General features: G+C 54.7%; 54 protein-coding genes (1 of these 54 running past the window's edge). 33 read left to right on the forward strand and 21 right to left on the reverse strand.

Translation table 11 applies throughout. The features are described from left to right. Positions 1-466: 466 nt before the first annotated feature. Positions 467-652, reverse strand: a complete 186-nt coding sequence (locus APU11_RS10355) for a hypothetical protein (protein WP_058651605.1) — start codon at positions 650-652, stop codon at positions 467-469. Between the two features lie 896 nt (positions 653-1,548). Here APU11_RS10355 and APU11_RS10360 point away from each other — a divergent pair. Beyond that, a complete protein-coding gene (locus APU11_RS10360; RefSeq protein ID WP_058651606.1) occupies positions 1,549-1,863 on the forward strand; it encodes a hypothetical protein in 315 nt (104 codons plus the stop codon). Here APU11_RS10360 and APU11_RS10365 read toward each other — a convergent pair. The 3 genes from APU11_RS10365 to APU11_RS10375 form a co-directional block, all read right to left on the reverse strand. Beyond that, positions 1,860-2,669: a DUF4225 domain-containing protein gene (locus APU11_RS10365; RefSeq protein WP_058651607.1), complete on the reverse strand. Its 810-nt coding sequence runs from the start codon at positions 2,667-2,669 to the stop codon at positions 1,860-1,862. The two genes, APU11_RS10360 and APU11_RS10365, sit on opposite strands and share 4 nt — an antisense overlap. A 234-nt stretch (positions 2,670-2,903) precedes the next feature. Further along, entirely contained in the window at positions 2,904-3,650 is a 747-nt protein-coding gene (locus tag APU11_RS10370; RefSeq protein WP_058651608.1) for a class I SAM-dependent methyltransferase, read from the reverse strand. Positions 3,651-3,660: 10 nt separating this feature from the next. Next, on the reverse strand, positions 3,661-3,918 hold the full coding sequence (locus APU11_RS10375; RefSeq protein WP_013095761.1) for a YjhX family toxin: 258 nt from the start codon (positions 3,916-3,918) through the stop codon (positions 3,661-3,663). Positions 3,919-4,292: 374 nt separating this feature from the next. Between APU11_RS10375 and APU11_RS10380 the strand changes: the two genes are divergently transcribed. Beyond that, the gene (locus tag APU11_RS10380; protein ID WP_052682772.1) at positions 4,293-4,616 is read left to right on the forward strand and encodes a hypothetical protein; all 324 of its coding nucleotides are present in this window, start codon (positions 4,293-4,295) and stop codon (positions 4,614-4,616) included. A gap of 5 nt (positions 4,617-4,621) precedes the next feature. Here the strand turns inward: APU11_RS10380 and APU11_RS10385 are convergent, their stop codons facing one another. From APU11_RS10385 to APU11_RS10400, 4 genes are all read right to left on the reverse strand, one after another. Continuing rightward, on the reverse strand, positions 4,622-5,392 hold the full coding sequence (locus APU11_RS10385) for a DUF4225 domain-containing protein (RefSeq protein WP_072200404.1): 771 nt from the start codon (positions 5,390-5,392) through the stop codon (positions 4,622-4,624). Positions 5,393-5,845: 453 nt separating this feature from the next. Then, positions 5,846-6,517, reverse strand: coding sequence for a hypothetical protein (locus tag APU11_RS10390; RefSeq protein WP_058651610.1), 672 nt, complete (start codon positions 6,515-6,517; stop codon positions 5,846-5,848). 218 nt (positions 6,518-6,735) lie between these two features. Further along, positions 6,736-7,950 (reverse strand): L-dopachrome tautomerase-related protein, encoded by a 1,215-nt coding sequence (locus tag APU11_RS10395; RefSeq protein ID WP_058651611.1) that lies wholly within the window; start codon positions 7,948-7,950, stop codon positions 6,736-6,738. A 24-nt stretch (positions 7,951-7,974) separates the two neighbouring features. Next, the gene (locus tag APU11_RS10400; RefSeq protein ID WP_058651612.1) at positions 7,975-8,769 is read right to left on the reverse strand and encodes an SDR family oxidoreductase; all 795 of its coding nucleotides are present in this window, start codon (positions 8,767-8,769) and stop codon (positions 7,975-7,977) included. A gap of 99 nt (positions 8,770-8,868) precedes the next feature. On the opposite strand from APU11_RS10400, the gene APU11_RS10405 reads away from it, so the two are divergent. Beyond that, entirely contained in the window at positions 8,869-9,768 is a 900-nt protein-coding gene (locus APU11_RS10405; protein ID WP_013095765.1) for a LysR family transcriptional regulator, read from the forward strand. A gap of 16 nt (positions 9,769-9,784) precedes the next feature. Next, positions 9,785-10,294 (forward strand): hypothetical protein, encoded by a 510-nt coding sequence (locus APU11_RS10410; RefSeq protein ID WP_013095766.1) that lies wholly within the window; start codon positions 9,785-9,787, stop codon positions 10,292-10,294. Positions 10,295-10,325: 31 nt separating this feature from the next. Here APU11_RS10410 and APU11_RS10415 read toward each other — a convergent pair whose 3' ends face one another. The 4 genes from APU11_RS10415 to APU11_RS10430 form a co-directional block, all read right to left on the reverse strand. Next, on the reverse strand, positions 10,326-12,110 hold the full coding sequence (locus tag APU11_RS10415; protein WP_038982897.1) for a diguanylate cyclase: 1,785 nt from the start codon (positions 12,108-12,110) through the stop codon (positions 10,326-10,328). Positions 12,111-12,230: 120 nt separating this feature from the next. After that, positions 12,231-13,340: an AI-2E family transporter gene (locus APU11_RS10420; RefSeq protein WP_013095768.1), complete on the reverse strand. Its 1,110-nt coding sequence runs from the start codon at positions 13,338-13,340 to the stop codon at positions 12,231-12,233. A 117-nt stretch (positions 13,341-13,457) separates the two neighbouring features. Further along, positions 13,458-14,639 (reverse strand): amidohydrolase, encoded by a 1,182-nt coding sequence (locus tag APU11_RS10425; protein WP_038982895.1) that lies wholly within the window; start codon positions 14,637-14,639, stop codon positions 13,458-13,460. An 11-nt stretch (positions 14,640-14,650) separates the two neighbouring features. Next, positions 14,651-15,838, reverse strand: a complete 1,188-nt coding sequence (locus tag APU11_RS10430; protein ID WP_038982893.1) for an MFS transporter — start codon at positions 15,836-15,838, stop codon at positions 14,651-14,653. Positions 15,839-15,965: 127 nt separating this feature from the next. Between APU11_RS10430 and APU11_RS10435 the strand changes: the two genes are divergently transcribed. The 7 genes from APU11_RS10435 (at position 15,966) to tauD (ending at position 23,018) form a co-directional block, all read left to right on the forward strand. After that, positions 15,966-16,874, forward strand: a complete 909-nt coding sequence (locus APU11_RS10435; RefSeq protein WP_013095771.1) for a LysR substrate-binding domain-containing protein — start codon at positions 15,966-15,968, stop codon at positions 16,872-16,874. 237 nt (positions 16,875-17,111) lie between these two features. Next, positions 17,112-18,512: an S-methylmethionine permease gene (gene mmuP / locus APU11_RS10440; RefSeq protein ID WP_013095772.1), complete on the forward strand. Its 1,401-nt coding sequence runs from the start codon at positions 17,112-17,114 to the stop codon at positions 18,510-18,512. After that, a complete protein-coding gene (gene mmuM / locus APU11_RS10445) occupies positions 18,499-19,431 on the forward strand; it encodes a homocysteine S-methyltransferase (RefSeq protein WP_058651613.1) in 933 nt (310 codons plus the stop codon). The genes mmuP and mmuM overlap by 14 nt, the downstream gene beginning before the upstream one ends. Positions 19,432-19,608: 177 nt before the next feature. Further along, positions 19,609-20,571, forward strand: coding sequence for a taurine ABC transporter substrate-binding protein (tauA, locus tag APU11_RS10450; RefSeq protein WP_058651614.1), 963 nt, complete (start codon positions 19,609-19,611; stop codon positions 20,569-20,571). A 10-nt stretch (positions 20,572-20,581) separates the two neighbouring features. After that, positions 20,582-21,349, forward strand: coding sequence for a taurine ABC transporter ATP-binding subunit (gene tauB, locus APU11_RS10455; protein ID WP_058651615.1), 768 nt, complete (start codon positions 20,582-20,584; stop codon positions 21,347-21,349). After that, entirely contained in the window at positions 21,346-22,173 is an 828-nt protein-coding gene (gene tauC, locus APU11_RS10460; RefSeq protein ID WP_020686348.1) for a taurine ABC transporter permease TauC, read from the forward strand. Before tauB ends, tauC begins: the two co-directional genes overlap by 4 nt. Next, positions 22,170-23,018, forward strand: a complete 849-nt coding sequence (tauD, locus tag APU11_RS10465; RefSeq protein WP_038982868.1) for a taurine dioxygenase — start codon at positions 22,170-22,172, stop codon at positions 23,016-23,018. Before tauC ends, tauD begins: the two co-directional genes overlap by 4 nt. 105 nt (positions 23,019-23,123) lie before the next feature. On the opposite strand, the gene APU11_RS10470 is transcribed toward tauD, so the two are convergent. Both APU11_RS10470 and hemB read right to left on the reverse strand, forming a co-directional pair. Next, positions 23,124-24,824, reverse strand: coding sequence for a lysophospholipid acyltransferase family protein (locus tag APU11_RS10470; RefSeq protein ID WP_038418777.1), 1,701 nt, complete (start codon positions 24,822-24,824; stop codon positions 23,124-23,126). A 127-nt stretch (positions 24,825-24,951) separates the two neighbouring features. Beyond that, the gene (gene hemB / locus APU11_RS10475) at positions 24,952-25,926 is read right to left on the reverse strand and encodes a porphobilinogen synthase (protein ID WP_013095798.1); all 975 of its coding nucleotides are present in this window, start codon (positions 25,924-25,926) and stop codon (positions 24,952-24,954) included. Between the two features lie 451 nt (positions 25,927-26,377). Between hemB and APU11_RS10480 the strand changes: the two genes are divergently transcribed. Both APU11_RS10480 and APU11_RS10485 read left to right on the forward strand, forming a co-directional pair. Beyond that, positions 26,378-29,152 carry an autotransporter outer membrane beta-barrel domain-containing protein gene (locus tag APU11_RS10480; RefSeq protein WP_029882453.1) on the forward strand — a complete coding sequence of 925 codons (2,775 nt, stop codon included), beginning with the start codon at positions 26,378-26,380 and terminating at the stop codon, positions 29,150-29,152. 87 nt (positions 29,153-29,239) lie between these two features. Next, a complete protein-coding gene (locus APU11_RS10485; protein ID WP_013095800.1) occupies positions 29,240-29,863 on the forward strand; it encodes a helix-turn-helix domain-containing protein in 624 nt (207 codons plus the stop codon). Here APU11_RS10485 and ampH read toward each other — a convergent pair. Further along, positions 29,860-31,026, reverse strand: coding sequence for a D-alanyl-D-alanine-carboxypeptidase/endopeptidase AmpH (gene ampH / locus APU11_RS10490; protein ID WP_013095801.1), 1,167 nt, complete (start codon positions 31,024-31,026; stop codon positions 29,860-29,862). The genes APU11_RS10485 and ampH overlap by 4 nt on opposite strands. Positions 31,027-31,230: 204 nt before the next feature. Between ampH and APU11_RS10495 the strand changes: the two genes are divergently transcribed. From APU11_RS10495 to APU11_RS10505, 3 genes are all read left to right on the forward strand, one after another. Then, on the forward strand, positions 31,231-31,764 hold the full coding sequence (locus APU11_RS10495) for an isochorismatase family protein (protein WP_029882454.1): 534 nt from the start codon (positions 31,231-31,233) through the stop codon (positions 31,762-31,764). A 115-nt stretch (positions 31,765-31,879) separates the two neighbouring features. Further along, positions 31,880-33,100 carry a peptide antibiotic transporter SbmA gene (gene sbmA / locus APU11_RS10500; protein ID WP_013095803.1) on the forward strand — a complete coding sequence of 407 codons (1,221 nt, stop codon included), beginning with the start codon at positions 31,880-31,882 and terminating at the stop codon, positions 33,098-33,100. A 14-nt stretch (positions 33,101-33,114) separates the two neighbouring features. Further along, complete coding sequence (locus APU11_RS10505) at positions 33,115-34,212, forward strand: DUF1615 domain-containing protein (protein WP_045292978.1); 1,098 nt, start codon at positions 33,115-33,117, stop codon at positions 34,210-34,212. On the opposite strand, the gene APU11_RS10510 is transcribed toward APU11_RS10505, so the two are convergent. Further along, a complete protein-coding gene (locus APU11_RS10510) occupies positions 34,209-34,511 on the reverse strand; it encodes a DUF2755 family protein (RefSeq protein WP_013095805.1) in 303 nt (100 codons plus the stop codon). The genes APU11_RS10505 and APU11_RS10510 overlap by 4 nt on opposite strands. A 247-nt stretch (positions 34,512-34,758) precedes the next feature. On the opposite strand from APU11_RS10510, the gene APU11_RS10515 reads away from it, so the two are divergent. Next, positions 34,759-34,995, forward strand: coding sequence for a DUF2754 domain-containing protein (locus APU11_RS10515; protein WP_013095806.1), 237 nt, complete (start codon positions 34,759-34,761; stop codon positions 34,993-34,995). On the opposite strand, the gene ddlA is transcribed toward APU11_RS10515, so the two are convergent. Beyond that, complete coding sequence (gene ddlA, locus APU11_RS10520; RefSeq protein WP_048970445.1) at positions 34,992-36,092, reverse strand: D-alanine--D-alanine ligase; 1,101 nt, start codon at positions 36,090-36,092, stop codon at positions 34,992-34,994. The two genes, APU11_RS10515 and ddlA, sit on opposite strands and share 4 nt — an antisense overlap. A 102-nt stretch (positions 36,093-36,194) precedes the next feature. On the opposite strand from ddlA, the gene APU11_RS10525 reads away from it, so the two are divergent. The 5 genes from APU11_RS10525 (at position 36,195) to adrA (ending at position 40,554) form a co-directional block, all read left to right on the forward strand. Next, positions 36,195-36,878 (forward strand): extensin family protein, encoded by a 684-nt coding sequence (locus APU11_RS10525; protein ID WP_040023341.1) that lies wholly within the window; start codon positions 36,195-36,197, stop codon positions 36,876-36,878. A 169-nt stretch (positions 36,879-37,047) separates the two neighbouring features. Then, on the forward strand, positions 37,048-38,262 hold the full coding sequence (locus APU11_RS10530; RefSeq protein WP_058651616.1) for a multidrug efflux MFS transporter: 1,215 nt from the start codon (positions 37,048-37,050) through the stop codon (positions 38,260-38,262). A gap of 211 nt (positions 38,263-38,473) precedes the next feature. Continuing rightward, positions 38,474-38,734 (forward strand): anti-adapter protein IraP, encoded by a 261-nt coding sequence (iraP, locus tag APU11_RS10535; protein ID WP_013095810.1) that lies wholly within the window; start codon positions 38,474-38,476, stop codon positions 38,732-38,734. A gap of 292 nt (positions 38,735-39,026) precedes the next feature. Then, positions 39,027-39,347, forward strand: a complete 321-nt coding sequence (gene psiF, locus APU11_RS10540) for a phosphate starvation-inducible protein PsiF (protein ID WP_013095812.1) — start codon at positions 39,027-39,029, stop codon at positions 39,345-39,347. Positions 39,348-39,450: 103 nt separating this feature from the next. After that, the gene (adrA, locus tag APU11_RS10545) at positions 39,451-40,554 is read left to right on the forward strand and encodes a diguanylate cyclase AdrA (protein WP_058651617.1); all 1,104 of its coding nucleotides are present in this window, start codon (positions 39,451-39,453) and stop codon (positions 40,552-40,554) included. A gap of 17 nt (positions 40,555-40,571) precedes the next feature. On the opposite strand, the gene proC is transcribed toward adrA, so the two are convergent. Next, on the reverse strand, positions 40,572-41,381 hold the full coding sequence (gene proC, locus APU11_RS10550; RefSeq protein ID WP_013095814.1) for a pyrroline-5-carboxylate reductase: 810 nt from the start codon (positions 41,379-41,381) through the stop codon (positions 40,572-40,574). 96 nt (positions 41,382-41,477) lie between these two features. Between proC and APU11_RS10555 the strand changes: the two genes are divergently transcribed. The 5 genes from APU11_RS10555 (at position 41,478) to ppnP (ending at position 44,117) form a co-directional block, all read left to right on the forward strand. After that, a complete protein-coding gene (locus APU11_RS10555; RefSeq protein ID WP_013095815.1) occupies positions 41,478-41,939 on the forward strand; it encodes a YaiI/YqxD family protein in 462 nt (153 codons plus the stop codon). A 142-nt stretch (positions 41,940-42,081) separates the two neighbouring features. After that, complete coding sequence (gene aroL / locus APU11_RS10560) at positions 42,082-42,606, forward strand: shikimate kinase AroL (protein WP_013095816.1); 525 nt, start codon at positions 42,082-42,084, stop codon at positions 42,604-42,606. Positions 42,607-42,650: 44 nt separating this feature from the next. Further along, on the forward strand, positions 42,651-42,842 hold the full coding sequence (gene yaiA / locus APU11_RS10565) for a protein YaiA (RefSeq protein WP_013095817.1): 192 nt from the start codon (positions 42,651-42,653) through the stop codon (positions 42,840-42,842). Positions 42,843-43,080: 238 nt separating this feature from the next. Continuing rightward, positions 43,081-43,758: an AroM family protein gene (locus APU11_RS10570; protein ID WP_013095818.1), complete on the forward strand. Its 678-nt coding sequence runs from the start codon at positions 43,081-43,083 to the stop codon at positions 43,756-43,758. A 71-nt stretch (positions 43,759-43,829) separates the two neighbouring features. Next, positions 43,830-44,117 carry a pyrimidine/purine nucleoside phosphorylase gene (gene ppnP / locus APU11_RS10575; RefSeq protein ID WP_013095819.1) on the forward strand — a complete coding sequence of 96 codons (288 nt, stop codon included), beginning with the start codon at positions 43,830-43,832 and terminating at the stop codon, positions 44,115-44,117. A 46-nt stretch (positions 44,118-44,163) separates the two neighbouring features. Here the strand turns inward: ppnP and rdgC are convergent, their stop codons facing one another. Further along, positions 44,164-45,078, reverse strand: a complete 915-nt coding sequence (gene rdgC / locus APU11_RS10580; protein ID WP_013095820.1) for a recombination-associated protein RdgC — start codon at positions 45,076-45,078, stop codon at positions 44,164-44,166. 123 nt (positions 45,079-45,201) lie between these two features. Here rdgC and mak point away from each other — a divergent pair, with 123 nt between their 5' ends. Beyond that, on the forward strand, positions 45,202-46,107 hold the full coding sequence (gene mak / locus APU11_RS10585; RefSeq protein ID WP_032618450.1) for a fructokinase: 906 nt from the start codon (positions 45,202-45,204) through the stop codon (positions 46,105-46,107). Between the two features lie 98 nt (positions 46,108-46,205). Here mak and sbcC read toward each other — a convergent pair whose 3' ends face one another. Next, complete coding sequence (gene sbcC, locus APU11_RS10590; protein WP_060578482.1) at positions 46,206-49,337, reverse strand: exonuclease subunit SbcC; 3,132 nt, start codon at positions 49,335-49,337, stop codon at positions 46,206-46,208. Further along, positions 49,334-50,539, reverse strand: a complete 1,206-nt coding sequence (gene sbcD / locus APU11_RS10595; RefSeq protein WP_058651619.1) for an exonuclease subunit SbcD — start codon at positions 50,537-50,539, stop codon at positions 49,334-49,336. Before sbcD ends, sbcC begins: the two co-directional genes overlap by 4 nt. A gap of 187 nt (positions 50,540-50,726) precedes the next feature. On the opposite strand from sbcD, the gene phoB reads away from it, so the two are divergent. The 5 genes from phoB to malZ form a co-directional block, all read left to right on the forward strand. Continuing rightward, positions 50,727-51,416: a phosphate response regulator transcription factor PhoB gene (gene phoB, locus APU11_RS10600; RefSeq protein ID WP_010428026.1), complete on the forward strand. Its 690-nt coding sequence runs from the start codon at positions 50,727-50,729 to the stop codon at positions 51,414-51,416. Positions 51,417-51,437: 21 nt separating this feature from the next. Beyond that, positions 51,438-52,733, forward strand: coding sequence for a phosphate regulon sensor histidine kinase PhoR (phoR, locus tag APU11_RS10605; protein WP_029883416.1), 1,296 nt, complete (start codon positions 51,438-51,440; stop codon positions 52,731-52,733). A gap of 409 nt (positions 52,734-53,142) precedes the next feature. Further along, on the forward strand, positions 53,143-54,462 hold the full coding sequence (gene brnQ, locus APU11_RS10610) for a branched-chain amino acid transporter carrier protein BrnQ (RefSeq protein ID WP_013095826.1): 1,320 nt from the start codon (positions 53,143-53,145) through the stop codon (positions 54,460-54,462). Positions 54,463-54,543: 81 nt separating this feature from the next. Beyond that, positions 54,544-55,917, forward strand: a complete 1,374-nt coding sequence (gene proY / locus APU11_RS10615) for a proline-specific permease ProY (RefSeq protein ID WP_020686369.1) — start codon at positions 54,544-54,546, stop codon at positions 55,915-55,917. A gap of 138 nt (positions 55,918-56,055) precedes the next feature. Next, positions 56,056-57,671, forward strand: partial view of a maltodextrin glucosidase gene (gene malZ, locus APU11_RS10620; RefSeq protein WP_058651621.1) — the 5' portion only. Its footprint extends 199 nt past the window's final position; the window shows 1,616 of its 1,815 coding nt (coding positions 1-1,616); it begins with the start codon at positions 56,056-56,058; its stop codon lies beyond the right edge, outside the window.

The following is a 57,671-nucleotide window of genomic DNA, read 5'->3' on the forward strand; positions in this document are numbered from 1 at the left end:
TCACTTCGCCGCAGAATTACCTCAAAAATATTTTGGAGGCAATCCGGTTTAATGAGGTTTTTCAGCATATCGAATGACGATTGATATTACAAGTACTCTCGTTATGGATACCTACGTTTTAGTCGAGAACCCAGCCTTTCGATTTGTTCCATGACTTTGCAGTATTATTTAGATAATTTTGGAGATAGTTCAACATGTCCATGTTGATTCGCCAGATTACCTGTATTTAAGATTTCAAAAACGTTTTCTGGCCAGGTACAACCATCTTGTCACATCAGGATCATTCACCAGAGCCTGACGGATATTATCTATCTGCTGGCCTTTGTAAATCTTTGTGCTATCCGTAAGAAAGAGAATGTTAGCCATACTAAAAGGGTTGGGTCACATCAAGCATTTCTCCAGCATCATTCTCCCAAACACAGTGATACTCAGCTTCAATATAAACTCTTGGTACTTGCCAGATAGCCTAGCCGTAAATTGCCCTGCCGCCACTCTTCGCGATAGCCTGTTCGACATTGACGAAGCAGACCATTTCTTCCGCTTCCGGTAAAGGGGTACTGTAAAGTAATACGGGATGAATGTTAGGAACAATTTTTTGACTAAATTCTAGTGTTTCAGAAGCAGCAAGCTGCGCAGGGATCGGGTGACGCATAGTATTCCTTATCTTATAACCATATGAGAAATTCATAGTAAAACGAGAGACTGATATTGTCATGCAAGTTACCTGCGCGCGAATCTATTCGCCTTTTCAAAATACAGATGGCGTCTTCTGTAACTTAGAATTTCGGCCAAATAATTACTTCGTGAGCGTATGATTCTCACGGCAAAGCTTTTTGTTAACTAATGGTAGAACAGAAAATTTCACGGGGGTACTTTTGGGGTATCAATAAAAATAAAACATGATAAAATGTATATAATTCAATAGGATATTATATTACGTTTGTTTCTATTATCGCGCGTACAATAAAATCATTTAAAAACAATGTCTTAAGTCGATTTTCGTTCTCAAGGTACAATCTTTTTTAAGGATTCTTTTACCAACAGTTGCCGCTATAGTTAACAGTAGCTATTCAGGGATGTTAGCACGTAGCGGCCTGTAGGCCTGTAGTTGTAAAGCTCTAACAGGTACAAAGTGTGAACACTCCCCACGAACCGCTATCAACTCGAAGCTGATGACGCTACCAACGTCTCTAAACCATCCCGAAACAGATTGCTCATATGCATTTAAGCCCGATGCGTGGCCTGTGAGCCACGTAAACAGGTGAATAGTGAAACGTACCTGCACACGATACGCAGGCTCTGCCAGCGCTTCGCTCACGCTCCGAAAGGTATACGAGCACCCTGATAAGGTGTGATCCTTCTGAACACTGATGCAGTCGCTACGCTCCGCTTGCTGCTTGTACCACTAACGGGCCGTTATGGCTTCTATTGTCTGAAATCTGATACATTGCACCAACATCATGTGGATTGCTGTAAAGTTCATCAGTATGATTATTTTCACCATCAGCGGTTGAGAAAACACTTCTGGGAGCTAAGGGACGAGACGATATGAAAGTGACTGATGAAGCTTTGTTACGTTCAGGGTTTACGCAGCCCGAATTGCAGAAGATAAAAAGCAATATTGAAAAATATGGGGGAACGCTTGGAGAGGCCATAAATGACCTCGCCAGACGATTTGTTACCTTGGCGGGAGTGGTGGCTGTTTGTATCTTTATCCTGTTATTACTTATTGTCTTCAGCTCACCTGATAGAGTAATTGCATGGGGGCTGGCGATGATCTTTGGGGTTGCCATTATGTCCTTTGCGCAGCCGCCGGTAATTTCCTATAAATCCTGGCGTTACCGAAAAGCTATCAAGGATTAACTGGTTCCATTTTCTGTTGTCACCAGGTCGAAAATCACTTTTGCTTTAACACCATAACCGACAATCTTCATTGTTAGCGTAGGAGTGCTCATTGTGCTGACTTTGCGATAGTAATCGTGTTGAAGCCAGCGGAATAATCTCCAGGCTCCAGTTTTTCGAGCGAGTCCTACAATGCTGTACACACTGGCTCCAAGAGTAACACCATTATAGAGAGCCAGACCCGTGTTAGGATTAAATCCCATAAATTGGGCGGTATGCATCGCGGAGTCAGCAATGATACCTTGCGAGGGTTTATGTCCTGCTGGCTGATCAAAGTTGAGTACTTCTTTCGTTAATCCGTTCATACCATCGGCAATCAGGACTGCCCCAGCCAGCATACCAATTGGCCCCATAGTGGATAACATCATAAAGCCACCAAAGAAAACCATTCCTGAAAGCACCACATTCACAGCCGAAATCACATATCCGACTATCTTGTTATTTTCCCTGACAAACTCGACCTTCGCATAAAGCTGAGCGGATCTGGTCCTTAACAAGCGCTCTTGCTCAAGAAGGTTCTCTTTTTCAGCACGTAGATTTTTGAGGCATTCAATGCATTCTTCATCGGTTTTCGCCCGCCGTGCTGTCGCGAACTCTTTTTCTACGACCTGTTTTATTTCCTCAACAAACTTGATACGTGTTAGACCATCTTGTAAATAGTAAGCTGACAGTCGATTTGCAGTTTCGATGAGTTTCCGGTCTTCAAGATTCACCATGGTATCTGACCATGTTCTGTTCCATCCCCTGTTAAGCAGCGCAATATCCATCATGCTTCCTTCATTAATATGCCTGGCTGTTTTACGGGCAATATATTCGCCTCATCGGTTTTTCTCAATAGACGATCCCCTGGTATTCATCTCACGCCAGTAAAAGAATAACCACCCGTAATTACGATGACGAATAAAGGGAACAATTAACGATAATTAAATACGACAGGCATAATATTGTGCGCACTCTGCAAAAAGGCGATATAACCTCTGGGTTATATCGCTTGCTCCTTTTTATCGTGCGATTAAGGCAAACACGCCCCAGCCAAAGTATTCCCGCGTATACGTCACATGGCGTTTAGGCGCATTCGTCAGCTCTGCCCGAACCTCATGCGCAAAGTCATCGTCAGGGTTCTCCTCCAGCCAGCGGCGCATGGTCAGCCATTTAGCGGCTTCATACCGATCCCAGCCTTCCTGGTCTGCCAGTACCATTTCGACCAGGTCATAGCCCTGTTCATCGAAAGAGGCGACAAGGTCGGGCAGGGTGAGGAAATCGGCCACCGATGAAACGCCACAGGCCTGGGCAATCTCTTCCGTTGCAGGCAGCTGACGCCAGTACGGTTCGCCGATAAGCACCAGTCCGCCTGGATTAAGGCTCTTTGCCAGCAGTTCGATCGTCCCGGCGACGCCGCCCGCAATCCAGGTGGCCCCTACGCAGGCCGCCACGTCGCATTTTTCATCCGCGACATAGCCCGCCGCGTCGTTATGAATAAAATGAACGCGTTCACTGACGCCAAGCTCTTCTGCGCGCAGCTTTGCCTGAGCGGTGAAGAGTGGGCTCATGTCGATGCCGGTCCCGGTAATGCCGTAGTCACGTGCCCAGGTACACAGCATCTCTCCTGAGCCGCTGCCGAGATCGAGAATGCGCGCGCCTTGCTTCATGCGTAACACGCGGCCCAGCGTGGCGTACTTCTCTGGCGTGAAGGGATTGTGAATGCGGTGTTCACTTTCGCTGATAGTAAAAATACGTGGGATATCCATAATCCTCTCCTTATCGGTTATCAGGCTGGGCGCGAACGTTGTTCAGCCCGGTGGTATTGATGCGGTAGGGTTGACCGTTGACGGATTTGATCAGCTTTTTGGTTTTGAGTTTTTTAAAGACGGCGAGTGTGCAGTCGGTGAGCAGAAGCCCTTCCCGGCTGTAGCATTCAACAGAAGTGACGCGGCCAGATGCATCGCGGACGTGCACAATACGTCCACCTTTAGCGAGAACGTGTAAGGTACGTTGTTCCTGACGGGATAAATTCATACTGGAAAACCTGTTTAATCATCATGTGCAAAACGTGCAAACACACAGCGGTGTCCGCATTCGATTTCAGCGCATTGATAATCAGTCCGGCCTGAAAGGTCGGGGTGCTGATTATCAGATGATTACATTCTCCAGCATCAAAGCCTCGGGTAGAGTTGAAAGGTATTTACGAGGCGAATGATAACACCGCTTTTTGGTAAGTGAATAGCCAGGGATAAAAAGTGTGATCCAGAAGGGTAGGGGGCGGCGCCAGAATGTTGTATTCCCGGCAGGAATGACGAGACTGGAAATGACAGGGCCAAGTTACTGTTTAAAAAAGCTAAGCTTAAGGGTATTCTTGTATACGTATAGCAATCATGAAGAAAGGCGAGCATGTGGCCAGTGAACTGACAGAAAAAGACCTGCTGAACAATGGTTTCTCACATAAGCAGTTATCTCGTCTGAAAGAAGTCTTGAGCAGGGATGAAAATGCCAGCGAAACGCTTTCGACATTAGTGGATGATCTGAGCAAGCGATTTTATGGCGGGGTTATTTGTCTGATTCTAATCCTGGCACCTCTGATTTTCCTGCCTGTCTTCTATACGCCCTCTCTACTGTTATATTACTTACCTGTTGCAGTTTTTGGCGTAATTGCTGTTTGGTATCTGATACCTCTTGGCCTTTCATGGAAAGCGCATAAAATTATGAAAGGCCGATAAGTGGCTCACTGAATTTTTTCGTCACGCTGCAACTGATAAAGCGTATGCCCTATTTTTGCTCCCTTCAACGTTGCCCCGATACCTTTAATCGCCAGGGCAGTTCGGCTCATAGTGTTTACCTGTCTCATGAAGTCTGGGGCTAAATACCGATACAGACGCCAGGCATCTGGCTTCAGGGTAAGTTTGAACATTCCATAATAGGACGTACTGAGATCTACCATCTGATAAGCAAGTAAACCTACTTTGCGATCAAATCCCAGGAATTCGGCCGAACCTTCAAACCCATCACGCATAAAATTGACTGGAGAGGCTTTTCCCGCCAACTTCTGGACACTTTCTGCTGCCGAAGATACACCATTCAGTACCAGCGTTGCACCGGCTATAATCCCAATCATATTTCCGACTGGAACGGATGAAGCAATAACGCCAATACCTCCGGCAATCTGCAAACCGGAAATGACCACACCGACAAAATCGATGACATATCCGAAGTACTTACCATTCTCTTCATAGATCCGGACAGATGCCGTGAGAACAGACTCCCCTGTCCTGAGCATTCTGTCCTGAATCTTTAGATTATTATTCTCCGCGCGAATGTTCTGGATACACAACTGACACTCCTGCTCGGTCGCGCTATTCCTGATGGTTGCCAGTTGATATTTCCCAAATGCCCGCACGTTATCCTGAAAACGTATGCGTGTCAGAGCATCTTTTATGTGAAAACCTGATACAGCAAGAGCTGTATTCATTAGTTGATTCACTTCTAATGAGGCCATTGTTAAAAAATAGCCAGAAAAGCGATTGCTACCTGTATATATATCCAATTCCTTCCCTCGAATCGTCATTCAGCTGAGAATATACGGTAGCACATACCTTTCGGGTTCGACAGATACCTGTAAAGGATCCCCTTTAGTATATTTTGCTGTTATGCACACCACTAATATGGAGGGAAGCATAGAATATGGCAGTCATTGCAAGTGATAACAGAATCGTACTGTTATTAACGAGAGCGGTAATAAAACCCAAGGCACTTTTAAATTGTTCATAAAGGTAATCCATGCCTGAGTAATATAAGCATCAGCCAAAGAGGTGATGAGTTTGTTTGATAGCTAAAAAAACAGGCTGGACGGTACGGTGAGTTCAAAAGTAGATTAGTGGGCGAGTTTATCACTGAGTTACCTACTTTGAACCCACAAGCCCGCACGAAGCGGGCCGTACTGCACATCACATTACAGCTTCAGCAAACGCGGCAGCTGGTTGTCCAGCTCAAGCAGGCAGCTTTTCATGTAGCTTTCAGTTTGGCTGGTCACTTTTTGGTAATGATTTGCACTCCAGTCGCTCAGTGGCGCTTCAACTGGCGTAGGGGCGCATTCCGCTACCGTAAATGCAGAGAACATATTTCCGCTTTCCGGGCGCTTATAGAAGAGGACTTTGTATTTCAGCTGATAGAGAGGCGTGGTCGCGGTGGCGTCTTTATAGATCAGCGCCCAGGTTGCTTTACCAATATAGAGCGGCTGCTTGTAAACGTGGCCATTGCCTTTTTCGTTCAGCCACTTGCTGATATTTTGTTTCGCTTTAGGAACAAACCAGCTGTTCGTCGGGTTTTGCAGGGTTTCGATCGCTGTCCCTTTATAGTTCTCTTTATCAAAGTCACCGGAGTTAATGTTACCGGTTAACGCGCCGAGAACGGCAAGCCCCATACCGGCTGCGGCATGCGTCGGGGTCACTTCGCGCAGCGTGTTGTCGGCGATACGGTTGTCATTCAGTTCCGGCAGTGCTGATACGCTATAAATTTCAATTGCGCTGCCATTTGCCGCTTTCACGGTGTCGGGTTTTACCGAGCCAGCACAGCCCGCAAGAATTAAGGATGCAGATACAATCGCTAGAAGACGAACTTTCATTTTCTCTCCATGAGATAATTTTATTTAGGTGGCTGCGTGGATGTTCCTGAGCCGAAAAGGGCCGTTTATCTTGCCCGGCAGAGTTGTCAGCCTGCAGACACAGGCTGACAACTACCCAGATAAATATCGACTCCCTGACCCTGTTCTTTAGTCAATCAGCCACATTCCTTTGACCCGCATCAATAATCGTTCGCGATTATCCAGCCACGGGTATTTTATTATTCGCCCGTATTATGTGACGCACCGAGAGGCAAACGCCACAAATCATAGCGTTCCTCTCCGGGTTTAACGGCCCCCGCGAAGTGGTCATTGAGGCGACTCGAGGTAAAGATCAAATCTCCGTCCGGACGGATTGCCGGTGTGTCTGGCCAGTAAACGTCTTCGCTGGCGGCGATAAGCGACATAGCGCGGTGCTTCGGATCAAACCGGACAATTCCGTTGCGGGTGACATCCGTGATATAGAGGTTGCCCTTTGCATCGGTTACAAGACCGTCGGTGTTACCGCCCACCACGCCGAGATCCTGGATACTGGTGGCAATCTGCGCATCGGTTGATCCTGCCTGTCTCAGCAATGCCGTGGGCACTGCCCAGGCATGGGTTCCCGTTGTGACCGTCCAGTACAGCGTGCCCGCATCCGGGGAGAGCGCAATACCGTTGATGCCAATTAATAAGGGTTTACCCGGCCAGACCTCCGCACCGTGTGAAACCACGTTGACGCCTGGCTCAATCTGTAGCGCAGGGTGACGGTCGAGCACGCGTCGCGCCGTGCCGGTGGTGAAATCTACGACGATAAGGCCCACGCGGTTTTCCGGTGCGCTCCGCGAGCCGCTATCGGAGATATAGGCGACACGGCGTTTCTCATCGACAACCACATCGTTCAGGAAGCTGGCTTTGCGGTCCGCCACGCCATCCAGTGCGATACGTTTAAGGGGGCGGCCCGTGTTGAGATCCAGTACGACCAGTTTCTGCGAGCCCACGGGCGACTCCGTTTCGCCTGCGACAAACCCCATGTCCAGCGCCCATAGCCAGCCATTTTGACGATCAATATAAAAGCCAAGCACGTTGCGCAGGTTCTGCGCGGGATCGGTGTTTACCGCGTTCCCCTCGCGTGACGGAAACGCCGTCAGGCGGGCAGGGCCGGACTGAACAGTCGTATCCAGAATGCTCAGCGTGGCGGGGGCGGCGGCAGAAACCAGCCGGGGCGTACTGACAAAGGCCCGGCCCTTTGCATCAAAATGGATACCGGCAATGGGCGCGTTAACCGAGCCGGAAAACCGCGTCGGCGTTTGCCCATTCTGAGAGGTATCCCAGCTCACGCCAGCATAGCTGCGCCAGCGTTCAAGGGGCTGGAGCGTCGCCGCACTGGCGAGACTCGGGAAAGCGATCAGCGCCGCCAGCGCAATGGCGGACAGACTACGGGTGCGAATGAACATGAAAAGGCTCCGGTGAGTTCAGCATTAAAGGATGGAACGGAACGTGCCGCCCTCGACGCGTACAGCCGCCCCGTTGGATGCCGCGCCCAGTGGGCTGGCTAACAGAGCGACCATCGCCGCGATCTCGTCTGCCTCAATCATTCTGGCTATCAACGAGCTGGGGCGGTAGGTCTGGAAGAAATGCGCTTCGATCTCCCGATCGGTCATATCCGGGGCAGACGCGGTCTGGCGAAGGTACTCAATAATGCCGTCCGAGCGCGTCGCCGACGGCAGCACGCTGTTAACCGTCACGCCGGTTCCCCGGGTCAGTTCGGCCATACCGCGCGAAACAGCAAGCTGCGCTGATTTGCTGACGCCGTAATGCACCATGTCTGGCGGCGTAAAGGCGCCCACTTCGCTGGATATAAAAATTACCCGTCCCCAGTTCCGCTCCAGCATGCGCGGGAAGTAGTGGCGTGAGAGGCGGACGCCGGACATCACATTGGTGTTGAACATGCGCAGCCAGTCTTCATCGTTAATATCCGCGAAGGCTTTGGCTTCGTAGAACCCTAGGTTATTAATCAGAATATCGGTATCAGGGCAGGCGGCGAACAGGGCTTCTGCTCCATTCATGGTACCGAGGTCAACGACAACGGTGGAGACCTGTGCGTCAGGCGTCGCGTCGGTGATGGTGGCCGCGGCTTTTTGCAGCTTTGCCGGGTCGCGTCCGGTAAGGGTGACGGCAACCCCTTCTTGAGCGAGCGTGCGGGCGATGGCCAAACCAATGCCTGCGGTTGCGCCCGTAACCAGCGCGGTCTTACCGGTGAGTTGAAGATCCATAGTGTTTACCCTCTGATGATGAATGCAGCTCACTTTACTCATCACTCCGGAGGGGATAAATTAGCCAGATTGAAAAACATTTGTTCCTGAAAGAGCAAAATGAGCCGCAAATTCGATTATCTCGGAGACGTTGAAGTCTTCATTACTGTCGTTGAACACGGCTCTTTTACTGCCGCAGCGGTTGTCCTTTCCACCACACCCTCTGTCCTGAGTCGCGCGGTTTCCCGCCTGGAAGCGCGTCTTGGACGGCAGTTATTACAGCGAACGACCCGCCGCGTGGGGCTGACGGAGGCCGGACGCGTTTATCTGGAACAGGCGAGGTCTGCGTTTGCACTGCTTGATGACGCCGAACGCGAGGGGCGGGGCCAGGAAGGCGATCTGACCGGTCGCGTGCGAATGAGCGTTCCAACCACCTACGGGCACTACCGTCTGCCGCCGCTGCTGGCGCGCTTTGCCCAACACTACCCACGCGTTCAGGTGGAGCTGAACATCACCAATCGCAACGTTGATTTGATTGCGGAGGGATTCGATCTGGCGATTCGCCTGGGGCAGTTGCCCGACAGTGGGTTAGTTGCGCGCAAGCTGGAGGACGCGGCGCTGCTGCTGGTCGCATCGCCTGATTACCTGCACCGCATGGGGAGCCCGCAGACGCTGGAGGAGTTGCATCGTCACACCTGCCTGCCCTTTATCATGCCGCGTACCGGGCGCATTGCCCCCTGGGTGTTTCGTGATGAGGAACGTGATATTGACTGGCTGCCGGGTTCAACTATCGAAATCTCAGAAGATGTACTCGGCGTGGTTTCGCTGGCGGAGCAGGGGATGGGGATCTGCCAGAGCTATGAATTTATCGTCCGCGACAGGATACAGCGCGGTCAGTTAGTTGAGGTGCTGCCACACCTGCGTGGACGGTCGCGGCCGTTCTCCGTGCTCTTTGCGCCACATCGACGCCAGTCGGCGGCCACCCGGGCGATGATTGATCTTCTCACCAACCAAAAATGACAAGGATATGTCCACCATGAAAAAAGAGACTTATACCTTTTGGCTCCCACTCATCGTGGGCGGTATAGCACTGCTATCTGGTTTTGTGGTCTGGTCAGTTAACGTTTATCGCGTGACATACCTTACGATCCGCGGGGAGCAGTATCTGGCCGGAGGGGCGTTGCTGCTGGCGCTGGTGCCGATGGTTATTTTTATCAGAAAGGGACGACTGAAAGGCAAGCGTGTTGCTGGCGCGATAAAACTATACCTCGGCTTCTTCATTTGCAGCCTGCCGGTTGCCATGTTCGTGATTTTTACAACGGCCTGGCTACTGGAGGGAGACTATTCCTCATGGAGCAAACCTTACCGGTATGAATCCAGTACCCGCCACAGCTGCTCGGGGGCAGAAGTTTACGAGCCGGAGTTAAAAAAAGAGATCCGCATCTGTAACCCGAAGGGTAACGTCTATTCCAACTCTACCCTGTACGTGGAAAAGCGGAGTAATGCGCTGGGGATTGTGGTGCTCTGGGCGATCACGCGCGCCTGAATCGGTGAAGCTCAGGGCGCGAAAATCACCGTTAGCCCGCCTCCAGCATCCCAAAGCTTACAATACGCGAACGGCCCAGCTCTTTCGCCCGGTATAAGGCCACGTCGGCAGCGCGCAGCAGGTTATCGCTCTGAGCGTGCTGCGGATAGCTGGCGACGCCAATCGACACATCCACCGGGCCAATCTCTGAAAGCCCATAGCGCAGCGACAGTTCATGCACGCCGTTATAAATCTCTTTGGCGCACGCCTGCGCCGCCTCTTCATCAACGCCGGAAAGCAGCACCAGAAACTCTTCGCCGCCATAGCGGAATGCCAGCCCGCTGTCGTGTACGGCGCGTTGTACGATGGAGGCCACGCTTTTGATGACCTGATCGCCCGCTTCATGACCAAAGCGGTCATTGATGCTTTTGAAGTGGTCGATGTCGATCATCAGGCAGCTTACCGGCTCTTCATTGCGCACCGCCTGCGCCATTTGGGTGCGCAGGGTATCTTCCAGATGATGACGGTTACGCAAGCCGGTGAGCGGATCGAAGAGGGCTTTTTCCAGCAGGGCATCGCGCAGACGTTGGTTGGCCAGCGCCAGACCGAGCGCTTCAGCCATCAGCTCCAGATAGGCGCGGGAAGGGGCATTTTCCGCAGTGATGTTCTGGAAGGAGAGCAACCCAATGGCTTCGCCCTGGGCAATCATAGGAACGCAGAGCGACGTATGCGTGTGCGACGCCGGCAGATGGTAGCAGGCGATATCCGGCTCGCCATTCACCGGAGGATGGCTCTGCCCACGTCTGACCGCCCAGCACTCATCGGGATGAAAAGGCGTATCCTCTCCTGGCGGCGAAAGCCACTGTGCGACGCAGCGCATCTGCCACGGATCGCGGTCGAGGATATAGAGCCGCCCGGCAATTCCCGGCGCGATATTGGGGGCGAACAGCTCCGCTACGTTAATCACGTCCGCAAAGTTCTCACACCCCTGCAGCCGCTGGGTCATGCGCGCCAGCAGCTCGCGGATGGCCCAGTCGGCGTCGCGCTCTTTTTCCAGACGCTGCCGCGCAAGGCCATTTTCACGAAAGATACGAATCGCCTGCGCCATATCGCCAATCTCATCGATCTGGTTGAAATTGGGTGTTTCTACGGCATAGTCCTGCGACGCCAGGCGATGCACCACATCGCTCAGGCGTACCACCGGGCGCAGCACGCGCCGTTTTAAGATAAAACCAAGCACAAACAGGAACAGCAGGGCGGTCAGGCCAACCATCATTTCAGAGACAGTCCGCAGCGTTTTTGATTTTTTGGTTGCCTCCTGAACGGAAGCGATCACCCGCTTGTCGAGTATCTGGCGGAAGTGTTCGATCTGATTCTGGGCGCGTTCCAGCTCCTGCTCATAGGGTGCACCGTAGAGCAGGGCGATGGCCTGCGCATCTTCTCCCTGCGCCGTGTGGGTGAGGGCGGCCTGCTGTTCGTCCTGTAGCTCATCGACGATTTTTATCCCTTCATGCAGCAGGGACAGCTCATCATCTGACGCGCCGACATCCTGCAGTTTTTCCAGCCGGAGTTCGGTACTCTTCAGCTTGTTCTCTGACTGGTTGTATTCCCTGAGAATTTGCGGATCTTTTTTAATCACGTACAGGCGGGCTAAATCAGACTGCGCCCAGATATCGGTTTCGATATCTTCCGTGAGCGCATCAAATTTCTGCCGCTGTTCAACGGCCTGACGCTCAAGGGTGTCAGCATTGGACGCCATCAGCATGATGATGCCGGAAGCGAGGGTCAGGCAGACCGTGGCACCGTAGGCCCAGTTTGTTATCGTCGCGATTCGCACCTGGTGATCCTTTTACGACCAAAGAAGGATGGCGTTCTTTCAAATTATAGAAAACGTTTGATTTAAGGCGAAAAAAAAGGCGGCACAGCGCCGCCTGTTGGGAAGGTTATCGTCAGCGGTTTATAAATCTGGAGGATTTTTCCCTTCTTCAATAAACGCGGCATCCAGCTCTTCGGCGTTACCCGCATGATCGCGACCGGAGAAGAGGTTCCAGCAGGCGATAAACAGCGCGGCAATCAGCGGGCCAATCACGAAGCCGTTAATGCCGTACAGCTCCATGCCGCCAAGCGTTGAGATCAGGATCAGGTAGTCCGGCATTTTGGTGTCTTTGCCTACCAGCAGCGGGCGCAGGATATTGTCCACCAGCCCGACGATAATCACGAAGAAGCCGACAATGAACAGCCCCTGCCAGATCTGATGCGTCGCGAAGAGGAAAATGGCAGCCGGAACCCAGACAATCGCCGACCCCACCGCAGGCACCAGGGAGAGGAAGGCCATCAGCGCTCCCCAAAGGATGCTGCCGTCGATACCGGCAATGGCAAACGCAATCCCGCCGAGCGTGCCCTGAACCACCGCGACAACCGCCGTGCCTTTTACCGTCGCCCGCGAGACGCCGACAAACTTGGCGAACAGGTGCTGCTTGGCGAAATCGGACAGAGGCAGGGAGTCGAGGATCTGGCGCACCAGGAACGGCCCGTCTTTCAACAGGAAGAACAGCAGATACAGCATGATGCCAAAGCTAATGGCAAAGCCGAACGTCCCTTTGCCGATCAGAAACGCGCTGCCCGCCAGATACTGCCCGCCCTGCAGGGCGACATCGGAGAGTTTTTTCTGGATCTGCGCGGCGTTGGTCAGGTTGTGATCCGCGAGGAAACCGCTGGCCCAGTCCGGCAGATGGTTAAAGATGCTCGCCACCACCTCCGGGAACTGGGTGTTGTTCTCCTGCAGTTTGGTGTACACCACGTTCAGCTCTATGGCGAGCGAGGAGAAGATCACCATCAACGGGATAAAGACAATCAGGCAGATAATGCCGATGGTCAGCAGCGAGGCCAGCCCGTTGCGATCCCCCAGTGCGGCGCGCAGCTTGTTTTTTACCGGGTTAAAGATAACGGTCAGAATGGCGGCCCACAGAATGGCGGAGAAGTAGGGCGATAGCACGTCGAAAAACGCCCACGTCACGAGGGCGAGAATAAAGATAAAGAAACCTTTGGTCAGTCCGTTAAAGCGCATCAGTCAGTCCTGGTTACTAAGAAACTGTGACGACTATAGAACTGATTGACGGATTTACCAACCATTGCGCCGGGGGCGCAGGCGACGCGCCGCCGGGCAATGTCAGGATGGGAGGGGTCAAATCTCCTCAAACAGCGGGCTCACCAGCGCAACGTGCGTTTTCACGCCCACCGCCAGCGCAGCCTCGTCGATGCGAAAGTGTGGATTGTGGACGTTCCAGACCGCGCCTTTTTCCTCGTTGCCGCAGCCGATGAACAGAAACGTTCCCGGGACTTTCTCCTGATACGAGGAGAAATCCTCGCTGCCAAACAGGGCCCGATCGGCAAGCTGCAGCGTTCCTTCTTCGAAGTGCGCTGCAATCGCCGCTTTGGCGATGGCATTGGTGTCGGCATGGTTGTTGCCAACGGCGTAACCCTGCTGCCAGCGGATCTCACAGCGCGCGCCGTGGGCACTGACGACGCCCTCGACAATACGCTGCACCAACTGCGGTACCTGCTCGCGCACCTGCTGATTATGAGTACGCACCGTTCCGGCCAGGCGGGCGCTGTCCGGAATCACGTTATAGCTGTCACCGGCCTGGAAGGTCGCGATGGTCAGCACCGGGGCGTTAATCGGGTCGAGATTACGCGCCACCACATTTTGCAGCGTGGTGACAACTTCAGCGCCGATTACCACCGGGTCGATGCAGAACTGCGGCATTGAGCCATGTCCGCCCCGGCCGAAGATCGTGATATCAAAATTATCGCTGGAGGCGACATAGACCCCTTCTTTCAGCGTAATGTTACCGGTAGGACTGGTCGGGAAAACGTGCAGACCGAAGATCTTCTCGACATCGTCAACCACGCCTTTCTCCACCAGTTCGCGCGCGCCGCCCGGCGGCACTTCTTCGGCAGGCTGGAAGATAAACTTGATGCTGCCGCACAGCTGGCTGCGCAGGTGGCAAAGCACTTTCGCCGCGCCCATCAGCATGGCGGTGTGGGCATCGTGACCGCAGGCGTGCATTACGCCGGGTTTGGTTGAGCTGAATGCTTCACCGCTCTCTTCCTGCAGCGGCAGGGCGTCGATATCAGCACGCAGTGCCCACATCGGGCCGGGTTTTTCACCCTGTAATACCGCCACCACGCTGTTCTCCAGCGGGCGGCTAATCGTCAGCGCCGGCAGATTCGCCAGTTCACGGGCGATAAAATCTGCGGTCGGCTTTTCCTGAAATGAGAGATCCGGGTTGGCATGAATATGCCTGCGCCAGCGGATCACCTCGTCGTGAACGTCGCGGATAAGGTTTTCAGTGCTACTTTTCATGACAGTCTCCTTCAGTCAGTCACCGGCAGTGAGGGCGCAGGTTTTTTTATCAATGGCACTATCGCCACGCCCGCGCACACCATTGCCAGTGACAAGAAAATAAATGCGCTTTCATAACTGTGGCTTTTTCCAACGAGATAGCCAATAACAACCGGTGAAACGAAGCCCCCCAGCGTCCCCCCGGTGTTTATCAGCCCGATGGCCGAGCCCATGATGTTCTCCGGCAGGCGTTTCATTGGCAGGGTAAACGCGGTCACAAAGGTGGCCATCAGGAAGATCTCCCCCACAAACAGCAGGATGCTGGCACTCACCGCCGTGGCGGTGTGGAAGATGCCGAGAATGGCAGCAGCGCTCACCAGTGCGCAGATCAAAATCACCTGTGGCTCGCGGTGGTGGAAGTATTTTCCGACCAGCCAGCCGGTGCACAACGACGAAAGCCAGATCCCCGCGCCGCCAGCCGCCACGATATAACCGGACACCTCAATCGGCATGCCCATGCTCTGGACAAAGAATTTAGGCAGCCAGGCCAAGAGGCCATAGCTTGGGATATTGATGCAAAACACCGAGAAAAACAGCAGCAGCACCGTGGGGTTACGCCACAGCGCCTCGCGTTGCCCATGTGCGGCCTGGCGTGGCGCGGGTTTCTGATACGGCACGCGCAAGGCGATCAGCAGGGCAATGGCGCAGGCAACGATCCCTAATGCCACAAAGGAGGCGTGCCAGCCCAGGTGTTCCAGCGCCGAGACGGCCACAATCGGCCCGACGGTCATCGCCAGCCCGGCGGAGGAGAGCAGGACCGACTGGGCGAAGGTGCGTTTTTCCAGCGTAAAATTGCTGACCACCGCTTTCGCGCAGGAGCAGGGATAGCCGGAATGCCCCACGCCGGAGAGAAAGCGAAACACCAGCAGCAGGCCAACGCTCATACCCAGCGCGCCAAAGCAGAGGGCGAAGATCCCCAGTGCACACAGAGAAAGGATCAGCATGGTTTTGTAGCCGATTCGGTCGTTTAGCCAGCCAGCAGGCACCTGAAAGAGAGAGTAGGCGAGAAAGAAGATCCCGGTGATATAGCCCAGCTGCGCGGTGGTAAGCCCGAACTCTTTTTCGATCGGCAACAGGGCAAAACCCATTACGGTTTTATCGATGTAGACCACGACATAACCGATAAAAAGCAAAAAAATCATCTGTGACTGGCTTTTCATTGTGTTTTCCGCCTGACGTCAGAGTGTGATGAGAATTGTTGTGTGCACTCTGAATCTAGGGGTTTACCAGACAGGAGTGAAGATATAATTTTGCTATAGGTGATGCTTTTTTGTTATAGGGTGAGCGATGAAATATCTGCCAAAACTCGGCCATCTTCAGGCCTTTCGTCAGGTGGCGCGCAGCGGCAGTATCCGTTCGGCCGCACGGGAACTGGGCGTTTCGCAGCCCGGATTGAGCCGTACATTGCGTGAGCTTGAGCAAACTTTAGGCACCCAACTTTTATTGCGCAGCAAAGAGGGGATTGCCCTTACCGAGGCGGGAATGGCGTTTTCTCAACGGGCGGAGTGGGTGCTTGAAGAGCTGCGGCGTGCGGCGGATGAAGTGGAGCAGATTAACCATTTTACTCACGGGCGTCTGACGGTGGGGTTCTCTTCGCTTATTGCGCTGACCGTCTTTCCCGATGTGGCCGAGGCATTCAAGAAAACGCTGCCCCAGGTCTTGCTGACGGTGAAGGAGGGGCAGCTCTCCTCGCTCCTGCCTGGCGTACGAAACGGTGAAATAGATATGGCTATCGGCTCGGTGGATCCGATGGCGCCGCCGGAAGGGGTGATGATCGAACCGCTGTTTACCTCGCCGTTTTGCATCATCGCGCGCAAGGGGCACCCACTGGCAGAAGCCCGCGATCTGATGGCGCTGCGTCAGGCCAAATGGCTGCTGCCGGAGTCATCCATGGGCTACTACCAGCAGCTACAAAATGAGCTCAGCCATTTTTATCGACAGGTGGATATCACCCCACTGCGCACCGATTCCGTCATCACGGGGCTGAATATGGTGCTTAACGCGGACTATCTGACGGTGGTCGCGCGGGCAATGTGTCAGCCGCTACAGCTTGATGACAAGCTGGTGGCGTTGCCCATCACCCAACTGCCGTCGGCGCAGTATTGCGCGGTGTGGTCGCAAAAGTCGGCGATGACCACCAACGCGCGTCAGTTTTTGATTCGCCTGCGCGAAGCATGCAGAGGGTTTAGCTGGTAGCGGACAGATACGACTTTTGTCTGAGCCAGAATCACAGCCGTCCGCGCCATGCTGTAAGTATCTGCTTGCGGAGGTGCTTATGGCCTGGCGTCCGATTCTGTATGTGATCCTCACAACCCATCCCCGACTCAGTGCGCGACGCGCCCGGTTGCGTCTGGTCGTCTAGCTTTTTTATGTTAATCGCGGTATAACACACCTTCTTTGGATGTTTAGATGTCCATACGTATAGAAGGTAATATGCAAACACAACAAGAAAATGGGCAGCTAAAGCGCACCATGAAAACACGCCACCTGATTATGCTCTCGCTGGGTGGCGTGATTGGCACAGGGTTATTCTTTAATACCGGTTATATCATTTCGACAACCGGGGCAGCAGGCACGCTGCTGGCCTATCTCATTGGCGCACTGGTAGTCTGGCTGGTGATGCAGTGTCTGGGCGAACTGTCGGTGGCGATGCCGGAAACCGGCGCGTTTCACGTCTATGCCGCTCGTTACCTCGGCCCGGCGACGGGCTATACCGTGGCGTGGCTGTACTGGCTCACCTGGACGGTGGCGCTAGGGTCGAGCTTTACCGCCGCCGGGTTCTGTATGCAGTACTGGTTCCCACAGGTGCCCGTCTGGGTATGGTGCGTGGTCTTCTGCGTGGTGATTTTTGGCCTTAACGTTATCTCCACGCGTTTCTTTGCCGAGGGCGAATTCTGGTTCTCGCTGGTGAAAGTTATCACCATCATCGCCTTTATTATTCTTGGCGGCGCGGCGATCTTTGGCTTTATTCCAATGCAGGACGGTTCGCCTGCGCCGGGTCTGAGCAACATTACCGCTGAAGGCTGGTTCCCGCATGGCGGCCTGCCGATCCTGATGACCATGGTGGCGGTGAACTTTGCCTTCTCCGGCACCGAGCTTATCGGCATTGCGGCGGGCGAAACGGAAAACCCGCATAAGGTTATTCCGGTGGCGATCCGCGCGACCATTGCCCGACTGATCATCTTCTTTATCGGCACCGTGTTTGTGCTGGCGGCGCTGATCCCGATGCAGCAGGCCGGGGTGGAAAAGAGCCCGTTTGTGCTGGTGTTTGAAAAAGTCGGGATCCCGTATGCGGCAGATATCTTTAACTTTGTGATTTTGACCGCGATCCTCTCGGCGGCAAACTCCGGCTTGTACGCCTCAGGGCGCATGCTGTGGTCGCTTTCTAACGAGAAAACGCTGCCGCGCTGCTTTGCCCGCGTCAATAAAAATGGCGTGCCGCTGACGGCGCTCTCCGTTTCCATGCTCGGTGGCGTGCTGGCGCTCTTCTCAAGCGTGGTTGCGCCGGACACGGTGTTTGTGGCGCTGTCGGCCATTTCCGGTTTTGCGGTGGTGGCGGTGTGGATCAGCATCTGCGCGTCGCACTTTGTCTTCCGCCGTCGTCATCTGCAGTCCGGACAGCCGCTGTCTGCTCTGCACTATCGCGCGCCGTGGTATCCGCTGGTGCCGGTGCTCGGGTTTATCCTCTGCGTGGTGGCGTGTATCGGCCTGTGGTTTGATCCGAGCCAGCGCATTGCCCTTTATTGTGGCCTGCCGTTCGTCGCCCTGTGTTATGGTGCCTACTACCTGACCCGAAACCTGACATCGCAGGAGCCTGAACATGTCGCAGAATAATCCGCTTACCGCCCTCCTTGAAAAGCAGACGTTTGTGGTGCTGGATGGAGCAATGGCAACTGAACTGGAAGCGCGCGGGTGCAACCTTGCAGACAACCTCTGGTCTGCCAAAGTATTGATGGAAAACCCGGAGCTTATCCGTGAAGTCCACCTCGACTACTACCGCGCGGGTGCGCAGGTGGCGATCACCGCCAGCTATCAGGCCACGCCTGCGGGCTTTGCGGCGCGCGGTCTGGATGAGGCACAGTCCCGCGCGTTGATCGGCAAAAGCGTGGAGCTGGCGCGTAAGGCGCGTGAAGCGTATCTGGCGGAAAATCCGCATGCGGGCACGCTGCTGGTGGCGGGGTCCGTTGGGCCGTATGGCGCCTATCTGGCGGATGGCTCTGAGTATCGCGGAGATTATGTGCGTCGCGCCGAAGAGTTTACCGCGTTTCATCGTCCGCGCATTGAGGCGTTGCTGGATGCGGGGGCGGATCTGCTGGCTTGCGAAACGCTGCCCTCCTTTGAGGAGATCAAGGCGCTGGCAGCACTTGTGGCTGAGTATCCCCGCGCCCGGGCATGGTTCTCGTTTACCCTGCGCGACAGCGAGCACCTGAGCGACGGGACACCGCTGCGGGAAGTTGTCGCGGCCCTGAAAGATAATTCGCAGGTCGTGGCGCTGGGCATCAACTGTATCGCGCTGGAAAACACCACCGCGGCGCTGAAACACCTGCACAGCCTGACGGCACTGCCGCTGGTGGTCTATCCGAACTCGGGCGAGCATTATGATGCGGTGACCAAAACCTGGCACCATCACGGTGAAGCGTGCGAGACGCTGGCGGGATATTTGCCCCAGTGGCTGGAGGCCGGTGCCAGATTAATCGGTGGATGCTGTCGCACCACGCCGAAAGATATTGCTGAGCTGACGTCTCAGCGCTAATGCCCTCACCCTGACCCTCTCCCACGGGGAGAGGGAAAAAAACAACCGCACAAAACCAACTATCCTTTCCCGCTTTTTTTCTAAAAACGAATCGTTATTAGCGATTCGTTTTAATTCCTTTATCAAAATTCCCGCGCCGGAAATACTGCCCTCATAACAACAAGGGGAGCAGACAGGATGGCAATTTCATCGCGAATTACATTACTCGGCACGCTGGCGCTGTGGGCATTTCAGGCGCAGGCGGTGGACGTCACCGTCGCGTATCAAACCTCCGCAGAGCCTGCGAAAGTCGCGCAGGCGGATAACACCTTTGCCAAAGAGAGCGGCGCAAACGTCGACTGGCGTAAGTTCGACAGCGGGGCGGCCGTGGTGCGTGCGCTTGCGTCCGGCGACGTGCAGATTGGTAACATCGGCTCCAGCCCGCTGGCGGTAGCGGCCAGCCAGCAGGTGCCGATTGAAGTTTTCCTCCTCGCTTCACAGCTGGGCAACTCCGAAGCGCTGGTGGTGAAGAAAAACATCACCAAACCGGAAGACCTGATCGGCAAGCGCATCGCCGTGCCGTTCATTTCGACCACTCACTACAGCCTGCTGGCGGCGCTGAAACACTGGGGCATCAAGCCAGGCCAGGTGCAAATCATTAATCTGCAGCCACCGGCGATTATTGCGGCCTGGCAGCGCGGCGATATTGATGGCGCATACGTCTGGGCACCGGCTGTCAATGAGCTGGAAAAAGACGGCACCGTGCTGACCGACTCCGAAAAAGTGGGCCAGTGGGGCGCGCCAACGCTCGACGTGTGGGTGGTGCGCAAAGATTTTGCCGAGAAACATCCTGAGGTCGTGAAGGCCTTTGCCAAAAGCGCCCTCGACGCTCAGCAGCCCTATATCAGCAACCCGGATGCATGGCTGAAGCAGCCTGCCAATCTCGAAAAACTGTCCCGTCTGAGCGGCGTGCCGCAAGCGGACGTTCCGGGGCTGGTGAAAGGTAATACCTATCTCACGCCTGCCCAGCAGGTACAACAGCTGACCGGGCCGGTAAACAAAGCGATTGTCGATACCGCCACGTTCCTGAAAGAGCAGGGCAAAGTGCCGGCGGTGGCGGCGGACTATAGCCAGTACGTGACCGATCGCTTTGTGAAATAAGGGGGCTGCGATGCTGAATATTACAAATCTGTCTGCTGATTACGGTGGCAAACCGGCCCTGGAGAACATCAACCTGACGCTGGACAGCGGTGAGCTGCTGGTTGTGCTTGGCCCGTCCGGGTGCGGGAAAACCACGCTGCTGAATCTGATTGCCGGGTTTGTGCCATATCAGCATGGCTCCATTCAACTGGAAGGTAAAAAAGTGGAGGGCCCGGGCGCTGAGCGTGGGGTGGTCTTTCAGAACGAAGGTCTGCTTCCCTGGCGCAACGTGCAGGAAAACGTGGCGTTTGGGTTGCAACTGGCGGGCGTAAGCCGCGAGCAACGGCGTGCAACAGCACGGGACATGCTCAAAAAGGTCGGTCTTGAAGGGGCTGAAAAACGGTTTATCTGGCAGCTTTCCGGCGGCCAGCGTCAGCGGGTTGGAATTGCCCGCGCGCTGGCGGCCAATCCGCAGCTTTTGCTGCTGGATGAGCCGTTCGGGGCGCTGGATGCCTTTACCCGCGAGCAGATGCAAACCCTGCTTTTACGCCTGTGGCATGAAACGGGTAAACAGGTGCTGCTGATCACCCACGATATCGAAGAGGCGGTGTTTATGGCGACCGAGCTGGTGCTGCTGTCCCCTGGCCCGGGGCGCGTGCTGGAGCGGCTGCCGCTTGAGTTTGCCCGTCGCTATGTCGCGGGGGAGCCGGTGCGCAGCATCAAATCCGATCCGCGGTTTATTGAACAGCGTGAATACGTCTTAAGCCGCGTATTTGAACAACGGGAGGCCTTCTCATGAGCATCGTCTTCAGCGAGAAAACGCGACGCGCGCGCCCGGCCTTACGCTGGCCTTTCTCGCGCCAGATAACACTCAGTGTCGGCACGCTGTTGGTGCTGCTGGCGGTGTGGTGGCTGGTTGCCGCGCAGGCATGGATCAGCCCGCTGTTTCTGCCGCCGCCGGGGCAGGTGCTGGCAAAACTCATCACCATTGCCGGGCCGCAGGGCTTTATGGACGCTACGCTCTGGCAGCACTTAGGGGCAAGCCTGGCGCGCATTCTGGTGGCGCTACTGGCGGCGGTGATAATCGGCATTCCGGTCGGGATCGCGATGGGCTTAAGCCCGACGGTGCGCGGCATCCTCGACCCGCTGATTGAGCTTTACCGTCCGGTGCCGCCGCTGGCCTATCTGCCGCTGATGGTGATCTGGTTCGGCATCGGTGAAACGTCAAAAATCCTGCTGATTTATCTGGCGATTTTCGCCCCGGTAGCCATGTCGGCTCTGGCGGGCGTCAAAAGCGCTCAGCAGGTGCGGATCCGCGCGGCGCAATCACTGGGAGCCAGCCGGACACAGGTACTGCTGTTCGTGATTTTACCGGGCGCACTGCCGGAGATTTTAACCGGATTACGCATCGGCCTTGGCGTGGGCTGGTCAACGCTGGTGGCGGCAGAGCTGATCGCCGCCACCCGAGGGTTAGGGTTTATGGTGCAGTCGGCGGGGGAGTTTCTGGCGACTGACGTGGTACTGGCCGGGATTGCGGTTATCGCCGTGATCGCCTTTGGATTAGAACTGGGGCTGCGCGCGCTGCAGCGTCGTCTGACGCCCTGGCATGGAGAAATACAATGAGTGAACGTCTGACCATTACCCCGCTGGGGCCATATATTGGTGCGCAGGTGTCGGGCCTGGATGTGACCCGTCCGCTGAGCGATAACCAGTTTGAGCAGCTTTATCATGCGGTGCTGCGCCATCAGGTGGTATTCCTGCGCGAACAGGCAATCACCCCGCAGCAGCAGCGCGCCCTGGCACTGCGCTTTGGCGATCTGCATATCCATCCGGTTTATCCGCATGCGGAAGGGGTGGAGGAGATTATTGTGCTCGACACGCATAACGATAATCCGCCGGACAACGACAACTGGCACACGGATGTGACGTTTATCGAGACGCCACCTGCAGGGGCGATTCTTTCGGCGAAGCTGCTGCCGGAGACGGGCGGCGATACGCTGTGGGCCAGCGGCATTGCGGCCTTTGAGGCGCTGTCCGCACCCTTCCGTACCCTGCTGAGCGGCCTGCGGGCGGAGCATGACTTTAAAAAATCATTCCAGGAGTACAAGTACCGCAAAACAGAAGCGGAGCATCAGCGCTGGCATGAGGCGGTTGCGAAACATCCGCCGCTGCTGCATCCGGTCGTGCGCACCCATCCGGTAACCGGCAAGCAGGCGCTGTTTGTGAATGAGGGATTCACGACGCGGATTGTGGACGTGACGGAAAAAGAGAGCGAGGCGCTGTTACGTTTCCTGTTTGCGCATATCACCAAACCGGAGTTTCAGGTGCGCTGGCGCTGGCAGGAGAACGATCTGGCGATCTGGGATAACCGCGTGACGCAGCACTATGCGAATGCGGATTATCTGCCACAGCGTCGGATTATGCAGCGGGCGACAATTTTGGGAGATAAGCCGTTTTACCGTCCTTGAACCATCGCACCCGTAGGCCGGGTAAGGCGTAGCCGCCACCCGGCAATTGTGCACCGTTCTTGCCGGGTGGCGCTGCGCTTACCCGGCCTACAAATAACCGCACAGTTAAAGGTGCGCCTCAATATACCGCTGATAGCGGTTTGCCTTGAGGTAGCACAAGTCCACCAGCACCAGCCCGTCGATGCAGTTGTTGAACGCCGGGTCGCTGCCAAAATCGATAAACTGCACGCCGCCGGGTTCACACAGCTCGGAATACTGTTTGTAGAGCGGTGGAATACCGCACCCCAGATTACCGAGCAGGGATTTCAGCTTCGTCAGGTCATCCACGTAATCGACCCCGCCAAACTGCGCCAGCACGTCTGGCAGGGAGGCCGGATAAGGCTGACGTGACGCGGCTAAGGGATGTGTCGCCGGGAACCAGAGGCGGTAAAACGCCACCAGCAGATCCCGTGCGGCAGGCGGTAAGCCACCGGAAATCGAGACCGGGCCAAAGAGGTAGCGGTAGTGCGGATAACGTGCCAGATAGGCACCAATACCGGACCACAGATAGTCCAGACCGCGACGACCCCAGTAGCGCGGTTGAATAAAGCTGCGCCCCAGTTCAATACCGTGTTCCAGCACGTCCTGCATTTTATCGTCGTAGTGGAACAGACTGTAGCTATAAAGCCCTTCCAGACCGCGTTGCTCGACCTGTCTGGCAGTGGGCATAAAGCGATAGGCGCCGACGATCTCCAGATCGTCTTCATCCCACAGGATCAGGTGCAGATAGTCATCGTCGTAACTGTCGGTGTCCCGACGTTTACCGCTCCCTTCCTCCACGGCGCGAAACGCGATCTCGCGCAGGCGTCCCAGCTCGCGCAGCAGGGGAGCCTCTTCCTGTCCGTTGCGTTGCCACAGATAAATGGTTTTGCCATCGCTGGTTTTGCCCAGACATTCGGCCTGGGCCAGTTCGCGCTTCAGCGTGGCCCGGTCTTCCGGACGGGCAATGGCGCATTGGGTTTTAAAGACGCCAGGCACTCCCTTGCCAAGACGTATCACGTGCTGACGGCACTGCTCGGCCATCTCACGCGATGAAAGGGTTGTGCTATACCAGTGATGCCAGGCTATCTGCTGGCCGATCTTTATCGGTAGCTGGCTGTGGCGGCGGCGGAACATCTGCTGCATCAGCAAGAGCATCGATACGGTGGGGGACACCAGCGTGCTGGCATAAAAGAGCAGGCTGTTGTGTGCCTGAATATGCACCGGCAGCAGCGGTACGCGCAGCTTACTGGCGAGTTTAATAAAGCCGGGGTGCCATTTTTTATCGCGGATCCCTTTGCGCGTAGGACGGGACACTTCTCCCGCCGGGAAGAAGATCAGCACCCCTGCGTTTTGCAGATGTTGTTCCATCTGCATCAGGGACGTTTTTGCCGTTCTGCCGCCCATATTGTCCACCGGAATAAACAGTGAGCTAAGCGGTTCAAGGTGGGTCAGCATCCGGTTAGTGACGACTTTCACATCGCGCCGTACACGGGAAACGGCATACATCAGCGCCAGCCCGTCCAGCGTTCCTGTTGGGTGGTTGGCAATAATCACCAGCGGGCCATGTTCAGGGATTTGTTCGAGATCGCGGGCGGAAACGGTGCAGAGAATATCGAGGTGCTCCAGAACCTGCTCCACCATATCCAGGCCTTTCAGATGGCGGTGTGTCGCGGCAAATTGCTGGAATTCTTCTTCGTAGAACAGTCTTTTTAACAGACTTTTTTGCCAGGGTGCAGGCCTCGCCTGAGGCCAAAGGTCGTCGAGAACGCTATCGAGACTAAACATGGTTACTCCTCCTGCCGTCTTGCTCAGACAGTAGAAGGGAGAGATGTCGGTTGTATTGCAGTTTGGTGAAGATTAGCGCAGAGAGGAGGCCGGGTAAGGCGAAGCCACCACCCCGCGCTAAAGCGGATTAACGCAGAATTTTCTTCTCGGCCAGATCCAGCGCAAAGTAGCTGAAGATCAGATCCGCGCCAGCACGTTTGATCGCGCCCAGGCTTTCCAGGATCACTTTCTCTTCGTCGATCGCACCCGCCTGCGCGGCGAATTTGATCATCGCGTACTCGCCGCTCACCTGGTATGCACCCAGCGGCAGTTCGGTGCGCTCGCGAATGTCGCGCAGGATATCCAGATACGCGCCAGCCGGTTTCACCATCAGGCAATCTGCGCCCTGGGCTTCATCCAGCAGCGATTCACGGATGGCTTCACGGCGGTTCAGCGGGTTCATCTGATAGGTTTTGCGATCGCCTTTCAGCGCTGTACCGGCCGCTTCACGGAACGGACCGTAGAACGAAGAGGCAAACTTGGTGGAGTAGGACATGATGGCGGTATCAGTGAATCCGGCCGCATCAAGCGCCTGGCGGATCGCCTGAACCTGCCCGTCCATGGCAGCGGAAGGTGCGATGAAATCCGCACCGGCTGCTGCAGCTACCACCGCCTGCTTGCCGAGATTCAGCAAAGTGGCGTCGTTATCGACACCGTGATCGCACAGCACACCGCAGTGGCCATGAGAGGTATATTCACAGAAACAGGTGTCTGACATGACGATCATTTCCGGCACGGTCTCTTTGCAGATCCGCGACATCCGGGCGACCAGACCGTCCTCTTTCCAGGCATCGCTGCCGGTAGCGTCAGTGTGGTGGGAGATGCCAAAGGTCATCACCGAGCGGATCCCCGCATTGGCAATACGTTCGATCTCACGCGCCAGATATTTTTCCGGAATGCGCATCACGCCTGGCATGGCGTCGATGGCTTTGTAGTCATCGATCTCTTCTTCAACAAAAATCGGCAACACCAGATCGTTTAAGGTCAGTGTTGTCTCTTCAAACATAGCGCGCAGTGCAGGTGACTTGCGCAGACGACGGGGACGAGCAATTAAATCGGTCATGATATGCCTGACGTTTGTGGAACAAAGAAGGCTAGTGTACATGAAAGTGGGGGAGAGGGTTTTACGAAAGTAGGCTTTTTGTTAATGCGAAATGGGGGTTGCGATGTTTCACATGGTCAATATATATAACCAGCGTCAGCCTGTTTTTCAAACGCTCGAGATATTGGTGCTATTTCTAAATTGAAGTAAATACATCATTAATAATGATCTATTATTCTTTATTATATTTTCTATATTTATGTCAGATGATTTTAATTCGCTGTTTTTATAGTGTTTATTTATAATTTTTAATGTCGTTGCATTTTTTTCATGTTATTAGTCTGGATACGGACTTAATGGAATCATTCATTGAACCTTTTCGAAATGAAAATGCATAATTCCCTCCGCAATACAATGTTGCCAAATGATTTGATGGACAAACTTGCTTACGTCCCTGAGGAGGGATGACCCAATGCAAACATGGAAAAAGAAACTGGTTGTATCACAACTTGCATTAGCCTGCACCCTGGCTATCGCTTCTCAGGCCAATGCGAAAGATATTTCTGGTGCCACATATAATACCTTCGGATATGATAATACAGCATCAACACCCTGGTATTATGGCTACGCTGACTGGGATTACTCGGATGCCACCCACGACGGTGATATTTATCCGGTGATTAATAAGTCAACGGTGAACGGTGTTATTTCGACGTACTACCTTGACGATGGTGTCAATGGAAGAGCGAATGCGCTGAGCATTTCTAACAGCACCATTAATGGCATGATCACCTCAAAGTGCATGACCGCCACGTGTGCTGATGGGGTTGATACGGACGGCACGACCCATACGCAGTACGATCGTTTTAGCCTGACCGTCGATCACTCCACCATTAACGATACCTATGAGCATTATGCGTATGATGTTCTCAATGGTGACAACACCGAAACCCACTATCTGGATACCTACGGACTGGGTAATGCGATTACGCTGGATGTGGAATCGGATATTGTTATCCAGAACAACTCCCACGTTGCAGGTATCACGCTGACTCAGGGTTACCATGAGCTGGACAATACCCCGTATGACGGCGTTGAAGGCGTTGCGGATAGCAGTAATGTCTTTACTAACACCCTGGTGGTCAAAGACTCTGTTCTGACCTCTGGCGCATACAGCGATCTGGGTACCAGCGGGTTCTATGGTCAAACCGCGAAGCCGAGCGACTACGGTGAAACCAACGCGACCGGCGCAGATGACGCGGCACTGATCGTCGCGGCCAGCGCGTCTGACAACGCTATGCAAACCACCGCCACCTTCGATCACTCTACCGTTACCGGCGATATCCTGTTCTCCAGCACCTTCGACAATAACTTCTACGAGAATGGCGACCCGGCAACCGATACCACTGAAGACGGTGTGTATAACCCAACCACCAACGGCTGGGATGGTACCGATAAGCTGGATGTTACACTGACCAACGGCAGCAAATGGGTTGGCGCTGCACAATCCAGCGTTGAAGCGATCGGCACCGCGCAGATGTATGGTGAGGGTTACAGCAGCGTTGACTGGAGAACCTTGTCGCCAAACAGCATCTGGCCTGATTCCACCTACGACACCAACGGTCACGTTGCAGGTGAAGAGGTCTACCAGAGCGGTCTGTTCAACGTCACCCTGAACAACGGTTCAGAGTGGGATACCCGCAAACTGTCTAACATCGACACGCTGGCAGTGAATAACCAGTCGCAGGTCAATGTTGAAAACTCTGGCCTGCTGGCGGATTCCATCACCCTGACCAACGCCTCTACCCTGAATATTGGCGACAGCGGTGCAGTGGCGACAGACAGCCTGTATCTGGACAGCTATAGCCGTGCCGCGCTGACGGAAGAAACGGCTGAACTGTATGCCAACACCATCACCGTCGACAACGGTGCGGAACTGGCACTGGGCCTGGGTCAGGTGGACACGCACAACATGGTGCTGACCGATGGCGGTGTGCTGAACGTTGCCAGCCGTGACTACGTGCTGAACAGCGATCTGAACAACGCCCGCTTTATCACCAACGACAAGAGCAAAGCAGATTACGACTATGGCGTCGTGGCGCTTAACTCAGACGGTCATCTGGCGGTGAACGGTGATGTGGCAGGTAACTACACCGTGCGTATCGACGATGCGACCGGCGCCGGTTCTGTTGCTGATTATAAAAACAAAGAGATCATCCGCGTTTATGACAATAACGCAGACACTGCGGCCCGCTTTACGGCAGCAAACAAAGCCGATTTAGGTGCCTATACCTACCAGGCGCAGCAGAAGGGTGACACGGTTGTTCTGCAGCAGAAAGCGCTGACTGACTACGCCAATATGGCGCTGAGCATTCCGTCAGCGAATACCAATATCTGGGATCTGCAGCAGGATACCGTTGGAACCCGTCTGACTAACAGCCGTCACGGTCTGGCCGATAACGGCGGGGCGTGGGTGAGCTACTTCGGCGGCAACTTTGACGCTGACAATGGTGTTATCAGCTACGATCAGGACGTAAGCGGGATTATGGTTGGTCTGGATACGCAGATTGACGGTAACAACGCGAAGTGGATCGTGGGTGGCGCGGCAGGTTTCGCGAAGGGTGATATCAGCGATCGTACCGGTCAGGTTGATCAGGATAGCCAGACGGCGATGATCTATGCCTCTGCGAAGTTTGCCAACGATGTCTTCCTCGACAGCTCCCTGAGCTACACCCGCTTCAATAACGATCTCTCCGCGACCATGAGTAACGGTCAGTACGTGGACGGTAATACCACGACAGATGCGGTTGGTTTCGGTATGAAACTGGGTTATGACTGGAAACCAAACCTGTCCGGCTACGTCACGCCTTATGCGGCAGTGTCTGGGCTGTTCCAGTCGGGTGACGACTACCGCTTGAGCAACGACATGCGAATTGATGGCCAGTCTTACGACAGCCTGCGCTATGAACTCGGTGTCGACGCAGGGTATACCTTCAACTACGGCGGCGATCAGGCTCTGACGCCATACGTCAAACTGGCATATGTGTATGACGATGCTGATAACAATGCGAACGTGAATGGCGACAGCATTGATAACGGCGTTGAAGGCTCTGCGGTGCGTGTGGGCCTGGGCACACAGTTCAGCTTCACCAAAAACTTCAGTGCGTACACGGATGCCACTTACCTGGGCGGCGGCGACGTTGACCAGAACTGGGGCGCCAATTTGGGTGTGAAATATACCTGGTAAAGTATAAAAGCGGGGGAATATATCCCCCGCTTTGTCATCTAAAAAAAATAATATTGAACCGACAAATACGGATGTCCAGAGGTCTGCATGAAAGTTAATGCGAAACCACTTTCTGAATTAAGCCGGCTCGAACAGTGTTTGAAAGTAGCCAGTACCCCATTTAAATCTGCTCCCCAGCAGATTATTTCAAATGATGATAATGATGAACCCAGCACCTTTGTATTACAGACCGGCGTTATTGAAATCTATCGCCGTTCAGACGAGTTGCTGATTGGCATTGCTACTGCGCCCTTTATTCTGGGGCTGACTGCAGGCATGCTTGATTACAGCAAGGAATATCGGGTCGTTGCCAAAAATCCGTGCACAGGCTTTTATTTACCTGCTTCGACCTCTCTGCAGCTTATTCAGCAAAGTTCTCTCTGGAAAGAAGCTTTCTGCTGGCTGTCCTGGATTAAATCCATTCTGGAAAAGCGGGACAGGCAACTGGTAGGAAATAACTCCTATCACCAAATCCGCGCCATGCTGCTGAATATGGCCGAATGGGATGAAACCCTGCGCTCAAAAATTGGTGTGATGAATCATATTCAACAAAGTACGCGCATTTCGCGTTCGGTTGTGGCTGAGGTGCTCGCTGCGCTTCGACAGGGTAACTACATCAATATGAGCCGGGGCAAACTGGTTAGCATCAACCGTTTGCCCACGGAATATTAAGGCTGGACGGAGGCGGTAAGCACCTGGGCTTTATTGGCGCTGAGCTCAGCCACTAAGTTATTGATCCCATCGCTCATATTGACGAAACGGGTATTTGGCGAGCGGGTGACCACCACAAAAGCGCCTACGTTGGACTGGGGGATCATTGCCATATAGGTAATGAATCCTCCACCACCCCCCGTTTTCTGAATAATGCCCGGACGGCCATTTTTAGGTGCCATATATACCCAGCCCAGACCGAGGGCGTCGGCTTTGCCCGGCACGTCCATACCGATCACGCGGTGCAACTGGCTGCGCTGGTAAATCAGCGTCTGCATTCGGTCGGCCTGATGGCTGCGTGAGTAGAAGTCTGATGAGAGGAACTGCTGCATCCAGCGCATCATGTCGCCAGGGGTGGAATAAACCCCGCCGCTGCCGATGGCTGCCAGCGTGTTGTTACACGGGCTGGCACCTTTTTCGGCGACCATCAGACGGCGGCACTGATCCGGTGATGGGGTGAAGGTGGTGTCCTTCATGCCCAGCGGGCGCGTGATCTGCTCTTCAAACAGCTGCGTATACGGTTTGCCCGCTGCCGTCGACAGCGCATCGGCCAGCAGGTCAAACGCCAGGTTGGAGTAAGAGGCCTGAGAACCGGGCGCGGACTTCAACGTGGCTTTGCTCAGGTAGTTCCAGCGCTGTTCACGCGTTGGCCAGACAAAAACGTCGCGATGCGCCGCACCCCCTGGCTGTTCGCGAGGCAGGGCGCTGGTATGCGTTGCCAGGTTGACCAGCCTTATCGGCGTCCCCTGATACGTCGGGACACGTGCGCCCGGCGGAGCATACTTGCTGAGCGGATCGTCGAGTTTCACCACGCCCTGGTCCAGCAATTTCACCAGCATTTCGCTGGTCATCAGCTTGGTCAGGGACGCGATGCGGATGACGGAATCCAGCTGCGGATGAACATTATTACCGGGACGCGTTTCACCGAAACTGCGAAACACGCGCTGATTACCGTCGATGACGACCATCGCCATTCCCGTCGCGCCGCTGCCGTAATAAATCAGGTTCGCGTAGCGATCGGCAATATCTGATGCCAGAACGGGCGCCGTCAGCGGTTGGGCTGCCTGGGCGGTTGAGAAGCTCACCGCACACAGCGCGGCGAAAAAGAGCAGACAACGTTTCAACGAAAAGCATCCATAGTGTGAATGAGGAAAGTAATGGGTATTTATACTACTAAACCGTACGGTGCAATGCCCCGAATTACATAACGATAACCAGAAAAACGTAACTGCGAGTAAATCAGAAGAATTTACTTACTGTCAGTCTCCCATTTTGTGACATCGGCCTTATGATAGAGGGCTGTGTTACTCAATCTTGCGGAGAAGGGTATGTCCGGAAAGCGTGTGGTTATGGTTGTCGATATGCAGCAGGGGGTGTTCGAAACGCCTCGTCATCAGCGTGAAAAATGTGTTTCATTGATCAATCAGCTTACGCAGGCAGCCGATCGGGTGATTTTTATTCAGCATACCGAGCCCGGCGGTCTGGAAGAGGGCAGTGACGGGTTTGCCTTGCTGCCAGAACTGCATCAGCCTGCAGATGCCCTCTACGTGACCAAGACGGCCTGCGATGCGTTCTATAACACCTCGCTTGAAACGCTGCTCCGCGAGCAGGGGATCCGGGAGTTTGTCATCTGCGGTTGCGCTACTGATTACTGTGTCGATGCCACGTTCAAGAATGGCGTCAGCCGGGGCTACCACATCACCGTGGCGGAGGATGCGCATACCACCGCGAATCGCCCGGCGGCCGAAGCCCGCATTCTGATTAACCACTACAACGACGTCTGGCGCAACTTCATTGCGCCCGCAAACCCGCCCGCGGTGAAACGCACCGAAACAATTCTTGAAAACTGGAAAGCGAACTAATAATAAACCCTCGGGTCTGACCTTTTTGCCTGCGCCAGGCACCTGGCCCAGGCAAGATTTTCGTGTGGTGATGTGTTGAGCACAGCAACAGCCATAACAACAAGAAGGATGTATCATGTTTAAGTCTTTTTTCCCAAAGCCGGGGCCATTTTTCCTGTCGGCATTTATTTGGGCACTGATCGCTGTCATTTTCTGGCAGGCCGGCGGCGGAGCGTGGTTGACGCGCATCACGGGCGCGACGGGCGAAGTTCCCATTAGCGCGGCGCGTTTCTGGTCGCTGAGCTATCTGCTGTTTTATGCCTACTACATGGTCTGCGTAGGGCTTTTTGCCCTGTTCTGGTTTGTCTATTCGCCACATCGCTGGCAGTATTGGTCGATTCTGGGCACGTCGCTGATCATCTTTGTCACCTGGTTTCTGGTGGAAGTGGGAGTGGCGGTTAACGCCTGGTATGCCCCGTTCTACGATCTGATCCAGAGTGCGCTGAGTTCACCGCATAAGGTGACTATCAATCAGTTCTACCATGAAGTTGGCATTTTCCTCGGTATTGCCCTTATTGCGGTGGTGATTGGCGTCATGAACAATTTCTTTGTCAGCCACTACGTCTTCCGCTGGCGTACCGCGATGAACGAACATTATATGGCGCACTGGCAACACCTGCGTCATATCGAAGGCGCCGCACAGCGTGTGCAGGAAGACACCATGCGTTTCGCCTCGACCCTTGAAGACATGGGCGTGAGCTTTATCAATGCCATTATGACCCTGATTGCCTTCCTGCCGGTTCTGGTGACGCTCTCGGCGCACGTGCCGGACCTGCCGATTGTTGGTCATCTGCCGTATGGCCTGGTGATTGCCGCTATTGTCTGGTCATTAATGGGAACAGGGCTGCTGGCCGTGGTGGGGATCAAGCTGCCTGGGCTGGAGTTTAAAAATCAGCGCGTTGAAGCGGCGTATCGTAAAGAGCTGGTGTATGGTGAAGATGACGCCAACCGCGCCTCGCCGCCAACCGTACGTGAACTGTTTGGCGCCGTGCGTCGCAACTATTTCCGTCTTTACTTCCACTATATGTACTTCAACATTGCGCGCATTTTGTATCTGCAGGTGGATAACGTTTTCGGTTTGTTCCTGCTGTTCCCGTCCATTGTTGCGGGTACGATAACGCTGGGTCTGATGACACAGATCACCAACGTATTTGGTCAGGTTCGCGGGTCGTTCCAGTATCTGATTAGCTCCTGGACCACGCTGGTGGAACTGATGTCCATCTACAAACGTCTGCGCAGCTTTGAACGCGAGCTGGACGATCGGGATCTGCAGGAAGTCACCAATACATTTAGCTAAAACAGGGAATTGCTATGTCTTTTGCCGTACCGCGTACATTATCGCTCTCTTTACTCGCCGCACTCGTGCTGGCGGGGTGTGCCGAAAAAGGGGCCGCCCCGCTTAAAAAAGGTGAGAAACCTGTAGATGTGGCGAGCGTGGTGCGGCAAAAAATGCCCTCTACGGTGAAAGACCGCAATGCGTGGGCCGAGGCGTTAGCGAAGACCTTTGAAAGTCAGAAAATTGCCCCTACCGAGGAGAATATCTGCTCGGTGCTGGCAGTGGCGCAGCAGGAGTCGATGTACCAGTCAGATCCGGTGGTGCCGGGGCTGAACAAAATTGCCTGGAAAGAGATCGACCGTCGCGCGGAATCGATGCATATCCCGGTGTTCCTGGTGCATACCGCCCTTAAAATCACCTCGCCAAACGGCAAAAGCTACAGCGATCGGCTGGACACGGTGAAAACCGAGAAACAGCTGAGCGCCATTTTTGATGATTTCATCAACATGGTGCCGATGGGGCAGAAACTGTTCGGCTCGCTTAACCCGGTGCATACCGGCGGCCCGATGCAGGTCAGCATTGCGTTTGCCGAGCAGCATACGGACGGTTATCCGTGGAAAATCGACGGGACGGTGCGCCAGGAAGTCTTCTCCCTGCGTGGCGGACTGTGGTTTGGCACGTACCATCTGCTGAACTATCCGGCGAGCTACAGCGAGCCGTTGTACCGCTTTGCTGACTTTAACGCGGGCTGGTATGCCAGCCGAAACGCGGCGTTTCAGAGTGCGGTCAGCCGTGCCAGCGGGGTGAAACTGGCGCTGGACGGCGATCTCATCGCCTACGGCAGCAGCAAGGCGGGGACAACGGAACTGGCGGTGCGCAAACTGTCAGCAACGCTTGGCATGAGCGATAGCGACATTCGCCGTCAGCTGGAGAAAGGGGATAGCCTGGCGTTCGAGAAGACGGATCTCTACAACAAGGTTTTCGCGCTGGCCGAGAAGAAGAGTGGAAAAGCGTTACCGCGGGCAATCCTGCCGGGTATTCAACTGGAAAGCCCGAAAATCACGCGTAACCTGACAACGGCATGGTTCGCCAAACGCGTCGACGATCGTCGGGCTCGTTGTATGGGACGTTAATGGCGACGACGCAGGCGTACGACTAACGCGACAACACCAAGAATCAGACAACCCGCGAGGAAGGGGACAAGGCCAAACAAGGTGCTCACACCCAAACCAATCTCAACCCGTGGGCGTCCGTTATCCTGCACCTGCATCAGATGTTCATAGACGCCAGGCGCGTGAACCAGCATGTTGAGAAGCTGAGAGCCTGCCCAGAAGCAGAACAGGACAAACAGGGCATACGCAATATTACCCGCAGTGGAGGTTTTTGGTGGTGTGCCGCCAAAAATCGGTTTCGACAATGTAAAGTCAGCCATAAAGACCTCCGGAAATATCACTCTGTTAATACGCTTCGCACACGGTGAGTTTGACAGGTCATAGCATTTGTCAATATCAGAATCGTGGTAATTTCCCCTGCGGAATTCTCCTGGATTGTCGATTTCTGCAGCACATCACAAATTCATTACTTAACTGAAATTGCGTCGTGTTTCAGATTTTCCGCATCTGCCACAGACCCGATCGTAAAACTGTGAGAGGATGTCTTTTTTTCCTGCCGGAGTTGTTATGAAGCTCACGTCCAAACTACGCCGTGACTGGCACTACTACGCCTTTGCTATCGGGCTGATCTTTATTCTTAACGGTGTCGTAGGGCTGCTGGGGTTTGAAGCCAAAGGATGGCAAACCTATGCTGTCGGGCTGGTGACCTGGGTGATCAGTTTCTGGCTGGCTGGGTTAATTATCCGCCGTCGTCCGGAAGAGACGACAGCGGATGAGGCGGAGACGGTGAAAAGAACCGATTAACCGTTTACTGAACTTTTGAGTGCGCTGTCAGCGGCGTGACGCTCCAGCGCCAGTTCGATCAGACGGGTGATCAGCTCAGAGTAACCCAGACCGCTGGCCTGCCACAGTTTTGGATACATGCTGATGTTGGTAAAGCCCGGCAGGGTGTTGATTTCATTAATCACCACCTCATTATCTGGCGTCAGGAACACATCCACACGCGCCATGCCGCAGCAGCCAAGAGCCTGATAGGCGTTGATGGCGATCGCCCGGATCTTATCGTTGATGGCCGGATCGATATTTGCCGGCACGACGACCTGAGCGCCTTTATCATCAATGTATTTGGTGTCGTAAGAGTAGAAATCGCTGTTTAACACCACTTCACCGCAGGTGCTTGCCTGTGGGAAATCATTGCCCAGCACCGCGCACTCAATTTCACGGCCTTTGATACCCTGTTCAACCACGACTTTGTGGTCAAACTCAAAAGCCAGACGAACGGCTTCGGTGAACTGCGCTTCGCTTGTCACTTTGCTGACGCCAACGGAGGAGCCCTGGTTCGCAGGCTTCACGAACAGCGGCAGACCCAACTGGGCGGAAATCTGGCTGAAGGTGTATTTATCGCGGTTGGCGCGGGTGAGCGTCACGAACGGGGCAACGTTCAGCCCGGCATCGCGCAGCAGGCGTTTGGTGACGTCTTTATCCATACAGGCGGCGGAGCCCAGCACATCGGAGCCGACAAACGGCAGGTTTGCCATGCGCAGCATACCCTGCAGCGAACCATCTTCGCCCAGCGTGCCGTGGACGATTGGGAACACGACGTCAATCTGAGCAAGAGCCTGTGCATTACCGGCGTCGATAAGTTGCCCCTTCACAACGCCAGGAACGGTGGCGACGCTGATTTCAGAAGGATTAAGGGCGATATGTGCCGGATCGTTGGCGTTTAACAGATACTGGCTCGCATCGTTCACATGCCACTGGCCCTGTTTATCAATGCCCAGCAGCACTACGTCGAAACGGTTTTTATCAATCGCATCGACAATATTTTTTGCCGACTGCAATGAAACCTCGTGCTCCGCTGATTTTCCCCCAAAGACAATACCTACGCGCTGCTTTGCCATCTTACTCTCTTCCAGTCTGACGAAAAGCCAATAACATACCACGATGCCCTGCGGGTTTCGCGACCTTCTGCCATAATGTTTTGGGAGTAAAGAGGGGGGAGTGTGAAAGGCAAAACGCTGCTGATCGTTTTCATTCTGGTGGCAGTCGCAACGGTGGGTTACCGCTGGTTGCCGTCTCACTACAACCCTTTTACGCCGCTCTCGCTTGACGACCCGCCAGGCCCAATTACTCAGTACAAACTGCGGCGCCTTACCCCCGAGGCGTGTGCCAGCCTGTTATCGCAGGCCAATCAGAAGGCCCTTATTCGCACACAGCCTGTCGCCGACAGCGCCGGAGCATGCCCCCTTCACAACGTGGTGCGCGTGCGTGACTTCGGGCCGGTCAGCCTGAACAGCAGCTTTCTTGCCAGCTGCCCGCTGGCGCTGAGTTCTGCACTGTTTGTCAGCCAGCAGGCCCGGCCACTCACCAAAACCTGGACCGGAAGCGAGCTGGTGCGCATTGAGCACCTGGGCAGCTACGCCTGTCGCAATATTTACCACCGCCCTGATGCAAGACGCAGCGAACATGCCACGGCAGAGGCGCTGGATATCAGCGCGTTTCGGCTGGCGAACGGTGAACGAGTCACCATTCTGCACGGCTGGAGATCGACCAAAACGCAGCCGTGGCTACAGGCGCTGCTGACGGCGAGCTGCGGCTACTACGGGAACGGCCTGGGGCCGGAGTATAACGCGGCGCACGCCAACCATTTCCATCTGGGAATGCGCGGCTTTGGACTCTGCCGCTAAAGCATAATCTTCCGCCAGAAATTGGATGATTTGTGACATATTTCACAAATATGATGACTGGGAAGATAAAACACCAAAGTCAGCAAGGCCGCATCTCTGGCACGGCGTAGATGCCGGTAACTTGCTAATCTGTCGGCGCATTTGCCTAAAAATGAAGACTATTTCTTTTATGGAATCCTGGAAAGTTAACCTCATCTCGGTCTGGTTCGGGTGTTTCTTCACCGGGCTGGCCATCAGCCAGATTTTGCCCTTTCTGCCGCTGTACGTCTCGCAGCTGGGTGTGACCTCGCATGAAGCCCTTTCCATGTGGTCGGGGCTGACGTTCAGCGTGACGTTTCTGGTTTCCGCCATTGTGTCACCCATGTGGGGGAGCCTGGCGGATCGAAAAGGGCGCAAACTGATGCTGCTGCGCGCTTCGCTGGGAATGGCAATAGCCATCCTGCTGCAGGCCTTTGCCACTAACGTCTGGCAGCTGTTTATCCTGCGGGCGATCATGGGGCTGACATCCGGCTATATTCCGAACGCCATGGCGCTGGTCGCTTCACAGGTGCCGCGTGAACGTAGCGGCTGGGCGTTGAGTACGCTCTCCACCGCACAGATCAGTGGCGTTATCGGCGGCCCGTTGTTAGGCGGCTTTCTGGCCGACCACGTAGGGTTGCGCGCCGTCTTCTTCATTACCGCTATCCTGCTGGTGATCAGTTTTCTGGTGACGCTGTTTCTGATCAAGGAGGGGGGGCGCCCGGTTGTCAGTAAATCTGAACGCCTGAGCGGCAAAGCGGTCTTCGCCTCGCTGCCATATCCCGGGCTGATGATAAGCCTGTTCGTAACCACCATGGTGATCCAGCTCTGTAATGGTTCGGTAGGCCCGATTCTGGCGCTGTTTATAAAATCGATGGAGCCAGACAGCAGCAATATTGCGTTTCTCAGCGGGATGATTGCTGCCGTGCCGGGCGTATCGGCGTTAATCTCTGCGCCGCGGCTGGGAAAACTGGGCGACAGGATCGGTACGGCGCGTATCCTGATGGCCACGCTGATTTTTGCCGTGGTGCTCTTTTTTGCGATGTCGTTCGTCACCTCACCGCTTCAGCTCGGCGTGCTGCGATTCCTGCTCGGCTTTGCCGATGGCGCCATGTTACCTGCGGTGCAGACCTTGTTGGTGAAATATTCAAGTGACCAGGTGACAGGGCGTATTTTTGGCTATAACCAGTCATTTATGTATTTAGGTAATGTTGCCGGTCCGCTTATTGGTGCATCCGTTTCGGCGATGGCCGGTTTTCGTTGGGTATTTGCGGCCACGGCGATTGTGGTGTTGATCAATATTATCCAGCTGGCGATTGTGCTGAGACGCCGTCGCCAATTAGAGCAGGCGAGAGCGGCGCGTTAATCATTTGCTGTAATGTATTATATATTCTTATGGTTGCCGCATTTTTATATAACTAAATGCGGCTTTTTCTAAAGAGAAAAACGTTTCGCTGCTTGCCATTCATCTTTATTTTGGCAGCAGCATCACTTTTGCATAAGATAATACTTTTCTCCTCTTTGCATTATTCATTCTGAATGCTAAGTTCAGAAAAAACGCATAAGGAAATAGCACGATGAAAAATCTCATTGCTGAGTTGCTGGTCAAGCTTGCACAAAAGGAAGAAGAGTCAAAAGAACTGGTCGCCCAGGTCGAGGCGCTGGAAATTGTCGTTACGGCGTTGCTCCGACAAATGACACAACCGCAGCAACAGGCGTTAATCGATAATGTAGAAAGCGCACTGGACAAGGCTCGCCCCGATTCGCTGGTCCCCGCTGAAGATGCGGAGATGCTTCAGCAATACGTAAAGAAGCTATTAAGGCATCCTCGCAGCTAGCCTGCTGAAAGAGAATGGCCTGTCATAGAATGGTCATGCAGGATGCCTGTCGTCGCTCTGTTTTTATTTTTGGCCTTCGCACTGGGAGAAAAGAATTTAAACAGAGCCTCTATTTCATCTCATGCCTCTCGCTATTAAATACCCTAACGCGTCAGGCGAAACCGGGTAATGAACAGCGTGCCGCGCCAGAGATGAAATAATGCATAAACCCGAAGAAAATCATTGTCGCAGGGTGGTTTTTTTCCCGCAACGAACCAGACTTAATGTGGAACTTCACATAAAGGATGGTGCAATGAAAACAACAATACTGGTTACCCTGTTTTCCGGCCTGTGCCTGATCGCCTCAGCGCATGCGGAAGAGAAAACCTTAACACCTCAACAGCAGCGTATGACAACCTGCAACCAACAGGCGACAGCAAAAGCGCTGAAAGGGGATGCCCGTAAGACATATATGAGCGATTGCCTCAAAAATGGTGCATCCAAACCAGATGAAAAAAGCCTGACGCCGCAGCAGCAAAAAATGCGTGAATGTAACGCTCAGGCCACGCAACAAATGCTGAAAGGCGACGATCGCAGCAAGTTTATGAGTGGTTGTCTGAAGAAACAGGCATAGTCCTATCGGGTGAGTCCTTACGGTGACTCACCCGAAATTTCATACTTTCTCCGCATCCCCCCTCTCTATAATTTGGGAAAATGTTTCAGAATATTCCCAAAATATGATGAACGACGAAAACTTTTACAATAAAGAGCGTATTGGGGAAGAGTGGCTTCAAAACCTTTCTCAGGATGACGCGCACCGTACCGGCATACGCTTTGCCCGGCGAGTCCGTCTGGCGCGAATCGTTGGCCTGGCGGCGATGTTTTTTCCCATTGCCGGTGTACTGGTGACCCATTTTTTGCCGGGCGGCTGGTGGTTATTACTGGTGAGCTGGGCTTTTATCTGGCCGCATCTTGCCTGGCAGTTTACCTGCCGCTCATCTCAACCTTATCAATGTGAAATCATCAATCTGAAGGTCGACGCTATTTTTACCGGGATCTGGATTGGCCTGATGGGCGTGAACGCTCTGCCATCGGCTGCGCTGGTTATGATGATGGGCATGAATATGATGGGATCCGGCGGCTGTCGCCTGTTTCTCGCAGGCATTGCCATAACCACGTTATCCGCTGTCGTGACGCTGAAGCTAACCGGAAATGTTGTGGTGCTCTCTTCCGGATCGTTGGAGTGGTGGCTGACGCTGCCGGTCTTGATGATCTACCCAATACTCTTTGCCTGGGTGAGCCATCAGACGGCCATTCGCCTGGCGGAAAATAAGCGAAGACTTGAGCTGATGAGTACCCGCGATGGCATGACGGGCGTTTATAACCGGCGCCACTGGGAAACGTTGCTGCGGATGGAGTATGAAAAGTGCCGACGGGATCATGGTCAAACCACGATCCTGCTTATCGATATCGATCACTTCAAGAGCATCAATGATACCTGGGGACATGATGTGGGCGATGAAGCGATCATTGCTATCATTCGTCAGCTGCAGATGACGCTGCGGGCCGGAGATTATATTGGCCGTTTCGGTGGCGATGAGTTCGCGATCATCATGTCCGGCACCCCGGCAGAAAGTGCAATTGCGGCGATGTCCCGCGTTCACGAGCGGCTGAAAAAACTGTCGTTACCCTGTGCCCCAAACGAACGGCTTCGCATCAGCGTGGGGGTTGCGCCATGGGGAACACAGTTTGCCCATTACCGCGAGTGGTTAAAAGCGGCAGATATCGCGCTTTATAAAGCCAAAAATGCCGGACGCGGACGTACCGAGGTGGCCGCCTGACATCCGGCTTAGTTTGGTCAGGACTTACTCAGCTTCTCTGACTTTTCCATGCATTTCGCCATCGCTTCAATGACTGCCGCACGGAACCCGCGCTCTTCCAGCACCCGCACCGCTTCGATGGTGGTACCGCCAGGCGAGCAGACCATATCTTTCAGTTCCCCTGGATGCTTACCGGTTTCCAGCACCATTTTGGCTGAGCCCATCACCGCCTGTGCGGCAAATTTATAGGCCTGCGCACGTGGCATACCGCCAAGCACCGCAGCATCCGCCATCGCTTCCAGGAACATGAAGACATACGCAGGAGCAGAACCACTCACGCCCACAACCGGATGGATCATCGACTCGGCAATCACTTCTGCTTCGCCGAAGCAGCGGAAAATGTTCAGCACATCGGCCACATCTTCCGTGGTCACCAGCGCGTTAGGGGTGATGGAGGTCATCCCGGCATTGACCAGTGAAGGGGTATTGGGCATTGCGCGAACAATTTTACGGTCATGACCCAGTGCACGGGCCAACTGATCGAGCGTCACGCCTGCGGCAATCGACACCACCAGCGTGTCTTTATTCAGGCTGGAGGTGATCTCGCTCAGGACTTTGATCATGATGTTCGGTTTAACCGCCCCAAAGACGATATCGGCGACCTGGGCCACTTCCTGCGCGCTTTCGGCTGCGTTAATACCATACTCATCACGTAACGCCGCGACTTTATCCGGTGATGGTGTATAGACCCAAATCTGACCCGGCAGGACCTGCCCGCTGGCGATCAGGCCACCCAGGATGGCTTTGCCCATGTTACCGCAGCCAATAAACCCGATTTTCTTGTCCATCACGTTTCTCCGTCGTTATGCGTTGTTTTCTCTGATTGATAGCTTAACAACGAAATGCAGGCGACAATAGTCGCCAGTATCAATAGGGGAGACATTATGGCGATTTGGGTTGATGCGGACGCATGTCCGAATGTGATTAAAGAGATTTTATTCCGCGCTGCCGAGCGTGTTCAGATGCCGCTTACGCTGGTGGCAAACCAGAATATCCGCGTACCGCCTTCCCGATTCATTCGTGCGTTGCGGGTTCCTGCCGGTTTTGATGTGGCGGATAACGAGATCGTACGGCTGTGCAGCGCGGAAGATCTGGTGATCACGGCGGATATTCCTTTGGCCGCAGAGGTACTGGAAAAGGGCGCCGCAGCGCTGAACCCGCGCGGGGAGCGTTACTCACCAGCAACCATCCGGGAAAAACTGACCATGCGCGATTTCATGGATACGCTTCGCGCCAGCGGTGTGCAGACCGGCGGGCCAGACAGTTTATCTCAACGTGACCGCCAGCAGTTTGCCGCAGAGCTGGATAAGTGGCTGCTGGAAGTGAAACGTCGCACTGCTAAATGATAATCATTGTCAATATGTGGTACAGTATGGCAGTGACAGGGTTGTCATTCCGTACCGCTTTGCAGTAAAGTAAACGCAACATCTTCTGCAATTATTTCTTTACACTCTTCAGCCATCCGGCATCAAGGGGAAACACCTGGTTATGACCCAACCCATCTTTTTAGTTGGCCCCCGCGGCTGTGGGAAAACCACCGTTGGCCTGGAGCTGGCGCGTGCCTGTCAACGTCATTTTGTTGATACCGACCACTGGCTGCAGACTCAGGCCGGACAAACCATCGCGGATATCGTCGAAAAAGAGGGCTGGGAGAGCTTTCGCAGCCGTGAAACGGCCGCGCTGGAAGCGGTAACGGCACCCGATGCGGTGATTGCCACAGGTGGCGGAATTATTCTGGCGGAATATAACCGCCGCTATATGCGTGAAAAAGGGATAGTGATTTATCTCTGTGCGCCCGTGGCTGCGCTGGTGGGGCGTCTGGAAGCGTTTCCGGAAGAGGGGCAACGCCCTGCGCTGACCTCCAGACCGCTCAGCGAAGAGGTGAGCGAAGTGCTGGCGGAGCGCGATGCGTTATACCGCGAAGCGGCACATCACGTGGTGGATGCTTCCGCGTCGCCCGAAGAGGTTGTGATTCAGATTATTACCGCCCTGCGTTTGGCTTGTGCCAGCTAACCGCCGTCTATACTTATAGCTCTGACATAAAAAAAGGATGAGCTATGCCAACCAGACCTCCCTATCCGCGTGAAGCACGTATTGTTACCGTTGAAAAAGGCAATGGCGATCAAACCGTGACCTGGTATCAACTGCGTGCCGATCACCCTAAACCCGACTCTCTCATCAGTGAACATGAGACTGAACAGGAAGCGCTGGATGCGAAACGGCGCTACGAAGATCCCGATAAGTCATAAATGTTTTCCTAAACGCTCCAATACCGTGCCTGAATCACACTTTTTACTCATCGCTAATGTTAAGCAGGAGTTAATATTTAGTTATTACAGGTAGCTCCGTTACCGGCAGGTGATCTTTACATTTCGGGATGGAGATCACCTGCTACGCTTGGTGCTGTTTTGTTGAAAAAACGAACTGTGCAGCGTAGTGAGCCTGTACCTGTGTAATAAGTTTTTGTAGTAATGGAAGGCGAAGACGATGAAGGCAACGTTGGCGATCATCACTATTGGTGTGGTCCCTGTAAGCGAAGTGTTACCGCTCTTAACCGAGCATGTATCTGAACAACAGATCACGCATCTCAGCCTGCTGGGGAAGATGAGCCGGGAAGAGGTCATGGAGGACTACGCTGTAGAGGCGGGGGAGGATCCCCTGGCGACGTTATTAAGCGACGGTAAACTGGCGCATGTTTCACGACAGAAAATTGAGCGCTCGCTGCAGGCAGTAATAGAAGTGCTCGATAATCAAGAGTATGACGTTATTTTGCTGATGAGTACTGCTCCCATTAAGGGACTCATGGCGCGTAATGCGATTTTACTCGAGCCGATGCGAATCATTCCGCCGTTGGTGGCATCCATTGTGGACGGACACCAGGTGGGGGTGATTGTGCCCATTGAAGAACTCATGGACAACCAGGAAGCAAAATGGCACGTGCTTGAAAAAACGCCCCTGTATGCGCTGGCCAATCCTTTCTGGGACAGTGAGGCCAAACTCATTGCGGCCGGGAAGGAGCTACTGGAGCGCGGGGCCGATGTGTTGATCCTCGACTGCCTGGGGTTCCACCAGCATCACCGCGATCTACTGCAAAAAGCGCTGGATGTGCCGGTACTGTTGTCGAACGTTCTGATGGCGCGTCTGGCCTCAGAACTCCTTACCTGATGATTTTGCGTGACAGGTCATGAGCATGGCCCCTATAGTGAATTTTTATCTAAAAATATAAGGGCCAGTTCATGCTTCAAAGTAACGAATACTTTTCCGGTAAAGTGAAATCCATTGGTTTTACCAGCAGCAGCACTGGCCGCGCCAGTGTCGGCGTGATGGCTGAAGGGGAGTACACCTTTGGTACGGCCGAAGCTGAAGAGATGACGGTGGTAAGTGGTGCGCTTAACGTCTTACTGCCGGGTGAAACGGAATGGAAAGTTTACTCTGCCGGCGAAGTTTTCAACGTCCCTGGCCACAGTGAGTTCCATCTGCAGGTTGCTGAACCGACCTCTTATCTGTGCCGCTATCTGAAATAATCTTCTTCCCTCTCCCCGTTGGGGAGAGGGTCAGGTTGAGACGAAATTATCTCTGCGCTTCGCCGCCGAGGCCTTCTACCAGATTTTGAATCAACGCGGCCAGCTCGCCGGTCATCAGGATAAAGTCCGCATCAAAGCGCTGGGCGTAATCTTCACGATCGATATCTTCGTTCTGATCGCGCAGTTCATCGCAGAACTTCAGGCGCTTAACAGAGCCATCGTCACACATCACAAACTGAATACGCTGCTGCCAGTCGAGCGCCAGTTTAGTGACCACTTTGCCTGCTTCAATGTGGACGGCGATCTCATCGCTCACCAGATCCTGCTTTTTCGCACGAATGACACCGCCATCTTCAAGCAGGGCTTTCAGTTCGGCTTCATCGAGGATCTGGAACCCTTGCGCTGCCGTGCCGCTGCGAACCCATTCGGTCAGGGTTAACTCGATAGGCGTTTCCAGCGCCAGTGGAACCACCGGCAAAGAGCCGATGCTCTTACGCAGCAGGGCCAGCGTATCTTCCGCTTTTTTGGCGCTGGCGCAGTCCACCATGATCAGCCCGTTGACGGTATCGATCCACATCATGGTCTGGCTGAAGCGGCTAAACGCGCGCGGCAGCAGGGAGTGCAACACTTCGTCTTTCAGGGAATCTTTTTCGGTCTTTTTCAGCTTGCGGCCCTGTTCGGCTTCAAGCTTGAAAATTTTCGCTTCCAGCGCCTGCTTCACCACCGGCGTGGGCAGGATTTTCTCTTCTTTACGGGCGCAAACGATGATTTGACCCGTGCTGCTGGCGTGGGTCAGGGCATCGCTTTGTGAACCCATTGGCGGAACCCAACCGGTTTTTGCCATATCCTGGCTTCCGCAAGGGGAAAAGGTATAAGCGGCTAACTGTTTTTCCATCTCTTCTGCACGCAGCGAAACGTCGCGGCTGAGACGGTAAACCATCAAATTTTTGAACCACAGCATGATAATTTCCACGGCCTTGTCGTTAAATCAGCGGGCATGATAACGAATTGTCGCATCGCTTGCATTGCTAATCGGGAAGCGTGCTTCTACTCTGTTGATAATCAAAATAATGAGGAGAGTCTTGTGCGTATTGGGATTGATTTGGGCGGCACCAAAACTGAAGTTATCGCACTGAGCGAGCAGGGGGAGCAGCTTTTCCGTCACCGCCTGCCCACGCCGCGCGACGATTATCACCAGACTATCGAGACGATTGCCCGGCTGGTTGAGATGGCAGAGCAGGCGACAGGACAGACCGGCTCCGTCGGGATGGGCATTCCCGGGTCCATTTCGCCTTATACCGGGGTGGTGAAAAATGCCAACTCCACCTGGCTCAATGGCCAGCCTTTTGATAAAGATTTGAGCGCGCGTCTGCAGCGTGAGGTGCGTCTGGCAAATGATGCGAACTGTCTGGCGGTATCAGAGGCGATTGACGGTGCGGCGGCCGGTGCCCAGACCGTTTTTGCTGTCATCATCGGTACCGGCTGCGGGGCCGGTGTGGCGTTCGGCGGGCGTGCGCATATTGGCGGTAACGGTACGGCAGGCGAGTGGGGACATAACCCATTGCCATGGATGGATGAAGACGAACTTAAATACCGTACTGAAGTGCCGTGCTACTGTGGAAAGCAGGGCTGTATTGAGACGTTTATCTCCGGCACCGGTTTTGCCACCGATTACCACCGCCTGAGCGGTCAGCCGCTTAAGGGTAACGAGATCATGCGTCTGGTTGAGGAGCAGGATCCCGTGGCGGAACTGGCGTTGAGCCGCTACGAAATGCGCCTGGCGAAATCGCTGGCGCATGTGGTGAACATTCTCGATCCTGATGTGATTGTGCTGGGCGGTGGGATGAGCAACGTTGACCGGCTGTACGCGACGGTGCCTGCTCTCGTCAAACAGTGGGTCTTCGGCGGCGAGTGTGAAACCCCAATCCGTAAAGCCGTCCACGGTGACTCCAGCGGCGTGCGCGGCGCAGCGTGGTTATGGCCGGAATAAAAGCAAAACGGCAACGCACGTTGCGGTTTTTTATGTTTGTACCCTCTCCCTGTGGGAGAGGGCCAGGGTGAGGGCACCAGACCGCGCCGATCCGCCTTTCACTGCACCGCAAACTCCTTATCCAGCCTGCTATACCCCAGTCCATTAATCTTCTTCACTTTGATTTGCACCGGAATACGCTCCTTCATAGCCTCGACGTGGCTTATCACGCCGATGGTTTTCCCGGTGGCATTCAGCGCGTCGAGCGCATCCAGCGCGGTGTCCAGCGTCTCGCTGTCGAGCGTGCCGAAACCTTCATCCAGGAACAGCGAATCGATTCGCGTTTTGTGGCTCACCAGGTCGGAAAGTGCCAGCGCCAGCGCCAGACTGACGAGGAAGCTTTCGCCGCCAGAAAGCGTGCGGGTATCGCGTACGGCATCGGCCTGCCAGGTATCGACCACCTCCAGCTCCAGTGCGTCGCTGACTTTACGCTGCAGCAGATAGCGCCCGTGCAGGCGGTTAAGCTGCTGGTTAGCGAGCCAGACCAGATTATCCAGCGTCAGACCCTGGGCGAATTTACGGAACTTGTCGCCGGTGCTGGAGCCTATCAGCGCATTCAGATAACCCCAGTCCTCGGCCAGACGTGAGGCCTCGTCAATTTGCTGCATCAGCGCCAGCTGGTGCTGGCGGTTATCGCTGTCCTGCTTAAGCTGCTGGCGGATCTCCCCCTGATGAGTGGTGTTCTCACGAAGCTGCTGCGCCAACTGCTGTAGCTGCGCATGCAGGGTTTGCGCGTCGGCGTCCAGCCCTTCCGGTTGCTGATGCTGGTGGGCCTGTAGCTGCTGTTCAGCCTGCCCGCTAAGCGCAATTGCCTGCTGAAGCTGGCTCTCCAGCGTCTGCTTGCGTTGTTCAAGACGGCGGATGGTCTCCTCATCCAGCAGCGCGGCGAGAAAGGCCTCGCGATCGGCGAAGCAGCTTGCCGCCAGCGCGGTGGCAAATTGCGCTGTGGCGTGTTGTAGCCGCTCGCTTTCCAGACTCTCCTGCTGCTGCAGGGTGGCAAGCTGGCTTTGCAGGGACAGGCATTCGTCGTGGATCTCGCGCCAGTTCTCAGGAATGGCCGGTTCTGCCTCGGTGTCATCGCCTGGCGGAAGCGTGTCGAGCAGCGGTTTCAGGGTATTAATGCGCTCCTGAATCGCAGCATACTGCGTCTGTTTTTCCTGCCACAGGCTGAATTCCGTTTCCCGGGCGTACAGCCAGGCGGTCTCTTCCCCCTCTTCAGGAACATACAGCGACAGCGCGAGCAGGGCGTTTTCCAGTGCCTGACGCGTAGCCGACAGCTGCTGCTGGTACTGACGCTCCTGCGCTTGCTGTTCGTTAAGCTGGTTTTGCAGCGTCAGGCGCTGGCTGAGCTGATAGAGCTGACGTTCGTACTGTTCCTGTTCGTTCATCCATGGGGCGATATCTTCCTGAATATTCAACGAGATATTCAGGTCTGCACAGACCTCCTGCCACTCTTTAGTGAGTGCTTGCTCTTCCTGAGAGAGCGCCTGCGCTTCGTCTGTTGCTCGCTGGATCTGCTGCGTCAGGGCATTGACCTGTCCCAGCACCAGCAGACCCTCCTCTTTAAGCGCGACGACCTCTTTTTCCAGCGCGTCCCGGCGCCGCTGGTTATCGGTGAGCTCAAGCGCCTGATACGTCTCAATCGCGGGATGTTCACTGGAGCCGCACAGTGGGCAGGGTTTTCCGGCCTCAAGCTGCGAGCGGTAGCTTTCCAGCTTTTTGATCGTCGCTTCGCTTTCACACAATGCTTTCAAATCGACATAGTGCTGGTTTTTTTCTTTGTACTGCTGGCGGCGCAGCGTCAGCGTTTCATTGAGTTTTACCTGCTCGGACTGCGCTTTTTGCCGGGTATCCGCGTTCTCTTGCAGCCGTTTTTGCAGCGGCTGATAGCGGGCATGAAGCGTGGTCAGGCGCTGGCGTAAAGGGCGTGACCGGGACTGTTGCTCCATTGCCGCTGCCACGTCATCCGCCGTCAGCGTCAGGGGGTTTTCCGGCATCCCGGCGAGCTTCTGACGTAATTCAGCAATACGGGCTGCAAGCGTGGCAATCTGATGTTTATCGCGGTTCAACTGCGCAAAATGGGCGCGCCAGCCAGCAATCTCCTGGCCCCACACGCGGTAACGTTCATGCTCCGCCAGCCATGTTGCCTGGATCGTAAGGTCACTCTGCAATTGCGCATGGGTACGCAGCGCCGTATGACGGATGCGTGAGCGCTGCGCGGCTTTGGCCTGTAAGCGAGTATTTACTTCGACAATGCGCTGCTTTGTCTGCGCGAGGCGCGTGGTTTGTTCTTGCTGGCTATCCCACAGGGGGCGAAGCTGGGCGGCGGGCTGCGCAAGCTGGAGCTTGGCCAGCTCAGGCGCGGCGTCGGTCAGAGCCTGCTGCGCCTGCTGTTGCAGGAGCATAACCCGCTGCTGCTCTCGAATAAGCTCGTCGTTGCGCGTCAGCCACTGAAAATCGCGCTGTTGGTTCTGCTGCTGAGTCAGCAGGGTTTTCTCTTCGTCAGTAAGTGCCTGCAAACTCTGCTGTAACTGCTGCTGTTGCGCTTCGCTCAGTAGCACCACCCCTGCGGCCTGCGCCTCGCACATCTCAAGCGCGTTACGGGCGGCCTTATGTTTCTCGAACACCATCGCTGAGATCTGACCGTAGATCTCGGTGCCGGTCAGCTCTTCCAGCAGTTCGGCGCGATCGCCCGGTTTAGCGTTGAGGAAGGCGGCAAACTGCCCCTGGGAGAGCAACATTGAACGGGTAAAACGGCTATAATCCAGCCCGGTGAGCGCGGCGGTTTGCTCCAGTTTGTCCGTCACTTTATCTGCCAGAATTTTACCGTCTTCACAACGCGCCAGTTCAACGCGCGGTGCCTGCAGGTTTCCATCTGGCTGATTGCGCGCGCGGTTCTGGCTCCAGAACGCACGATACGCTATGCCTTTTACCTCAAACTCCACCTCGGCCAGGCACTCGGCGGTATCGCGGGTCATCAGGTCGTTTTGTGCCTGGGAGACTTTTTGCAGACGCGGCGTTTCGTGGTAAAGGGCCAGACAGATGGCGTCGAGCAGGGTCGTTTTCCCGGCACCGGTCGCGCCGGTAATGGCGAACAGCCCGTTGCTGGCAAACGGCTCGGCGGTAAAGTCAATTTTCCACTCGCCCTTAAGGGAGTTGAGGTTTTTCAGACGCAGGCTCAGAATTTTCATGCGTTTTCTTCCTCATCGCTGAGCGCGTGCAGGGTATTAAGGAACAGCTCGTTCAGCCTTGCGCGCGTGGTGTCGTCAATCTCTTCCTGCGACAGTCGGCGTTCAAATACCTCTTCCACCCTCAGTTCGCTGAGCGTTTCACGCTGCGCACCCAGCAGAATTTTCTCGCGCTGTTCGCGGCTGCGGCGAACCAGTAAGACCTCGACGGGCAGATCTTCCGTCAACGCCTGAATTTTACGCTGCATATCATGCAGGTAGTCGTCGGTCGTGATTTCAATATCCAGCCAGATGGGCGGATTTTGTTCGACACCGCGCCACTGCTCCAGTTGGGCGGTAATCGCCGCCAGATCGCCCTTCAGCACCGCCAGCGGTTGGGTGACGGGAACCTCCAGCGACTCCACGGCACTGAGTTTGCCCTCATTAAAGCTCACCAGGTGCACACATTTGGCTTTGCCGGTCTCATCAAAACTGAGCGCAATGGGCGAGCCGCAGTAGCGAATGTGCTCGCAGCCGCCGATGACCTGCGCCCGGTGAATATGCCCGAGCGCGATATAATCCGCTGGCGGGAAATTTTGCGCCGGGAAGGCGTCCAGCGTACCAATATAGATGTCACGCACCGCGTCACTTTTACTGGCGCCGACGGTAGTAAGATGCCCGGTGGCAATCACCGGAATGGCCTGTTCGCCGCGCAGGGCGCAGGCATCCGTATGTTGCTGGTGATAATAGTCCGTGATGCTCTGCAACAGATGCTGCTGCTTTTCCCCGCCGGACATCCCCGCCTGGCTTTGCACGATATCGCGTGGGCGCAGGAAGGGCACCGGACACAGCACCGCTCCCGGTGTACCGTCACGTTTTTTCAGGATCTGCGGCGCATGACCGGCGCTGGCTACCACGGTCGTGTTAAGGAAGGCCAGGATATCGCGGGATTCATTCAGCGTTGCGACGGAGTCGTGGTTACCGGCGACAATCACCAGATGACAGCCGGTTTGTTGCAGATTTACCACGAAGCGGTTGTAGAGCTCACGCGCATAGCTTGGCGGCGAACCGGTATCAAAAATGTCACCCGCAACAATAATCGCGTCCACCTCGTGCGATCGGGCCGTGTCCAGCAGCCAGTTCAGGAACGCTTCATGCTCCGCTGCCCGGCTTTTGCTGTAAAAGTTTTGACCCAGATGCCAGTCCGAGGTGTGTAATATGCGCATAGCGAATCCGTGGCAAAAAAAGGGAATGGGGATTATAAACTTTCAGAAGCTGGAAAATAACCGCTGTAATAAAACAACAGTTTGCCATTTTACGTGGTACTGTTTTTCATAAATCTGTCATAAATCTGACGCATAATGACGCCGCATTACAAACTTGTAACTTAAATAAGATAAGACAGGGCAAAGTATGGCGAGACGTATTCTGGTCGTAGAAGATGAAGCTCCAATTCGTGAAATGGTGTGCTTCGTGCTCGAACAAAATGGCTTCCAGCCGGTCGAAGCGGAAGATTATGACAGCGCGGTGAACCAGCTGAATGAACCCTGGCCCGATCTGATCCTGCTTGACTGGATGTTGCCTGGCGGCTCCGGACTGCAGTTTATCAAACACCTCAAGCGTGAAGCGATGACCCGCGATATCCCCGTTGTCATGCTTACCGCGCGCGGTGAAGAGGAAGATCGCGTGCGCGGCCTTGAGACCGGCGCGGATGATTACATTACCAAACCCTTCTCACCGAAAGAGCTGGTTGCCCGTATTAAAGCTGTGATGCGCCGTATTTCACCGATGGCGGTGGAAGAGGTCATTGAGATGCAGGGCCTGAGCCTTGATCCCACCTCGCACCGTGTTATGACGGGCGAAAATCCCCTCGACATGGGGCCTACCGAATTCAAACTCCTGCATTTCTTTATGACTCACCCGGAGCGTGTTTACAGCCGCGAGCAGTTGCTGAATAACGTCTGGGGAACTAACGTGTATGTCGAAGACCGGACGGTTGACGTACATATCCGCCGCCTGCGTAAAGCGCTGGAACTGAGCGGCCACGATCGCATGGTACAGACGGTCCGCGGCACGGGTTATCGTTTTTCTACCCGTTTCTGAACAATGACAGGAGTGTGACGCGTGCTGGAACGTCTGTCATGGAAAAGGCTCGTCTTTGAACTGATCTTATGTTGTATTCCGGCCTTCATTTTGGGGGCCTTTCTTGGATACCTGCCGTGGTTTCTGCTGGCGTCTGTGACCGGGCTGCTGATCTGGCATTTCTGGAACTTACTGCGCCTCTCCTGGTGGTTGTGGGTTGACAGAAGTATGACGCCTCCCCCAGGAAGCGGGAGCTGGGAGCCTCTGCTTTACGGCCTGCACCAGATGCAGATGCGTAATAAAAAGCGCCGTCGCGAGCTGGGAAGCCTGATTAAACGCTTTCGCAGCGGTGCGGAATCGCTGCCGGATGCGGTGATTCTGACCACGGAAGAGGGGACAATCTTCTGGTGTAACGGTCTCGCCCAACAGCTGCTGGGCCTGCGCTGGCCGGACGATAATGGCCAGAATATCCTCAACCTTCTGCGTTATCCGGAGTTCACGCAGTATCTGAAAAAACGTGATTTCACGCGTCCGCATAATCTGAAGCTCAACAATGGCCGCCATCTTGAAATACGTGTAATGCCCTACAGCGATCGGCAATGGCTGATGGTGGCGCGCGACGTCACCCAGATGCACCAGCTGGAAGGGGCACGACGCAACTTCTTCGCCAACGTGAGCCACGAGCTGCGCACGCCGCTGACGGTGCTGCAGGGCTATCTGGAGATGATGCAGGAGCAGACGCTTGAAGGTGCGCCGCGTGAGAAGGCGCTGCATACCATGCGCGAGCAGACGCACCGTATGGAAGGGCTGGTGAAACAGCTGCTGACGCTGTCGAAGATTGAGGCGGCTCCGACGCTTGCCTTAAATGACACTATCGACGTACCGATGATGCTGCGGGTAGTGGAGCGCGAAGCGCAAACCTTAAGCCATAAAAAACATCATCTGACCTTTGACGTCGATAACAGTCTGAAGGTGCTCGGGAGCGAGGATGAACTGCGGAGTGCTATCTCTAACCTGGTCTATAACGCGGTTAATCATACCCCGGAAGGAACGGATATTATGGTGCGCTGGCAGCAGACACCAACGGGGGCCGAGTTTAGCGTCGAGGATAACGGGCCGGGCATTGCGCCTGAGCATCTTCCACGTCTGACCGAGCGGTTTTACCGGGTAGATAAAGCCCGTTCCCGGCAAACGGGGGGTAGCGGGCTGGGGCTGGCCATTGTGAAGCACGCGGTGAATCACCATGAAAGCCGCCTCGATATTCAAAGCACGCTGGGCAAAGGAACCCGTTTCAGTTTCGTTATACCGGAACGATTAATTGCCAAAAAGATCGCCTGACGGCGGGTGTGTCATTTTACCTTTCCACGGGCCAGCTATTGCTGGCCCGTTTGCTTTGCAGTAAAGCGAAACGCGAATGAATTTTATACGGCTGGTGCTTTTTTGTTCGCATGATTAGCCATGGCTTTTTCATGATATTAGCGAATTATTCTGGTTGGTATTTTTATGCTGGCATATTGTTCTGGTTTTACGATCCCTCCTTGCCTTTAAACGTTATAAGCGTTTAAATTGCCCCCCAGATACTGTCAGACCGACTGTATTTGCGTGGTAAATCGAAAAACTATTCTTCTCCACGCCAGGACGGGAGCATATCCCGCTGAAATTGAGCAAAATTTCCGCTGTATCGTCCCATTGGGGATGGCGAAAATCTCAATATATTCAACACCACATCCACAGGCAGTAAGGTTTTATGACCCATCACTTAAAATCGCGTGACATCATCGCGCTGGGCTTTATGACATTTGCGCTGTTCGTTGGCGCAGGCAACATCATTTTTCCCCCAATGGTTGGCTTACAGGCGGGTGAACACGTCTGGACAGCAGCATTTGGTTTCCTGATTACTGCCGTGGGCCTGCCGGTGTTGACCGTGGTTGCGCTGGCGAAAGTTGGCGGCGGCGTTGATAGCCTCAGCACCCCTATTGGTAAAGTGGCTGGCGTCCTGCTGGCAACGGTGTGTTATCTGGCCGTTGGCCCGCTGTTTGCGACCCCGCGTACCGCGACAGTCTCCTTCGAAGTGGGGATTGCGCCACTGACCGGTGACGGTGCGATGCCGCTGTTTATCTACAGTCTGGTTTACTTCGCTATTGTGATTCTGGTCTCCCTCTATCCGGGAAAACTGCTGGATACCGTGGGTAACTTCCTGGCTCCACTCAAAATTATCGCGCTGATCGTGCTGGCGGTTGCGGCCATTATCTGGCCTGCGGGTCCTATCAGCAGCGCGATGGATGCCTATCAAAACGCGGCCTTCTCTAACGGATTTGTGAACGGCTATCTGACCATGGATACGCTGGGCGCGATGGTGTTTGGTATCGTTATCGTGAACGCTGCCCGTTCTCGTGGCGTAACCGAAGCGCGTCTGCTGACCCGCTATACCATCTGGGCTGGTCTGATGGCCGGTGTGGGCCTGACGCTGCTCTATCTGGCGCTGTTCCGCCTGGGTTCCGATAGCGCCACGCTGGTCGATCAGAACGCGAATGGTGCGGCAATTCTGCACGCTTACGTCCAGCACACCTTTGGCGGTGCGGGCAGCATGCTGCTGGCGGCCCTGATCTTCCTGGCCTGTCTGGTGACGGCGGTTGGCCTGACCTGTGCCTGTGCGGAGTTCTTTGCGCAGTATCTGCCACTCTCTTACCGCACGCTGGTATTCATCCTCGGCATCTTCTCCATGGCGGTGTCTAACCTCGGTCTGAGCCACCTGATTCAGGTCTCCATTCCGGTGCTGACGGCCATCTATCCGCCGTGTATCGTGCTGGTGGTGTTGAGCTTTACGCGCCCGTGGTGGAACAACTCCTCGCGAATTATTGCGCCAGCCATGTTTATCAGCCTGATTTTTGGTATCCTTGACGGGATTAAAGCATCAGCGTTTGCTCACATCCTGCCAGCCTGGACACAGCGTCTGCCGCTGTCTGAGCAAGGTCTGGCCTGGCTGATGCCTACCGTTGTTGCACTGGTTCTGGCCATTATCTGGGACCGTGCTGCAGGGCGTCAGGTCGCATCGAACGCCCATTAATCAACGGCAACAAACTGTTTAACCACGGGGCTTAAGGCCCCGTGGTTTTTTGTTTTTTTCGTGTTGAATGGCAAGATTTAAATGGAAAGCACTAACAAACTCAAACGTGGGCTGAGCACGCGCCACATTCGCTTTATGGCGCTCGGCTCCGCTATCGGTACCGGTCTTTTTTATGGCTCGGCAGATGCCATCAAAATGGCCGGTCCAAGCGTTCTGCTGGCCTACATCATCGGCGGCGTGGCGGCGTATATCATCATGCGTGCGCTGGGAGAGATGTCGGTTCATAACCCTTCAGCCAGTTCATTCTCGCGCTATGCGCAGGAGAATTTAGGCCCGCTGGCCGGGTTTATCACCGGCTGGACCTACTGCTTCGAAATTCTGATTGTGGCCATTGCCGACGTCACCGCCTTTGGCATTTACATGGGCGTCTGGTTCCCGGCGGTTCCGCACTGGATTTGGGTGTTGAGCGTGGTGCTGATTATCTGCGCCGTCAACCTGATGAGCGTGAAGGTCTTTGGAGAACTGGAGTTCTGGTTCTCCTTCTTCAAGGTTGCCACCATCATCATCATGATTGTGGCCGGTTTCGGCATCATCATCTGGGGGATCGGCAACGGCGGCCAGCCAACCGGTATTCATAACCTCTGGAGCAACGGTGGTTTCTTCAGCAACGGCTGGCTCGGCATGGTGATGTCGCTCCAGATGGTGATGTTCGCCTACGGCGGGATTGAGATTATCGGGATCACCGCCGGGGAAGCCAAAGACCCGGAGAAATCCATTCCACGCGCCATCAACTCGGTGCCGATGCGTATTCTGGTGTTCTATGTGGGTACGCTGTTCGTCATTATGTCTATCTATCCGTGGAACCAGGTGGGGACCAACGGTAGCCCGTTTGTGCTGACCTTCCAGCATATGGGCATCGCCTTTGCGGCCAGCATCCTGAACTTTGTGGTCCTGACCGCGTCGCTGTCAGCGATCAACAGTGACGTCTTTGGCGTGGGCCGCATGTTGCACGGCATGGCAGAGCAGGGCAGTGCGCCAAAGGTCTTTGCCAAAACCTCCCGTCGCGGCACGCCATGGGTGACGGTTATGGTGATGACCGTTGCGCTGCTGCTGTCGGTCTACCTGAACTACATCATGCCGGAAAACGTCTTCCTGGTGATCGCTTCTCTGGCGACCTTCGCGACCGTGTGGGTGTGGATCATGATCCTGCTGTCGCAGATTGCGTTCCGCCGCCGTCTGTCCCCTGAGGAGGCAAAAGCGCTGAAGTTTAAAGTGCCAGGCGGGGTAGCGACAACCGTCGTTGGGCTGATCTTCCTGGTGTTTATCATCGGCCTGATTGGCTACCATCCTGATACCCGTATTTCCCTCTACGTAGGCTGTGCGTGGATCGTACTGCTGCTGGTGGGTTGGGTGTTTAAATGCCGCCGCGACCGTCAGCTGGCGCAAGCGCAGTAATATTTTATACCCTCTCCCTGTGGGAGAGGGAATTTTGTCTCCTCCTCCTTTCTCCTCCCTCAATAATCGCGAACGTGATGAGCTATCCTTAACCACCCTGTGGCAAGGTGACGTCAATTTCATCAAAGGGGATTCGTGATGTTAAACGCCTGGCACCTTCCGGTTGCCCCATTTGTTAAGCAAAACAAAGACAACCTTGTGATTACGCTCTGGCTGGCGGGGGAAAATCAGCCTGAACGCGTGACGCTACGCGCTGAAGTCGATAATGAAGAAACTACGCTGAAAATGCACAAACAGCGCAGCCAGCCGCAGCCTGGCGTAACGGCATGGCGGGCAAACATCGACTTGCGCAGCGGCCAGCCGCGCCGACGCTATAGCTTTAAGCTGCTCTGGAATAACCGCCAGCTGTGGTTTACCCCGCAGGGATTTAGCCGTTTTCCTCCGGCGCGGCTGGAGCAGTTTGCCGTCGATTACCCGGACGCTGGCCCACAGTGGGTTAACGATCAGGTCTTTTATCAGATCTTCCCGGATCGCTTTGCGCGCAGCGAAACGCGCACCGCCGGGCAGGATAAGGTTTATTACCACCACGCTGCAGGACACGACATTATCCTGAAAGAATGGGATGAGCCGTTAACCGCGCAGGCGGGCGGCTCGACGTTCTACGGCGGCGATCTTGACGGCATCAGCGAAAAGCTACCGTATCTGAAGAAGCTGGGCGTGACGGCGCTGTACCTTAACCCGGTGTTTAAAGCACCGAGCGTGCATAAATACGATACCGCCGATTATCGCCACGTTGACCCGCAGTTTGGCGGTGATGACGCGCTGCTTCGTCTGCGTAAAAATACGCAAAAAGAGGGCATGCGTCTGATTCTGGACGGCGTGTTCAACCACAGCGGCGACTCACACGCGTGGTTTGACCGTCATAACCAGTCGATGGGCGGGGCGTGCCATAACCCGGATTCACCCCAGCGCGACTGGTACAGCTTCAACGAGGAGGGGCGCGCGCTGGACTGGCTGGGCTATCCGAGCCTGCCAAAGCTGGATTTCCAGTCGCCAACGCTGGTGAACGAGATTTACGGCGGTGAAAACAGCATTGTGCGCCACTGGTTGAGTGAGCCATGGAATATGGATGGCTGGCGTCTTGACGTGGTGCATATGCTCGGTGAAGCGGGCGGGGCGCGTAATAACCTTCAGCACGTCGCCGGGATCACCCGTGCAGCAAAAGCCGCGCAGCCGGAGGCGTTCGTGTTTGGCGAACATTTTGGCGACGCGCGCCAGTGGCTGCAGGCGGACGCGGAAGATGCGGCAATGAACTATCGCGGTTTTACCTTCCCGCTGTGGGGATTCCTTGCTAACACCGATATTTCCTACGATCCGCAGCATATTGATGCGGAAACCTGCATGGCGTGGATGGATAACTACCGCGCCAGTCTTTCGCATCAGCAGCAGTTACGGATGTTTAACCAGCTGGACAGCCATGACACCGCGCGATTTAAATCCCTGCTCGGTAAGGATGTCGCGCGCCTGCCGCTGGCGGTGACCTGGCTCTTTACCTGGCCGGGCGTGCCGTGCATCTATTACGGTGATGAGGTGGGGCTGGACGGGAACAACGATCCATTCTGCCGCAAAACCTTCCCATGGGATCCGGCGAAGCAGGACAAAGCGCTGTTCAGCCTGTATCAGCGGCTGGCGAAACTGCGTAAGCAGAGCCAGGCGCTGCGCTACGGTGGTTGTCAGGTGGTTTATGCCCACGA

This window comes from Enterobacter sp. 50793107 (assembly GCF_001463365.1).
Taxonomy (GTDB): Bacteria; Pseudomonadota; Gammaproteobacteria; order Enterobacterales; family Enterobacteriaceae; genus Enterobacter; species Enterobacter cloacae.

What these genes read in the sequence shown, in the direction of transcription:
- APU11_RS10355 (WP_058651605.1), bottom strand. Translation starts at nt 652, where the DNA reads ATGCGTCACCCGATCCCTGCGCAGCTTGCTGCTTCTGAAACACTAGAA.
- APU11_RS10360 (WP_058651606.1), top strand. Translation starts at nt 1,549, where the DNA reads ATGAAAGTGACTGATGAAGCTTTGTTACGTTCAGGGTTTACGCAGCCC.
- APU11_RS10365 (WP_058651607.1), bottom strand. Translation starts at nt 2,669, where the DNA reads ATGGATATTGCGCTGCTTAACAGGGGATGGAACAGAACATGGTCAGAT.
- APU11_RS10370 (WP_058651608.1), bottom strand. Translation starts at nt 3,650, where the DNA reads ATGGATATCCCACGTATTTTTACTATCAGCGAAAGTGAACACCGCATT.
- APU11_RS10375 (WP_013095761.1), bottom strand. Translation starts at nt 3,918, where the DNA reads ATGAATTTATCCCGTCAGGAACAACGTACCTTACACGTTCTCGCTAAA.
- APU11_RS10385 (WP_072200404.1), bottom strand. Translation starts at nt 5,392, where the DNA reads ATGGCCTCATTAGAAGTGAATCAACTAATGAATACAGCTCTTGCTGTA.
- APU11_RS10390 (WP_058651610.1), bottom strand. Translation starts at nt 6,517, where the DNA reads ATGAAAGTTCGTCTTCTAGCGATTGTATCTGCATCCTTAATTCTTGCG.
- APU11_RS10395 (WP_058651611.1), bottom strand. Translation starts at nt 7,950, where the DNA reads ATGTTCATTCGCACCCGTAGTCTGTCCGCCATTGCGCTGGCGGCGCTG.
- APU11_RS10400 (WP_058651612.1), bottom strand. Translation starts at nt 8,769, where the DNA reads ATGGATCTTCAACTCACCGGTAAGACCGCGCTGGTTACGGGCGCAACC.
- APU11_RS10405 (WP_013095765.1), top strand. Translation starts at nt 8,869, where the DNA reads ATGAGCCGCAAATTCGATTATCTCGGAGACGTTGAAGTCTTCATTACT.
- APU11_RS10410 (WP_013095766.1), top strand. Translation starts at nt 9,785, where the DNA reads ATGAAAAAAGAGACTTATACCTTTTGGCTCCCACTCATCGTGGGCGGT.
- APU11_RS10420 (WP_013095768.1), bottom strand. Translation starts at nt 13,340, where the DNA reads ATGCGCTTTAACGGACTGACCAAAGGTTTCTTTATCTTTATTCTCGCC.
- APU11_RS10425 (WP_038982895.1), bottom strand. Translation starts at nt 14,639, where the DNA reads ATGAAAAGTAGCACTGAAAACCTTATCCGCGACGTTCACGACGAGGTG.
- APU11_RS10430 (WP_038982893.1), bottom strand. Translation starts at nt 15,838, where the DNA reads ATGAAAAGCCAGTCACAGATGATTTTTTTGCTTTTTATCGGTTATGTC.
- APU11_RS10435 (WP_013095771.1), top strand. Translation starts at nt 15,966, where the DNA reads ATGAAATATCTGCCAAAACTCGGCCATCTTCAGGCCTTTCGTCAGGTG.
- mmuP (WP_013095772.1), top strand. Translation starts at nt 17,112, where the DNA reads ATGCAAACACAACAAGAAAATGGGCAGCTAAAGCGCACCATGAAAACA.
- mmuM (WP_058651613.1), top strand. Translation starts at nt 18,499, where the DNA reads ATGTCGCAGAATAATCCGCTTACCGCCCTCCTTGAAAAGCAGACGTTT.
- tauA (WP_058651614.1), top strand. Translation starts at nt 19,609, where the DNA reads ATGGCAATTTCATCGCGAATTACATTACTCGGCACGCTGGCGCTGTGG.
- tauB (WP_058651615.1), top strand. Translation starts at nt 20,582, where the DNA reads ATGCTGAATATTACAAATCTGTCTGCTGATTACGGTGGCAAACCGGCC.
- tauC (WP_020686348.1), top strand. Translation starts at nt 21,346, where the DNA reads ATGAGCATCGTCTTCAGCGAGAAAACGCGACGCGCGCGCCCGGCCTTA.
- tauD (WP_038982868.1), top strand. Translation starts at nt 22,170, where the DNA reads ATGAGTGAACGTCTGACCATTACCCCGCTGGGGCCATATATTGGTGCG.
- APU11_RS10470 (WP_038418777.1), bottom strand. Translation starts at nt 24,824, where the DNA reads ATGTTTAGTCTCGATAGCGTTCTCGACGACCTTTGGCCTCAGGCGAGG.
- hemB (WP_013095798.1), bottom strand. Translation starts at nt 25,926, where the DNA reads ATGACCGATTTAATTGCTCGTCCCCGTCGTCTGCGCAAGTCACCTGCA.
- APU11_RS10480 (WP_029882453.1), top strand. Translation starts at nt 26,378, where the DNA reads ATGCAAACATGGAAAAAGAAACTGGTTGTATCACAACTTGCATTAGCC.
- APU11_RS10485 (WP_013095800.1), top strand. Translation starts at nt 29,240, where the DNA reads ATGAAAGTTAATGCGAAACCACTTTCTGAATTAAGCCGGCTCGAACAG.
- APU11_RS10495 (WP_029882454.1), top strand. Translation starts at nt 31,231, where the DNA reads ATGTCCGGAAAGCGTGTGGTTATGGTTGTCGATATGCAGCAGGGGGTG.
- sbmA (WP_013095803.1), top strand. Translation starts at nt 31,880, where the DNA reads ATGTTTAAGTCTTTTTTCCCAAAGCCGGGGCCATTTTTCCTGTCGGCA.
- APU11_RS10505 (WP_045292978.1), top strand. Translation starts at nt 33,115, where the DNA reads ATGTCTTTTGCCGTACCGCGTACATTATCGCTCTCTTTACTCGCCGCA.
- APU11_RS10510 (WP_013095805.1), bottom strand. Translation starts at nt 34,511, where the DNA reads ATGGCTGACTTTACATTGTCGAAACCGATTTTTGGCGGCACACCACCA.
- APU11_RS10515 (WP_013095806.1), top strand. Translation starts at nt 34,759, where the DNA reads ATGAAGCTCACGTCCAAACTACGCCGTGACTGGCACTACTACGCCTTT.
- ddlA (WP_048970445.1), bottom strand. Translation starts at nt 36,092, where the DNA reads ATGGCAAAGCAGCGCGTAGGTATTGTCTTTGGGGGAAAATCAGCGGAG.
- APU11_RS10530 (WP_058651616.1), top strand. Translation starts at nt 37,048, where the DNA reads ATGGAATCCTGGAAAGTTAACCTCATCTCGGTCTGGTTCGGGTGTTTC.
- iraP (WP_013095810.1), top strand. Translation starts at nt 38,474, where the DNA reads ATGAAAAATCTCATTGCTGAGTTGCTGGTCAAGCTTGCACAAAAGGAA.
- psiF (WP_013095812.1), top strand. Translation starts at nt 39,027, where the DNA reads ATGAAAACAACAATACTGGTTACCCTGTTTTCCGGCCTGTGCCTGATC.
- adrA (WP_058651617.1), top strand. Translation starts at nt 39,451, where the DNA reads ATGATGAACGACGAAAACTTTTACAATAAAGAGCGTATTGGGGAAGAG.
- proC (WP_013095814.1), bottom strand. Translation starts at nt 41,381, where the DNA reads ATGGACAAGAAAATCGGGTTTATTGGCTGCGGTAACATGGGCAAAGCC.
- APU11_RS10555 (WP_013095815.1), top strand. Translation starts at nt 41,478, where the DNA reads ATGGCGATTTGGGTTGATGCGGACGCATGTCCGAATGTGATTAAAGAG.
- aroL (WP_013095816.1), top strand. Translation starts at nt 42,082, where the DNA reads ATGACCCAACCCATCTTTTTAGTTGGCCCCCGCGGCTGTGGGAAAACC.
- yaiA (WP_013095817.1), top strand. Translation starts at nt 42,651, where the DNA reads ATGCCAACCAGACCTCCCTATCCGCGTGAAGCACGTATTGTTACCGTT.
- APU11_RS10570 (WP_013095818.1), top strand. Translation starts at nt 43,081, where the DNA reads ATGAAGGCAACGTTGGCGATCATCACTATTGGTGTGGTCCCTGTAAGC.
- ppnP (WP_013095819.1), top strand. Translation starts at nt 43,830, where the DNA reads ATGCTTCAAAGTAACGAATACTTTTCCGGTAAAGTGAAATCCATTGGT.
- rdgC (WP_013095820.1), bottom strand. Translation starts at nt 45,078, where the DNA reads ATGCTGTGGTTCAAAAATTTGATGGTTTACCGTCTCAGCCGCGACGTT.
- sbcC (WP_060578482.1), bottom strand. Translation starts at nt 49,337, where the DNA reads ATGAAAATTCTGAGCCTGCGTCTGAAAAACCTCAACTCCCTTAAGGGC.
- sbcD (WP_058651619.1), bottom strand. Translation starts at nt 50,539, where the DNA reads ATGCGCATATTACACACCTCGGACTGGCATCTGGGTCAAAACTTTTAC.
- phoB (WP_010428026.1), top strand. Translation starts at nt 50,727, where the DNA reads ATGGCGAGACGTATTCTGGTCGTAGAAGATGAAGCTCCAATTCGTGAA.
- brnQ (WP_013095826.1), top strand. Translation starts at nt 53,143, where the DNA reads ATGACCCATCACTTAAAATCGCGTGACATCATCGCGCTGGGCTTTATG.
- proY (WP_020686369.1), top strand. Translation starts at nt 54,544, where the DNA reads ATGGAAAGCACTAACAAACTCAAACGTGGGCTGAGCACGCGCCACATT.